50 protein-coding genes, 1 tRNA gene and 1 pseudogene (2 of these 52 only partly in view) are annotated in these 57,059 nt (G+C 66.5%); 24 read left to right on the top strand and 28 right to left on the bottom strand.

Annotated features, from left to right (window positions below; all coding sequences use genetic code 11):
* The 4 genes in view from J4O73_RS07005 to J4O73_RS06990 are tightly spaced (at most 12 nt apart) and all read right to left on the bottom strand, a layout consistent with a single transcriptional unit that may run on beyond the window.
* On the bottom strand, positions 1-689 hold the 5' portion of the coding sequence (locus J4O73_RS07005; RefSeq protein ID WP_426215861.1) for an ABC transporter permease. 235 nt of this gene lie to the left of the window's left edge; the window shows 689 of its 924 coding nt (coding positions 1-689); its start codon is at positions 687-689; its stop codon lies beyond the left edge, outside the window.
* Positions 686-2,278: a peptide ABC transporter substrate-binding protein gene (locus J4O73_RS07000; protein ID WP_426215859.1), complete on the bottom strand. Its 1,593-nt coding sequence runs from the start codon at positions 2,276-2,278 to the stop codon at positions 686-688. The genes J4O73_RS07005 and J4O73_RS07000 overlap by 4 nt, the downstream gene beginning before the upstream one ends.
* Positions 2,278-2,715 (bottom strand): GlcG/HbpS family heme-binding protein, encoded by a 438-nt coding sequence (locus J4O73_RS06995; protein ID WP_426215857.1) that lies wholly within the window; start codon positions 2,713-2,715, stop codon positions 2,278-2,280. The genes J4O73_RS07000 and J4O73_RS06995 overlap by 1 nt, the downstream gene beginning before the upstream one ends.
* 12 nt (positions 2,716-2,727) lie before the next feature.
* A complete protein-coding gene (locus tag J4O73_RS06990; RefSeq protein ID WP_426215856.1) occupies positions 2,728-3,228 on the bottom strand; it encodes a GAF domain-containing protein in 501 nt (166 codons plus the stop codon).
* A 339-nt stretch (positions 3,229-3,567) separates the two neighbouring features.
* Between J4O73_RS06990 and J4O73_RS06985 the strand changes: the two genes are divergently transcribed.
* The 4 genes from J4O73_RS06985 to J4O73_RS06970 are packed head-to-tail and all read left to right on the top strand — an operon-like array spanning position 3,568 to position 6,573.
* The gene (locus tag J4O73_RS06985) at positions 3,568-4,608 is read left to right on the top strand and encodes an ABC transporter substrate-binding protein (RefSeq protein WP_426215854.1); all 1,041 of its coding nucleotides are present in this window, start codon (positions 3,568-3,570) and stop codon (positions 4,606-4,608) included.
* Between the two features lie 10 nt (positions 4,609-4,618).
* Complete coding sequence (locus tag J4O73_RS06980) at positions 4,619-5,374, top strand: ABC transporter permease (RefSeq protein WP_378975157.1); 756 nt, start codon at positions 4,619-4,621, stop codon at positions 5,372-5,374.
* Positions 5,362-6,120, top strand: coding sequence for an ABC transporter ATP-binding protein (locus tag J4O73_RS06975; protein ID WP_426215852.1), 759 nt, complete (start codon positions 5,362-5,364; stop codon positions 6,118-6,120). The genes J4O73_RS06980 and J4O73_RS06975 overlap by 13 nt, the downstream gene beginning before the upstream one ends.
* Positions 6,121-6,147: 27 nt before the next feature.
* Positions 6,148-6,573 (top strand): TIGR01244 family sulfur transferase, encoded by a 426-nt coding sequence (locus J4O73_RS06970; protein WP_426215850.1) that lies wholly within the window; start codon positions 6,148-6,150, stop codon positions 6,571-6,573.
* A 121-nt stretch (positions 6,574-6,694) separates the two neighbouring features.
* Here the strand turns inward: J4O73_RS06970 and J4O73_RS06965 are convergent, their stop codons facing one another.
* From J4O73_RS06965 to J4O73_RS06945, 5 genes are all read right to left on the bottom strand, one after another.
* Positions 6,695-8,761 carry a TonB-dependent receptor gene (locus J4O73_RS06965; protein ID WP_426216007.1) on the bottom strand — a complete coding sequence of 689 codons (2,067 nt, stop codon included), beginning with the start codon at positions 8,759-8,761 and terminating at the stop codon, positions 6,695-6,697.
* 184 nt (positions 8,762-8,945) lie between these two features.
* Positions 8,946-9,383 carry a nickel-responsive transcriptional regulator NikR gene (gene nikR / locus J4O73_RS06960; RefSeq protein ID WP_426215848.1) on the bottom strand — a complete coding sequence of 146 codons (438 nt, stop codon included), beginning with the start codon at positions 9,381-9,383 and terminating at the stop codon, positions 8,946-8,948.
* Positions 9,384-9,717: 334 nt separating this feature from the next.
* The gene (locus tag J4O73_RS06955; RefSeq protein ID WP_426215846.1) at positions 9,718-11,880 is read right to left on the bottom strand and encodes a malate synthase G; all 2,163 of its coding nucleotides are present in this window, start codon (positions 11,878-11,880) and stop codon (positions 9,718-9,720) included.
* Between the two features lie 184 nt (positions 11,881-12,064).
* Positions 12,065-12,904 carry a bifunctional allantoicase/(S)-ureidoglycine aminohydrolase gene (locus J4O73_RS06950; RefSeq protein ID WP_426215844.1) on the bottom strand — a complete coding sequence of 280 codons (840 nt, stop codon included), beginning with the start codon at positions 12,902-12,904 and terminating at the stop codon, positions 12,065-12,067.
* A gap of 51 nt (positions 12,905-12,955) precedes the next feature.
* Complete coding sequence (locus tag J4O73_RS06945; protein WP_426215842.1) at positions 12,956-14,266, bottom strand: dicarboxylate/amino acid:cation symporter; 1,311 nt, start codon at positions 14,264-14,266, stop codon at positions 12,956-12,958.
* 204 nt (positions 14,267-14,470) lie between these two features.
* Between J4O73_RS06945 and J4O73_RS06940 the strand changes: the two genes are divergently transcribed.
* Entirely contained in the window at positions 14,471-15,391 is a 921-nt protein-coding gene (locus tag J4O73_RS06940) for a LysR family transcriptional regulator (RefSeq protein WP_426215840.1), read from the top strand.
* Here J4O73_RS06940 and J4O73_RS06935 read toward each other — a convergent pair.
* Positions 15,342-16,331, bottom strand: a complete 990-nt coding sequence (locus tag J4O73_RS06935; RefSeq protein WP_426215838.1) for a LacI family DNA-binding transcriptional regulator — start codon at positions 16,329-16,331, stop codon at positions 15,342-15,344. The genes J4O73_RS06940 and J4O73_RS06935 overlap by 50 nt on opposite strands.
* A gap of 188 nt (positions 16,332-16,519) precedes the next feature.
* On the opposite strand from J4O73_RS06935, the gene ptsP reads away from it, so the two are divergent.
* The 6 genes and pseudogenes from ptsP to J4O73_RS06905 all read left to right on the top strand — a co-directional run bounded on the left by ptsP (position 16,520) and on the right by J4O73_RS06905 (position 26,214).
* Positions 16,520-19,072: a phosphoenolpyruvate--protein phosphotransferase gene (gene ptsP, locus J4O73_RS06930; protein WP_426215836.1), complete on the top strand. Its 2,553-nt coding sequence runs from the start codon at positions 16,520-16,522 to the stop codon at positions 19,070-19,072.
* The gene (gene pfkB / locus J4O73_RS06925) at positions 19,069-20,019 is read left to right on the top strand and encodes a 1-phosphofructokinase (RefSeq protein WP_426215834.1); all 951 of its coding nucleotides are present in this window, start codon (positions 19,069-19,071) and stop codon (positions 20,017-20,019) included. The genes ptsP and pfkB overlap by 4 nt, the downstream gene beginning before the upstream one ends.
* Before the next feature lie 35 nt (positions 20,020-20,054).
* The gene (locus J4O73_RS06920; RefSeq protein WP_426215832.1) at positions 20,055-21,767 is read left to right on the top strand and encodes a fructose-specific PTS transporter subunit EIIC; all 1,713 of its coding nucleotides are present in this window, start codon (positions 20,055-20,057) and stop codon (positions 21,765-21,767) included.
* Between the two features lie 74 nt (positions 21,768-21,841).
* Positions 21,842-23,332: pseudogene (locus J4O73_RS06915) on the top strand (carbohydrate porin).
* 309 nt (positions 23,333-23,641) lie between these two features.
* Positions 23,642-25,939 (top strand): FdhF/YdeP family oxidoreductase, encoded by a 2,298-nt coding sequence (locus tag J4O73_RS06910; RefSeq protein ID WP_426215830.1) that lies wholly within the window; start codon positions 23,642-23,644, stop codon positions 25,937-25,939.
* Positions 25,936-26,214 (top strand): hypothetical protein, encoded by a 279-nt coding sequence (locus J4O73_RS06905; protein WP_426215828.1) that lies wholly within the window; start codon positions 25,936-25,938, stop codon positions 26,212-26,214. Before J4O73_RS06910 ends, J4O73_RS06905 begins: the two co-directional genes overlap by 4 nt.
* Here J4O73_RS06905 and J4O73_RS06900 read toward each other — a convergent pair.
* Complete coding sequence (locus J4O73_RS06900) at positions 26,206-27,243, bottom strand: helix-turn-helix domain-containing protein (RefSeq protein ID WP_426215826.1); 1,038 nt, start codon at positions 27,241-27,243, stop codon at positions 26,206-26,208. The two genes, J4O73_RS06905 and J4O73_RS06900, sit on opposite strands and share 9 nt — an antisense overlap.
* Before the next feature lie 105 nt (positions 27,244-27,348).
* The gene (locus J4O73_RS06895; RefSeq protein ID WP_426215824.1) at positions 27,349-28,260 is read right to left on the bottom strand and encodes a LysR family transcriptional regulator; all 912 of its coding nucleotides are present in this window, start codon (positions 28,258-28,260) and stop codon (positions 27,349-27,351) included.
* 146 nt (positions 28,261-28,406) lie between these two features.
* Between J4O73_RS06895 and J4O73_RS06890 the strand changes: the two genes are divergently transcribed.
* From J4O73_RS06890 to J4O73_RS06880, 3 genes are all read left to right on the top strand, one after another.
* Positions 28,407-29,768, top strand: a complete 1,362-nt coding sequence (locus tag J4O73_RS06890; protein ID WP_426215822.1) for an NAD(P)H-dependent oxidoreductase — start codon at positions 28,407-28,409, stop codon at positions 29,766-29,768.
* A 207-nt stretch (positions 29,769-29,975) separates the two neighbouring features.
* Positions 29,976-30,098 (top strand): hypothetical protein, encoded by a 123-nt coding sequence (locus J4O73_RS06885; RefSeq protein WP_426215819.1) that lies wholly within the window; start codon positions 29,976-29,978, stop codon positions 30,096-30,098.
* Positions 30,099-30,214: 116 nt separating this feature from the next.
* Entirely contained in the window at positions 30,215-30,712 is a 498-nt protein-coding gene (locus tag J4O73_RS06880; RefSeq protein WP_426215817.1) for a hypothetical protein, read from the top strand.
* Between the two features lie 632 nt (positions 30,713-31,344).
* Here the strand turns inward: J4O73_RS06880 and J4O73_RS06875 are convergent.
* The 5 genes from J4O73_RS06875 to J4O73_RS06855 form a co-directional block, all read right to left on the bottom strand.
* Complete coding sequence (locus tag J4O73_RS06875) at positions 31,345-34,593, bottom strand: efflux RND transporter permease subunit (RefSeq protein WP_426215815.1); 3,249 nt, start codon at positions 34,591-34,593, stop codon at positions 31,345-31,347.
* Between the two features lie 12 nt (positions 34,594-34,605).
* Entirely contained in the window at positions 34,606-35,901 is a 1,296-nt protein-coding gene (locus tag J4O73_RS06870) for an efflux RND transporter periplasmic adaptor subunit (RefSeq protein ID WP_426215813.1), read from the bottom strand.
* Positions 35,902-36,024: 123 nt separating this feature from the next.
* A complete protein-coding gene (locus J4O73_RS06865) occupies positions 36,025-36,405 on the bottom strand; it encodes a hypothetical protein (protein WP_426215811.1) in 381 nt (126 codons plus the stop codon).
* Positions 36,406-36,626: 221 nt separating this feature from the next.
* Positions 36,627-36,702: transfer RNA gene (locus tag J4O73_RS06860), tRNA-Lys, on the bottom strand.
* A 101-nt stretch (positions 36,703-36,803) separates the two neighbouring features.
* Positions 36,804-38,378 (bottom strand): 2-isopropylmalate synthase, encoded by a 1,575-nt coding sequence (locus tag J4O73_RS06855; protein ID WP_426215809.1) that lies wholly within the window; start codon positions 38,376-38,378, stop codon positions 36,804-36,806.
* Between the two features lie 431 nt (positions 38,379-38,809).
* On the opposite strand from J4O73_RS06855, the gene leuB reads away from it, so the two are divergent.
* From leuB to ubiB, 3 genes are all read left to right on the top strand, one after another.
* Positions 38,810-39,919: a 3-isopropylmalate dehydrogenase gene (leuB, locus tag J4O73_RS06850; RefSeq protein WP_426215806.1), complete on the top strand. Its 1,110-nt coding sequence runs from the start codon at positions 38,810-38,812 to the stop codon at positions 39,917-39,919.
* A gap of 92 nt (positions 39,920-40,011) precedes the next feature.
* Positions 40,012-40,785, top strand: a complete 774-nt coding sequence (gene ubiE / locus J4O73_RS06845) for a bifunctional demethylmenaquinone methyltransferase/2-methoxy-6-polyprenyl-1,4-benzoquinol methylase UbiE (RefSeq protein WP_426215804.1) — start codon at positions 40,012-40,014, stop codon at positions 40,783-40,785.
* Positions 40,786-40,798: 13 nt separating this feature from the next.
* On the top strand, positions 40,799-42,361 hold the full coding sequence (gene ubiB / locus J4O73_RS06840) for a 2-polyprenylphenol 6-hydroxylase (RefSeq protein WP_426215801.1): 1,563 nt from the start codon (positions 40,799-40,801) through the stop codon (positions 42,359-42,361).
* 3 nt (positions 42,362-42,364) lie between these two features.
* On the opposite strand, the gene zapE is transcribed toward ubiB, so the two are convergent.
* A complete protein-coding gene (gene zapE / locus J4O73_RS06835; protein WP_426216005.1) occupies positions 42,365-43,552 on the bottom strand; it encodes a cell division protein ZapE in 1,188 nt (395 codons plus the stop codon).
* Between the two features lie 309 nt (positions 43,553-43,861).
* On the opposite strand from zapE, the gene J4O73_RS06830 reads away from it, so the two are divergent.
* Positions 43,862-44,458, top strand: coding sequence for a GNAT family N-acetyltransferase (locus J4O73_RS06830; RefSeq protein WP_426215799.1), 597 nt, complete (start codon positions 43,862-43,864; stop codon positions 44,456-44,458).
* Here the strand turns inward: J4O73_RS06830 and J4O73_RS06825 are convergent.
* Entirely contained in the window at positions 44,455-45,234 is a 780-nt protein-coding gene (locus tag J4O73_RS06825; RefSeq protein WP_426216003.1) for a ComF family protein, read from the bottom strand. The genes J4O73_RS06830 and J4O73_RS06825 overlap by 4 nt on opposite strands.
* Positions 45,235-45,236: 2 nt before the next feature.
* Positions 45,237-45,470, bottom strand: coding sequence for a hypothetical protein (locus J4O73_RS06820; protein ID WP_426215797.1), 234 nt, complete (start codon positions 45,468-45,470; stop codon positions 45,237-45,239).
* 146 nt (positions 45,471-45,616) lie between these two features.
* On the opposite strand from J4O73_RS06820, the gene J4O73_RS06815 reads away from it, so the two are divergent.
* A complete protein-coding gene (locus J4O73_RS06815) occupies positions 45,617-46,504 on the top strand; it encodes a class I SAM-dependent methyltransferase (protein ID WP_426215795.1) in 888 nt (295 codons plus the stop codon).
* A gap of 20 nt (positions 46,505-46,524) precedes the next feature.
* On the opposite strand, the gene J4O73_RS06810 is transcribed toward J4O73_RS06815, so the two are convergent.
* The gene (locus tag J4O73_RS06810) at positions 46,525-46,764 is read right to left on the bottom strand and encodes a DUF2188 domain-containing protein (RefSeq protein ID WP_378965913.1); all 240 of its coding nucleotides are present in this window, start codon (positions 46,762-46,764) and stop codon (positions 46,525-46,527) included.
* Positions 46,765-46,893: 129 nt separating this feature from the next.
* On the opposite strand from J4O73_RS06810, the gene J4O73_RS06805 reads away from it, so the two are divergent.
* Positions 46,894-47,160, top strand: a complete 267-nt coding sequence (locus J4O73_RS06805; protein ID WP_426215793.1) for a hypothetical protein — start codon at positions 46,894-46,896, stop codon at positions 47,158-47,160.
* Positions 47,161-47,168: 8 nt separating this feature from the next.
* On the opposite strand, the gene fabI is transcribed toward J4O73_RS06805, so the two are convergent.
* The 3 genes from fabI to fabA all read right to left on the bottom strand — a co-directional run bounded on the left by fabI (position 47,169) and on the right by fabA (position 50,052).
* On the bottom strand, positions 47,169-47,999 hold the full coding sequence (gene fabI, locus J4O73_RS06800; protein ID WP_426215791.1) for an enoyl-ACP reductase FabI: 831 nt from the start codon (positions 47,997-47,999) through the stop codon (positions 47,169-47,171).
* Between the two features lie 103 nt (positions 48,000-48,102).
* Positions 48,103-49,329 carry a beta-ketoacyl-ACP synthase I gene (gene fabB, locus J4O73_RS06795; protein ID WP_426215789.1) on the bottom strand — a complete coding sequence of 409 codons (1,227 nt, stop codon included), beginning with the start codon at positions 49,327-49,329 and terminating at the stop codon, positions 48,103-48,105.
* Positions 49,330-49,503: 174 nt separating this feature from the next.
* Positions 49,504-50,052, bottom strand: a complete 549-nt coding sequence (gene fabA / locus J4O73_RS06790; protein WP_426215787.1) for a 3-hydroxyacyl-[acyl-carrier-protein] dehydratase FabA — start codon at positions 50,050-50,052, stop codon at positions 49,504-49,506.
* 192 nt (positions 50,053-50,244) lie between these two features.
* Here fabA and irr point away from each other — a divergent pair, with 192 nt between their 5' ends.
* Positions 50,245-50,763, top strand: coding sequence for a Fur family transcriptional regulator Irr (gene irr / locus J4O73_RS06785; protein WP_426215785.1), 519 nt, complete (start codon positions 50,245-50,247; stop codon positions 50,761-50,763).
* A 64-nt stretch (positions 50,764-50,827) separates the two neighbouring features.
* Here irr and J4O73_RS06780 read toward each other — a convergent pair whose 3' ends face one another.
* Complete coding sequence (locus J4O73_RS06780) at positions 50,828-51,379, bottom strand: SH3 domain-containing protein (protein ID WP_426215783.1); 552 nt, start codon at positions 51,377-51,379, stop codon at positions 50,828-50,830.
* Between the two features lie 192 nt (positions 51,380-51,571).
* Here J4O73_RS06780 and J4O73_RS06775 point away from each other — a divergent pair, with 192 nt between their 5' ends.
* Positions 51,572-52,570, top strand: a complete 999-nt coding sequence (locus J4O73_RS06775; RefSeq protein ID WP_378965929.1) for a 2-hydroxyacid dehydrogenase — start codon at positions 51,572-51,574, stop codon at positions 52,568-52,570.
* Positions 52,571-52,582: 12 nt separating this feature from the next.
* Here the strand turns inward: J4O73_RS06775 and J4O73_RS06770 are convergent, their stop codons facing one another.
* Positions 52,583-53,203: a Crp/Fnr family transcriptional regulator gene (locus J4O73_RS06770; protein WP_426215781.1), complete on the bottom strand. Its 621-nt coding sequence runs from the start codon at positions 53,201-53,203 to the stop codon at positions 52,583-52,585.
* A 63-nt stretch (positions 53,204-53,266) separates the two neighbouring features.
* A complete protein-coding gene (locus tag J4O73_RS06765) occupies positions 53,267-54,583 on the bottom strand; it encodes a flavin monoamine oxidase family protein (protein ID WP_426215779.1) in 1,317 nt (438 codons plus the stop codon).
* A 90-nt stretch (positions 54,584-54,673) separates the two neighbouring features.
* On the opposite strand from J4O73_RS06765, the gene J4O73_RS06760 reads away from it, so the two are divergent.
* Both J4O73_RS06760 and J4O73_RS06755 read left to right on the top strand, forming a co-directional pair.
* The gene (locus J4O73_RS06760; RefSeq protein WP_426215777.1) at positions 54,674-55,372 is read left to right on the top strand and encodes a sulfate transporter family protein; all 699 of its coding nucleotides are present in this window, start codon (positions 54,674-54,676) and stop codon (positions 55,370-55,372) included.
* Between the two features lie 94 nt (positions 55,373-55,466).
* Complete coding sequence (locus J4O73_RS06755) at positions 55,467-56,741, top strand: efflux RND transporter periplasmic adaptor subunit (protein WP_426215775.1); 1,275 nt, start codon at positions 55,467-55,469, stop codon at positions 56,739-56,741.
* Between the two features lie 5 nt (positions 56,742-56,746).
* Here the strand turns inward: J4O73_RS06755 and J4O73_RS06750 are convergent, their stop codons facing one another.
* Positions 56,747-57,059, bottom strand: partial view of a plastocyanin gene (locus J4O73_RS06750; protein ID WP_426215773.1) — the 3' portion only. Its footprint extends 65 nt past the window's final position; the window shows 313 of its 378 coding nt (coding positions 66-378); the start codon falls outside the window, past its right edge — the gene reads right to left on this strand; it ends in the stop codon at positions 56,747-56,749.

The following is a 57,059-nucleotide window of genomic DNA, read 5'->3' as shown; positions in this document are numbered from 1 at the left end:
GGCAGGAGAGCGCCGCGCAGGGCATGGCGCGTGACGCGGACGGGTGGAAGGCCGAAGGCGCGCATGGTTCGCACCGGCTGGGTGCGCAGCACCTCCGCAAGAGAGGCACGCGTGAGCCGCGCGAGCGCGCCGACTTGCGGGAGGGCGAGGGTGACGACCGGCAGAATGAGGTGGCGCCCATCGCCATCCTCCCAACCGCTCAGGGGCAGCCAGCGCAGGGTGAGCCCGAAGGCGATCTGCAGCAACGGCGCAACGACGAAGCTCGGCAGCGAGAGGGTGAGCGCGGCGCCGAGGCCGATGGCCCGGTCGATCCATCCCTCCCGCCGAAGCGCCGCGATGCAACCGAGCCCGACCCCGAGGATCGTGGCAAGGCCGAGCGCCAGGGCGCCGAGCGTCGCCGAGACTGGAAGCCCCCGCGCGATCAGCCCCGCGACACTCATATCCCGGAACGAGAAGGACGGGCCGAGATCACCCTGCGCCAGAGCCGCGAGGTAGCGACCGAATTGAGCGATCAACGGCCTGTCGAGCCCGTAGACCTTGCGCAGATTCTCCATGGCGGCCGGGGAGAGAGGCCGTTCGAGGTCGAAGGGGCCACCGGGCGCAAGACGCATCAGAAAGAAGCTCACCGCGACCACGGCAAGAAGCGTCGGGACGCCTTGAGCCAGCCGCCGCACGACGAGACCGATCATGAGTCGAGCCGGAGGTAACGGGTCGGCGCGGCGTTGCGCAGGTTCGGATGGTAGCCGTGAAGGCGCGGCGAGATCAGCGCCTTGGTCCGGTAATGCATCAGAGGAATCCAAGGCAATTCGTGCAAGGCGATCTCTTCCGCCCGGTAGAGCATGTCCGCCCGGCGCTTGAGGTCGCGTTCGGCGGCGCCTTGTTTCAGCAGCGCGTCGTACTCAGCATTCGACCAGTGCCCTGCATTGAATCCGTCATTCCCGGTCTGGAGCAGGAATAGGAAGTTTTGCGGGTCGGAATAGTCGGCGATCCAAGACATCCGGGCGATATCGAAATCGCCGCCGTCGCGAAGATACGCGAAATGCGTCTTCGCGTCGGTGTAGGCGAAGCGTGTGACGATGCCGATGTCGCGCCACATCTCCGCAAGCGCCACCGCCGTGTTGCGGTTATTGTCGCTCATGTTGAAGCGATACTCGACGCGCAGCGGGTTGGATTTCGGATCGAAACCCGCTGCCGCGAGCAGCCCCCGCGCCTCTTCCTCGTGATCGATGGGCAGACCCTGTCGACCTTCGATCTCGGGGGGCGTGCGGTAATGGTCCAGGCCATCCGGGCAAAGGGACCACGCCGGGCTCATCGTATCGCCGAACAGCGCCTTGGCGAGGTAGTCCCGGTCGATGACGAGGGAGAGGGCGCGGCGCACTCGTACATCGGAGAAGGGCGCCTTGCGCGTGTTCACCGCGAGTGCCGCGAGACCGAGCGCGGGCCCGAGCACCACCTGCGATCCGAACCGCGTGCGCAAAGCCGCCATCTGGTCGCCCGGCAGGTCGGCCAGGGAATCGATCTCCCCCGCCGCGTAGCGCCGCACCGCGCCCGAGAGATCCGGCGTGGGCAGGAAGGCGACCTTGCGGATCGCAAAGGACGACGCTTCGGGGTGGTGCGGATTCACCTCCAACTGGATCCGGTCGCCCGGCACCCGGTCGACGAGGCGGTAAGGGCCATTCGTGACGAGATGACCGGGCCGGGTGAACGCCTCGCCATGTTGAGCCACCGAAGCCGCATGAACCGGCGCCGCCGTCTGATGCGTCAGCAATTCCAGAAAGTACGGCGTCGGCTCTTCGAGGGTGATCTCCACCGTCGCCGGGTCCGGCGCGGAGACACCGAGACTATCGGCTGGCCGCTCACCGCGATTGATGGCGGCGGCGTTCAGGATCGGAAACAGCACCTCGGCGTATTTGGCCCCCGTAGCCGGATCCATGATCCGGCGCAGGGAGTAGGCGAAGTCAGATGCCGTCACCGGATCGCCGTTCGACCAGCGCCCATCCGGCCGCAGGGTGAAACGGTAGGTTCTGCCATCCTCGGAGACGGTCCAGTCCTTCGCTGCGCCGGGCACGATGGCCCCAAGATTGTCGTAGGTTAGCAGACCATCGCAGAGGTCGCGCAGGAGATGCGCCTCTGCGACGGTAGAGGATTTATGGGGATCCAACGTCTCCGGGTCGGCATCATTGCCGCGACGGTAGAGAGGATCTCCGGCCGCCGAGACCGGTCCGACGGCGGCGACGGCGGCGGCCCCGGCGAGCCAGTCCCGTCGCCGCAGGCGCATCAGGCCCCCGTCTCGGCCACGAGCCCGGCAGCTTCGATCCCCGCCACGGCGCAGATCTCATCGTTATCGGACGTGTCGCCCGAGATGCCGATGGCGCCGAGTAGACGCCCATCCTTGTTGCGGATCAGGACGCCACCCGGAACCGGGACGAGGGCGGCTGGCCCGGAGACATGGGTGACGGCTGCCACGAAATACGGCTGCTGTTCGGCCCGCGCGTGGATCGCCCGTGTGCCCATGCCCAGAGCCAGCGCACCGTTGGCCTTGCCGCTGGCAATCTCGGCCCGGCGGAGGGACGTGCCGTCTTCGACCTCGACGCATTTCAGCGCGCCGCGCGTATCGTAGACCACGACCGCAAGGGGTTTCAGGTTGCGCTCGCGGGCCGTGCGGAGGGCCGTCGCCACGACGATGCGGGCGGCTTCCAGACTCAGGTCGATCATCAGCTCTTCGGGTCAGCTTGGCGCGGACAGGCGCGAGAACGCGATTGTCGCCACCTGCGCCAGGATCTCAAGCCGTCTGACGGTGGAATCGTCGGGTTCGACATAGGCGCACCAATAGGCGCCCAAAGCTGCGACCGGCTCCGGTGCCCCCATGGGCACCATGGCGAGGCTGCGCATGGAGGTACGGCCATAGGCCACCTGCGGCACGCGTGGATCGTTCTCGAGGTCCGGAATGACGACTGTCTGGCGATGGCGCATGGCCCAGCCGGAGACGCATTCGTCCACCGGGAATCTCGCGCCGCGCCAGAGCGGCTCGATCGCGTCCTCCTCGACGTAGTGGCAGTCATCGCCTGCGCGAAGAACCACCGCGATCCCATCTGAGCCGACGATGTCTCGCGCGGTTTGCCGCAGGCACGCGACGATCTCGTCCACCGAGCGCGCAGCACTCAGCAGCTTGGCCGCATTGGCCAGCCTGACGCCCTGTTCGTCCTCACCTTCGGTGGTCAGCAACATTCCGAAAAACTCGCGATGAACCATCGCTCTACGGGACCCATGGGGTCCCACCACATTCCTCTTTTACTAAGCACCACAGCCGCGAACCCGTTCCACTGCCAAGTTCATAGCTTGGCTAGAGTACGGCCGGCCTGGTAACGCCTCAAGCTAATTGGCTCGGAAATGGCGCTCTGTGCCCTTAACGCTATCTGAATGCGATAACAGCGTTCCGCCGTCGAGTTGGTAGCGACCGACGTGGACAAGGGGCAGACCGCTGGCGTGCGCATGACCGGGCTTCTTGCCTTCCGGCAAGCCGATCCCGTAAGCGACAGCCTCTCCCCTGCACCGTCGGCCCGCACCATGTTCACGAGACGTCGCATTTTGAAGGCAGGCTCGCTCCTCGGCGCTGCCGCCCTCACCCAGCCGGTGCAGGCTTTCGCTCAGACGCGGGCTACGCCACTGACCGTGAAAGTCGGTCTGATCCCGATTCTGGCTGCTGCGCCGATCTATGTCGCCGAGAAGGAAGGCTGGCTGAAGGAAGCCGGTTTGACCCCAGCCGTCACGACCTTCGAATCCGGCCCCAACGCGATCCAAGCCCTCGCCTCCGGCACGCTCGATGTCTACGTGGCGGGCGTCGCGCCCCTCGTGGTGGCACGCGCCCGTGGCCTCGACATCAAGGTCGTCGCCTCGACGGCCATTGAGGAGAACGTCTTCATCGCCGGGCCCAAGCTCGCCCGTTTCGCCGAGCAGGATGTTCCCCCCGCCGAGGTGTTCAAGCGCTTCCGCGCCGCCATGGGCGTCCCGGCCCGCCTCGCCACGCAGCCCCTCGGCTCGGTGCCGAACACGACGCTCCAATACTGGCTGTGGGAGGTCGCGAAGGCCGATCCGAAGGACGTCACCATCGTGTCGATGGGCATCGACGCGACCCAGCAGGCCATCCTGGCGGGTGCCGTCGATGGCGGCACGCTGCGCGAGCCCGCCGTCTCCATCGTCACCGGGCGTAACCCCGAGATCAAACTGATGGCGCTCGGCGGGGAGATGTTCCCGAACCAGCCCGGCACCGTCGTCGCCGTCACCAAGGCGTTCCTCGACAAGCAGCCGGACGCCGCGCAGGCAATCGTCACGTCGATCGTGCGCGCGATCGACCTGATCGGCCGCGACCCCGCCCAGGTCACCCCGGCCATCGAGGGGGCGCTCGGCAAGGGGCTTATCGATTCCGCCACGATCCGGCGCGCCCTCGCCTCCCCGGCGACACGCTTCTCGGCCGATCCCCGCTCGATCGTCGACGCCACCGCCGCGATGCAGAAGTATCAGGTCAAGATCGGCGCCCTCGACCGCGACGTCCCCCTCGACGGCCTGTTCGACCCGCGCCTCTATGAGCGCGCCGTAGCAGCCAAGTGAAGCCGAACACGTGAAGGCTCATCCCCTCGCGGCTTTCCTGCCGCTCATCGGCCTCGTCGCCTTCTTTGGCCTGTGGGAAGCGGTGCCGCTTCTGGGGCTCGTGAATCCGGCCTTCCTGCCACCGCCTTCCGTACTGCCCGCCGCCTTCCTGCGCGAGCTGAGTTCGGGCCAATGGGCCGCCGCCATCGGCGGCAGCCTCGGCCATTATGTCCTCGGTCTGAGCATCGGCGTGGCGCTCGGTATCGCGGCGGGCACCGTGACCGGCCTGCTGCGGACGGCCGAAGGGCTGACCGCCTGGGTGGTGCGCGTGTTGCGGCCCGTGCCCGGCCTCGCCTGGGTGCCCTTCGCGATCATCTGGTTCGGCGTGAACCCGTCGGCGGCCGTGTTCATCATTGCCATCGGCGTGTTCTGGATCGTCTATTTTGCGGCCCATGGTGCGATCCGGGGAGTCGACCGCGACCTGATCGAACTTGCGGCGGCCTTCGGGTTCCGCTCGGCACCGGAGCGTCTGATCAAGGTGGTCTGGCCCGCTGCGATGCCGGGCATCCTTGTCGGTGTGCGCACCGCGCTAGGGCAGGCGTGGATGGCAGTGGTGGCCGCCGAGATCTTCGGTGTTCCCGGCCTCGGCCAACGGATGATGCAAGCCTCGACGCTGCTCGCGACTGACATCGTCGTGGTCTACATGCTGACCATGGCCCTCCTCTACGGGCTGATCGACGCCGCGTTCACCTTCCTCCAGGGGCGGATCCTGCAATGGCGGGCCTGATCGGCATACGGGGCCTTGCCCTCACCTTCACCCGTGACGGCACCCGGACGAAGGTGCTCGAAGGGCTGGATCTGGATATCGCCTCGGGCGAGTTCCTGGCCATCGTCGGCGCCTCGGGCGTCGGCAAGTCCACGCTACTGCGGGTGATCGCCGACCTCGTGAGGCCGAGCGAGGGCACGGTGACGGTGAGCCCCCCCGAGCCGGGACGCCGCTCCGTCGCCCTGGTGTTCCAGGATGCGCGGTTGCTGCCCTGGCGGCGCATCCTCGACAACGTTGCCTTCGGCCTCGAAAAGCTGAAGCTTTCGCGGGCTGAGCGGCGTGAGCGGGCCGAGAGTGCCCTGGCGCGCGTGGGCCTCGCCGATCTGGCCAACCGGTGGCCCTTTCAGCTTTCCGGCGGCCAGCGGCAGCGCGTCGCCCTGGCCCGCGCGCTGGCGGTCCAGCCGCACGTGCTCCTGATGGACGAGCCTTTCTCGGCCCTTGACGCCCTCACTCGCGAAGCGTTGCAGGACGAATTGATCCGCCTGTGCCGCGCGGCAGGCCAGACCGTGCTGTTCGTCACCCATGACATCGAGGAGGCGGTCTATCTCGCTGATCGCGTCGTGGTGCTGGCGGGATCGCCCGGTCATATTCGTGCGACGCACGTGATCGACACGCCTCATCCTCGCGATCGGACGTCGCCCGCTCTTCAGGAGATGGCACAGCGGATCCGCTCGGACCTGCTCCTGACCGACCGCGTCGCGGCCTGACGCTCCCCCGAGCCTAGGTGGTGTTTCGTGAAGCTGACCCCGATCACCGACACCTTCACGGTCGCGTCACAGCCCGAGGCAAGCGAGATCGCGACGCTCGGCGAGCACGGGACGAGGCTTCTCATCAACAACCGGCCCGAGCACGAAGAGCCGGACCAGCCTGAAAGCATCACGGAGGCCACCGCTGCCGAGGCCGCGGGCCTGCGTTATCGGCACATTCCGGTGACGGGCGGTTCGATCACGCGGGCAGATGTCGAGGCCTTCGGCCAGGCATTGCGCGAGGCAGGGGGCCCTGTCGTCGCCCATTGCCGGAGCGGAACGCGCTCTCTCACCCTCTGGGTGATCGGCGAGGTGCTGGACGGCCGCATGTCGCGAGACGACGTCATAGCGTTCGGAGCAGAGCGTGGTTTCGACCTCTCCGGTGCGCTTCGCTGGCTTCAGGCGAATGCCTGAGTTTGCCCAGAGCGGTAGCCGACCGAGTTGAGCCATCCCCGTCGAAGGATTCCCGGTCGTCATTGCTTCGCTGACGCTCGCAAAGACGGAGGCACATGAGCCAATTTGGTCGAAGACGGCTTTAGAACCGCCCGGCGAGGGTCAACCGCACGGCAGTGGGTTCGACCGGGTGGAAATGGCGGTCGGCAACGCCGGCCGCGTCCTCACCGGGCAAGCGGGAGACGTAGAAATAGGTGATCTGATCCGCCTTCGCGTTGGTGAGGTTGAGGACGTCGAGTGAGAGGCTGATCCCGCTTTCGAACAAGTAGCCGATCCGCCCGTTAAGGAGCGCGGTCGGCTTTGATCGGACTGAGTTATCCTCGATCAGCGGACGCGGGCCGAAATAGCGGAACCGCAGCGACCCGAACCAGCCGAGCCCCTCGCCGAAGGTGATCCCTGCCGAGGCGATGGTCGTGGGTGCCTCCGGCACACGGGCGCCGACGGGGTCGCGGTTCGAGAAGCGGGCGTTTGTGATGGTCAGGTCGCCTTCGAGCGCAAGCCACCGCGTAACGGCGTAATGGTTGGTCCACTCGATGCCGAAGCGGCGCGTGGGACGGCTTGGTTCGGTCGTGCCGGTATCGCCCTGGAAGAGGTTCTCCGAGGCAAAGTCGAGCTGAAACAGCGCGACCGATGTCTCTAACCCCGTGATCGAACGGTTGCGGATACCGATCTCTGACCCCGTCGAGGGGACGAGGAACGGCGAGCGCAGCACGTTAAACAGGGGACTCGCCGGATCGACGGTCGCCGTAACACCGCGCGCGTCGTTCGAATGAAAGCCCCCACCGTAATTCACGTAAAGTTCGGTATCATGCCAGGGGCCGAACACGGCGCCGAGCTTCGGGTTGACGATACCATCGCGGGCTCGCCCCGAATTAGCAGGCGTATCGGAGCGGACGTCCGCATAATAACCGTCGGCCCGGATGCCGACCGAGGTGCGGAACCAATCCGTCCAGCGCACGCGGTTCTCGGCATAGAATGCGGCGCTGGCTTCAAGAACAGTATCGTCCAGCACGGTCGAGCGGTATTGGCGCGTCGTAGTGTTGAACAGTCCGACCCGGATGTCGTCCGTCCGCGTCTGAAAGCCGATCTCGTTTTCCATCGGCAGACCGAACAGGTCGCCCTGGAACACGCGGGCAATCTCTCCGCCGCCGAGGACACGGCTATCGCGTTGGTGGAACTGGTCGCCGCCGACCGGGTCGTTGAGAAAGTATGTGAAGTTGTTCCAGAGGTTCATCTGGTAACGGATCACATAAGCCGAGGCGCGCGTGATGCCGCCTGCATCTGATTGGCTCCACCGGCCAGACAGGGAGAAACGGCCCGTATCGCCACCATCGCTTGGATCGAGGGTGCCGTAACGGCCGATGATTCTCTCCGCGACGGCCCGCTCGGGAATTTGGTTGGTGGCGTTCCACTTGGCCCAATAAGCCATGCCGGAGACGGCGAAGCCGTCCAGGGCCGTACCTTGACTGTAGCGGATGACGCCGTTGAACTTGCGGAGCGCGTCCGGCACGGTCCAGGGCCCGTCATAGGTCTGCGCCTCGCCCGCCACCAGCAGGTTACCTGCGCCGAGCGGCGTGGACGCGGCCGAGAGCCCCCGTTTCAGGCCGAAGCTTCCGAAGGTCGCCAGCGAAATGGTGCGATTGAGCGTGTCGAGATAATCGATCCGCACCGACCCGGCCGAGGCGAAATCGCCGTCACGGACGAAGTAAGGTCCCTTGTGAAACTCGACGGCGCCGACCAGCTCCGGAATGAGGAAGTTGAGGTCCGCGTAGCCCTGACCATGGGCGTGGGTTCGCATGTTCACCGGCATGCCATCGACACTGATGGCGATATCCGTGCCGTGATCGAGGTTGAAGCCGCGCAGGAAGTACTGGTTGGCTTTGCCCTCGCCCGAATGCTGCGTGATGATGAGGCCGGGGATCTCTTCCAAAATCTCGTCGGGACGTGTGACCGGGCGACTGTTGATCTGCGCGCCCGTAATGATGCCTGCGCTGGCCGCTTCGACAGGCTTCAGGACACCGCCGCGCCCGGTGATCCCCCCGACATACGCCGCGGAGGCGTTCGGCGTGGCCGAAGCTGTCGCTGCGGGTGCCTCGGCGATGACCGAAATTTCCGACAGACTCACCGCCTGCTCGTTGGGTGCAGCCATGGCAGCGCCCGCATCGATGGACAGGGTCGCCGCTCCGCCAAGCAACGCCATCCGAACGGCGTTCTCCCGAGGACTGCTTGGTAGGGCCAAGGGCATTCCATCACATCGGTGGCGCTCCGATCACTATGCGCGGAGTAAGCACAATATGCGCAAACCTCATACGAATGTCTGTGGCGGAAGTGTCTCAGGCCTTGTCGTGTGAAGGGGCGTGATGTGCTCCGTTCGCGCAATCCGGAATGAGGTGAAGCTGGCCGTAGCGTACGCCGCGCTGTGTGGTGACGCTGTCGGCATAGGTCTGCAGGGCCGCAGCCTCCCCCCTCAAGACCGCAACCTCAAGGCAATTGTCGGCGTTCAGATGCACGTGGAGGCTGGCAATAGACACGCCGTGATGGTGCCCTTCGTCAGTCAGGCGCCGGGCGAGATCGCGTGTGCCGTGGTCGTAGACGTAACTCAGGGTACCGTAGCACGACACGTCTCCGGCATTCGTCGCCTGGACGGGGGCAACGGCGTTGCGGACGAGATCGCGCACCGCCTCCGACCGGCTGCCGTAGCCCCGTCGCTCGCAGAGGCGATCGATTGCATCCAGCAACTCGTCGTCGATCGTGATCGTGATGCGCTGCATGCTCGCCCCACCCGCTCGCCGTTATCTCCCCTAAGGGGATGATGCAGCGGTGAACAGGGACCTCGCCACGAGGTGACGCGTTGATGGGTATGAGCGCCCCCCTGCCCCCTCCGTCCCAACCGGATCGCCTCCGCATCACCGAGGCGGCTCTCGCGGCGGCAGACAGGTCGTGGCGGGCGGAAATGCATCGCAATTTCGGTCCGGACGGCGTGCTCGTCCATGGATATTCGCCCGAGGGCCAGGGCGGATTAGGGACCGCCCTGCGCCGGAGTTACGAGGCTCGCCGGGTAGCCGTGGCGCTGTGGCGCCACGAGCGTCGCCGTTCCGGGCCAGCTTAGCCGGCGGCCTTGGCCTCGCGACGGCGGGCCGTGAGGACCCACTCGGTGTAGCCGTTGGGCTGTTCGCGGCCCTTGAACACCAGATCCTTGGCCGCCTGGAAGGCCGGGCCTTCGAAACCGGGGGCCATCGGCTTGTACAGCGGATCGCCCGCGTTCTGGCGATCCACCACCTTCGCCATACGCTTCAGCGTCTCCATCACCTGCTCTTCGCTCACCACGCCGTGGTACAGCCAGTTGGCGATGTGCTGGGACGAGATGCGGAGGGTGGCGCGGTCTTCCATCAGCCCGACATCGTGGATGTCCGGCACCTTGGAACAGCCGACGCCCTGGTCGATCCAGCGGACGACGTAGCCGAGAATGCCCTGCGCGTTATTCTCGATCTCCTGCTGCACATCGTCGGGGGCGAAGTTCGAGCGGGCGAGCGGGATATCGAGGATCTCATCGAGCGCCGAACGCGGACGCCGGGCCAGTTCGGCTTGGCGGGTGTGTACGTCGGTCTCGTGATAGTGCAGCGCGTGGAGCGTCGCGGCGGTCGGCGACGGAACCCAAGCGGTCGAGGCACCTGCCTTGGGGTGGCCGCCCTTCTGCATCAGCATGTCGGCCATGGCGTCGGGCGCCGCCCACATGCCCTTGCCGATCTGCGCATGGCCGAGCAGGCCGCAGGCGAGCCCGACATCGACGTTGTTTTCCTCGTATCCCTTGATCCAGGGCGTCGCCTTCATGTCATTCTTGCGAATGACCGGCCCGGCCTCCATTGAGGTGTGGATCTCGTCGCCGGTGCGGTCGAGGAAGCCGGTGTTGATGAACACCACTCGCTCGGACGCAGCGGCGATGCAGGCGGCGAGGTTCACCGTGGTGCGGCGCTCCTCGTCCATGATGCCCATCTTGAGGGTGTTGGGCTCCAGGCCAAGCATCGCCTCGACACGCCCGAACAGCTCGACGGCGAAGGCGACTTCCTCCGGCCCGTGCATCTTCGGCTTCACGATGTAGACCGAGCCCTCGCGGCTGTTGCGCAGCCCGGAATCGCCCTTCAGATCGTGGATCGCGATCATCGCCGTCATGGCGGCGTCGAGCATTCCCTCGGGAATCTCGTTGCCGTCCGCATCGAGCACCGCGTCGGTGTCCATGTGGTGGCCGACATTGCGCACCAGCATCAGCGAGCGGCCGGGAACGACCACCTCGCCGCCGTGAGGCGCGATGTAGTGCCGGTCCGGGTTCAGGCGGCGCTCCTGCTTGCGGCCGTCCTTCTCGAAGGTCGCCGAAAGCGTACCGTTCATCAGGCCGAGCCAATTCCGGTAGACGACGACCTTGTCCTGGGCGTCCACCGTGGCGACCGAATCTTCGAGATCCATGATCGTCGAGATGGCCGATTCGAGCAGGATATCGGCAACGCCGGAGGCGTCGAACCGGCCGATCCGGTGGGTACGGTCGATGACGACTTCGACATGGAGCCCGTGATGACGCAGCAGCAGGGCCGAGGGCATGCTCGCCCGGCCGCGATAGCCCGCGAACAGTTCCGGACGCGCCAGCGGCACCGTCTCGCCAGTGTTCATGTTGCCGACGAGCACACCGTCTTCCACGGCATAGGTCACGACGTCAGCGTGGCGGCCGCCGGCCAGCGGTACGAAGCGGTCGAGATAGGAGCGGGCGCGGGTGACGACGCGGGCGCCGCGGGTGCGGTTATAGCCACCGCTGCGGACGGCGCCGCCCTCCTCGGACACAGCATCGGTGCCGTAGAGCGCATCGTAGAGCGAGCCCCAGCGGGCATTGGCTGCGTTCAAGGCGTAGCGGGCGTTCGAAATCGGCACGACGAGCTGCGGCCCGGCGATGCGGGCGATCTCGTCATCGACGTTGCTGGTCTTCACCTTCACCGAGCCGGGGGCAGGCAGCAGGTAGCCGATCTCGGTCAGGAATGCCTTGTAGGCAGCCTGATCCACCGGCTTGCCTGCGCGGTCGCGGTGCCAGGCGTCGATCTGCGCCTGCAACGCGTCGCGCTTGGAAAGAAGCGCCCGATTCTTCGGCGTCAGGTCGCGGACGATCGCGCCAAGCCCGCCCCAGAACACCTCGGACGAAATGCCGGTGCCAGGCAGGGCTTCCTGATCCACGAAATCGTGGAGCTCCCGTGCGACGGCAAGGCCGCCAATTGTCAGTCGATCCATTGTCGAAACACTCGGGGTGAAACCGGCGGTGAAAAAGCCGCCCGGTGCGGTCGCGACCAGCCGTCGCCTGGGTGCGCCGCAGCGAACGCCACGACCGTTAATGCAAATCGCCCCGGACCTGAGACCGGTCCAGGGCAGAAACATGCAACAGAACCGGCAAAATGGAGCCGATTTTGCGTCGCACCTAACCGCGCAGGTGTCGCGGGCTGAGCGGCGCGTGCCGGTTCACGTCCTTGTAGAGCAGATACCGGAACGGGCCGGGACCGCCCGCGTAACAGGCCTGCGGGCAGAAGGCGCGCAGCCACATGAAGTCGCCCGCTTCGACCTCGACCCAGTCGCGGTTCAGCCGGTACACGGCCTTGCCCTCCAGCACGAACAGCCCGTGCTCCATCACGTGGGTCTCTTCGAAGGGGATCGAGGCGCCGGGACGCAACGTCACGATGTTCACGTGCATGTCGTGACGCAGATCGTCCGGCGAGACGAAGCGCGTCGTCGCCCACGCCCCATCCGTGCCGACCATACCAACCGGATCGACTTCCGAGACGTGAGTCACGAATGCCTCCGGGGTGGCGAGACCAGGCGCTGGCTCGTAGCTCTTGCGCACCCAATGAAAGCGCGCGGACGCCTCACCATGGTTGCGCAGGCTCCATGACGCACTTGGCGGCAGATAGGCGTAGCTGCCTGAACGTAGGGCATGCGAACGGCCTTCGAGCGTCAGGCTCAGCGTGCCGTCGACGACAAAGATGACGCCTTGAGCTTGCGGATCGTGCTCGGGAGCGTCGCTGCCGCCACCGGGAGCAACCTCCATCAGGTACTGCGCGAAAGTTTCCGCGAAGCCGGTCAACGGACGGGCGAGGATCCAGACGCGTGTCCGGTCCCAGCCCGGCAGCAGGCTGGTGACGATGTCGCTCATCACGCCGTGCGGGATGACCGCGTAAGCTTCTGTGAAGACCGCCCGGCCGGTCATCAGCGAGGTCTGGGGCGGGAGGCCGCCGCACGGCGGGTTGAAAATGGGTGCGTTCATGGTGGGTCTCCGACGATCCGTCTGTGGCAGGGGCTGAGGGCGTGGGCGCCCTCAGACGGTCCGAGGTTCGGCGATCGGTGCATCCAGGATGTCGGCCGTGTCGGTCGTGACCTTTCCGTCGAGGACCTGACGGGCCTGGACGCGGTCGATGTCTCCCTCCCAGGCGGCGATGACCACCGTAGCCACGCAATTGCCAATGAGGTTTCCAAGCGCGCGGGCGATGCCGACGAACCAGTCGATCGACAGCACCAGCACGAGGCCGATCACGGGGATTTCCGGCACTGCCGAAAGGGTCGCGGCGAGGACGACGATGGCCGAGCCCGGCACACCGTGGGCGCCCTTCGACGTGAGAAGCGCGATGCCGAGGATCAACAAGAGGTGTCCGAAGGACAGATCGGTATTGGTGGCCTGGGCGATGAAGACGGTCGCCAGGGTCAGGTAGAGCGAAAAGGCGTCGAGATTGAAGGAATAGCCCGTCGGGATTACGAGGCCGACCGTCGAATCCTTGATGCCGAGCTTCTCGAGTTTGCGCATGACCTGCGGCAGAACGCTGTCCGACGAGGCGGTGCCCGCCACGACCAGCAATTCTTCCCTGAGATAGGCCAGCAGCTTGACGATGCTGAACCCTGCCATGCGCATGATGGTGCCGAGCACGACGAAGACGAAGAAGGCGACGCCCACGTAGAACAGGACGACCAGCATCCCGAGTTGCTTCAGCGAGCCGATCCCATACTTGCCGACCGTGAAGGCCACCGCGCCGAGGACGCCCAGCGGGGCGAGCCGGACGATGAAGCCGATGATCTTGAACAGGACTTCGGTGATGCGCTCCAGGCTGTCGGCCAGCGGCTTGCCGCGCTCGCCGAGCAGCGACAGCCCGGCTCCGAACAGGATCGCGAAGATCAGGACCTGGAGGATGTCGCCCTTTGCGAAGGCATCGACCACCGTGGTCGGCACGAGCTTCATCAGGAAGTCGACGGTGCCGGTCACCTGCCCGACCCGATCCGTGTAGCTCGCGATCGCCTTGGCATCGAGGGTCGAGACATCGACGTTCATGCCGTGACCCGGCGCGAAGACGTAGGCGAGGACCAAGCCCAGCACGAGGGCGATGGTCGTCACCGCCTCGAAATAGATCAGCGACTTGAGCCCGACGCGACCGACCTTCCTGAGGTCTCCCGCGCCGACGATCCCATGCACCACCACGCCGAAGACCAGCGGTGCGATCGCCATCTTGATGAGCTTGATGAACACGTCGCCGAGCGGCTTCAAAGCAATGGCGAAGTTCGGCCAGACCACGCCGAGGACGACGCCGAGGATGAGGGCGGCGACCACCTGCCCGAACAGTGACGAGAAGAAGCGTTTCATCGCAAATCTCCCAGGGTGACCGTGTGATCCGGTTCAAGCCCCTGCCCTCGTCGGCGACGACGATGGAGAGCGCGTCCGTCACTGGTGTTATCGTGCAGCCCGATGAGTCGTCGGAGCCGCCTGCGGCACCATGGTTCCGGTTGATTAAGACGTCAAATATCAGATAAATCTCAAATTATACTTTTTAGATATGAGTTTCGCGCAATGGAAATGCGGCACCTGCGCTACTTCGTGGCGGTCGCCCGGCATCTCAGCTTCACGGCCGCTGCCGAGAGCCTGGGGGTGGCGCAACCGCCCCTCAGCCAGCAGATCCGCGACCTCGAGGCGGAGGTCGGCACGCTCCTCTTCGACCGTACGACCCGTCGCGTGACGCTGACGCGGGCGGGCCACGATTTCTATGCGCAAGCGCTATTCATCCTCGACAAATCCGGCGAGGCCATCGACCGGGCCCGCGCCATTGGTGCTGGTAGGGCGGGCATCGTCAATGTCGGGCTGACTGGCTCCATGCTCGCCGGGCCCCTTGGACGCGCGATCCGCGACTTCTCGGAGGCTTACCCGGATGTCGATCTGCGTATCCACGAGATGTCGCCAGACCGGCAGATCGCGATGCTGAAAGCAGGCCAGACCGATATCAGCTTTCTCCGTAGCCCACCGGACGAGGCCGACCTCGCCACCGCATTGGCGTGGCGGGAGAATGTCAGCCTCGTGCTTCCCAGAGGTCACCGCCTCGCCAAGGCGGCCTCCATTGCCCTCGCAGATCTGAGCGAAGAACGTTTCGTCTTCTTCCGCCTCTCCGACTCGCTCTTTGCGAAGGACATCTGGACCTGCTGCGTCGAGGCAGGCTTTCAGCCCAAGATCACGCACCAGGCTGTCGAGGCGACATCGCTGACGAGTCTCGTGGCGGCAGGGCTCGGGATCGCGTTCATTCCAGAATTCGTCGGGCGCCTCGCGCACGAGGACGTCGTGCATCGTCCTCTCAAGGGGAAACCGATTTGCGCCGACGTACACGCCCTGTGGGTGCGGGAGAACGCGCAGCCGCTAATCGCGAACTTCCTCGATATCGTGCGGGACGAGGTCAGCCCTTCGCCGCCCGGGTCGAACCGCGTTGAACGAGAGCCCCGCTAAGAACCACCTTGCGCACCGGCTGATCCGGCCGGTCGATCCGCTCGAACAGCAGCCGCATCGCCTGCGCCCCGATCTCGGCCACCGGCTGCTCGATCACGGTGAAGCCAGGCTCGGCGAGTTCGGTCCAGGGCTCGTTGTCGAAACCAGCGAGGGCAAGGTCGCGCGGAAGGGTCAGGTTGAGGGCACGGGCCGCCCGCACCGCGCCCATCAGGATGAGACCATTCGAGACCACAAGCGCCTGGGGCCTGTCCTTCTCGCCGAGCCAGCGAGTGACCTCCGCCATGGCCGCGGCGGCGTTCGGAGGGACGCTGCGCACCTGTGGCGATAGCCCGTGCCGCCGCATGGCCGCCTCATAGCCCGCGCGCCGCTCTGCGGCGGTGGAACTGGTGGAGCCGAACAGGCCGCCGATCCTCGCATGGCCCTGCGCCACGAGATGATCGACCAGTGTCGCGCAGGCGCTCATGTTGTCGAGGACGACGCTGTCATAGGCGCCGGGCGGGCCGGAACGGTCTATCAGCACGACCGGGAAGTCGAACGTGTGCTCGCTCAACGCCTTCGTGGTCGCGAGGGTCGGAGCGAAGATGACACCCGTCACCCGCTCCTCTTCCATGAGGCGTAGATACATCGCCTCGCGCACCTGATCCTCGTCTGTATTGCAGAGGATCACCCGCATATCCGCCTCGAAGGCGGCATCCTCCACGGCGCGGCTGACCGCGGTGAAGAATGGGTTGCGGATATCCGCGACGATCAGGCCGATCGTCTGAGTCGCCTGCGAGCGGAGCCGCCGGGCCGAGAGGTTCGGCCGGTAGCCGGTGGTGCGCACTGCGGCCTCTACTTGCTCGCGCAGCGCCTCGCTCACCGGCCCACGGCCGAGGGCGCGGGACACGGTCGCCGTCGAGACGCCCGCCACACGGGCCACGTCACGAATACCCACCTTCATCGTGTTACCACTCAGGAAACGTTTCCAGCGCCGTTACAGCCTGTTTGCCACTGACCCCCGACCTGCGCAACCGCATCCCCAACCTGCTGCCACCGGAGAGCGTTGACAGGTTCACTGAAAACGTTTTCAATGGATCAACGATCAAGGCGGCAAACCATCCGCCAGTCGTGACGGGAGGAGAGCACGCCATGCTCGCGCCGACGCCGACATTCTCTCCGCGCATTCTCGTGCGCCTCGCGGCCTCACCGGCCACAAAGGAAGAGGCGATCCGCGAAGCCGCGCAGCTTCTCGCTGCGTCGGGCTGCATCGATGCAGCCTACGGCGAGAGCATGCTACGCCGCGAAGCGGTGTCGAACACCTATCTGGGCCACGGTGTCGTCATTCCGCACGGCATGGTCGACGATCGCCACCTCGTCCGCCATAGCGGCCTCGCCGTGTTGCAGGTGCCCGAGGGCGTGCTCTGGCACGATGGACAGGTGGCGCATCTCGTCGTCGCCATCGCGGCACAATCCGATACGCACATCACGGTCCTGCGGCGGCTGACCCGTCTGATCCAGGACGAGGCCCGGCTGGACAAGCTGCGCAGCACGGCCCGTGAATCCGAGATCGCCGACGCGCTTTCGCAGGATACCACTATCGGCGCAGCCGGCCCGGCGACCGATCTGCGCCAGCGCTTCGACTGGACCGTCGATTACCCGACCGGGCTGCATGCCCGACCCGCCGCGCATTGGGTGGAGGTCGCCAAGACCTGCTCGGCGCGCATTCAGGTCCGCCACGAATCCCAGGTCGCAGACGCCAAGAGCCTGATCGGCCTGCTCCAACTCGGCCTGCATTGCGGCGATCACGTCACGATCTCTGCGGAAGGCGATGACGAGGCCGGCGCCCTGGCGCGGATCTGCGCGGCGGTGACCGGCCTCAGCACGGGGGAGAAGGCGGCGGCGCAGCGCGCGGCCGAGGCGGCCGCCAAGGCAGCCGGTCCCGTCGCCGGGTGGAACCCGTCAGACTCCCCGAAGGTGTTTGCGGGGATCGGCGCCAGCCCCGGCATCAGCATCGGCCCGATTCACGTGCTCGCCAGCGCCGAGGTGAGCGTGCCCGACCAGCCCGAGCCGCTGACCAGCGGTGCCGACAGGCTCCATCACGCGCTCGCCGCCACGGGCGATCAACTCAAGGCATTGGCCGACGACACTGAGCGGCGCCTCGGGAAAGCCGATGCCGGGATCTTCCGGGCTCAGGCCGAACTCATCGCCGACACCGACCTGATCACTCTCGCCTGCCAACTCATGGTGGAAGGACACGGGGTCGCCTTCGCATGGCACATGGCGGTGGACCGTCTGGCCGGTCAGCTCTCGGCACTGGGCAATCCGGTCCTGGCGGGCCGCGCGGCGGATCTGCGCGATGTGGGCCGCCGTGTGCTGGCGCAGATCGATCCGGCTCTGAAGAGCGGCCACGATCTGCCCGACCAGCCCTGCATCCTGATCGCGACGGATCTCGCGCCGTCCGATACGGCCGGGCTCGAACCCTCGCGCGTCATCGGCCTCGCGACGGCTCAGGGCGGCCCGACCTCTCATACGGCGATCCTGGCGCGAACCCTGGGCATTCCCGCTACGGTGGCGGGGGGGCCGGGATTGCTGGCGCTGCCGAACCAGTCGATGGCGATCCTCGACGGCAGCACCGGCCGCCTCTACCTCGACCCGAGCGAAGCCGACATCGCTTCCGCTCAGGCGTGGCGTGAGCGCCAGCGAAAGCGTGCCGAGGACGAAGCCCGCGAACGTGCCCTCCCCGCCCGCACCCGGGATGGGCATGACATCGCCATCGGCGCCAACGTCAACAACCCCGAGCAGGTCTCTTTTGCCCTCGATCAGGGCGCGGAGGGCGTCGGCCTGATGCGCACGGAGTTCCTGTTCCTGGAGCGCGGCGACACGCCCTCCGAGGACGATCAGTACGAGACGTATTCGGGCATGCTGAAGGCCCTCGACGGCCGCCCGCTGATCGTGCGCACCCTCGATATCGGCGGCGATAAGCAGGTGGCGCATCTGCACCTGCCGCACGAAGAGAATCCTTTCCTCGGCGTGCGCGGCGCGCGGCTATTGCTGCGGCGACCGGATTTGATGGAGCCGCAACTGCGCGCTCTCTACCGGGCCGCCAGGGACCATATCGACCCGGCGGCGCCGTCGGGACAGCACGCTCCTCTCTCCATCATGATGCCGATGATCACCTCGGTGCCTGAGGTGCAGCGGCTGCGCTTCATCGCGGAGGCGATCCGGACTGAGATCGGCGCGCCCTACGTGCCGCTCGGTATCATGATCGAGGTGCCCGCCGCCGCGATTCAGGCGGATGCGCTGGCCCGCTATTGCGACTTCTTCTCGATCGGCACGAACGACCTGACGCAATACGCGCTCGCCATCGACCGGCAGAACACCGAACTCGCTCCCGAAGCGGATTCTCTGCACCCGGCGGTGCTCCGGCTGATCCACATGACCTGCGAGGGCGCCGCCCGGCACAAGCGCTTTGTCGGCGTCTGCGGCGGGATCGCGGGCGATCCCTACGGCGCCTGCCTGCTCGCCGGGCTTGGGGTCCACGAACTGTCGATGACGCCGCGCGATGTCCCCGGCGTGAAGGCGCGGCTTCGCGGCGCCGACATCCGCGAGTTGCGGGCGCTGGCGAGTCAGGCCTGCGAGCAGGAGGATGCCGCCGCGGTCCGTGCCCTCGATCCTGCCGCCAGCGCGCGAGACGCAGCGTGAGCGCGATCGTCACCCTGACGCTGAACCCGGCGATCGACCAGACGGTCGTCCTCGAAGGGCTGGAGCCCGGCACGGTTCACCGCGCGAGCGCCGTGCGCTCCCATGCTGGCGGCAAGGGCGTGAACGTCGCCTGCTGCCTCGCCGATTGGGGCCTGCCCGTCACCGCCACCGGCCTTCTCGGGGCCGATAACGCTGCGTCCTTCGTGCAGGTGATGGACGCCAAGGGCATCGCCGACCGCTTTACGCGTGTCCCCGGAGAGACCCGGACGAACCTGAAGCTCCTCGACAAGCGGACAGGCGACACGACCGACATCAACCTGCCCGGACTTGCCGTCACCGAGGCCGACCTTCACCCGGTTCTGGCCGCTCTCGATGAGGTCTCGTCCGGCGAGGCCTGGGTGGTTCTGGCCGGCAGCCTGCCCGGCGCCTTACCGCCCTCGACCTATGCAGACCTCACCGCCCGTCTGAAGGCGCAGGGTGCGCGTGTGCTCCTCGATGCCTCGGGGCCACCCCTCGCGGCAGCTCTTTCGGCCGGGGCGAGCGCACTGCCCGACGCTGTGAAACCGAACCGGCACGAACTGGAAGAATGGGCCGGGCGTGATCTGCCGACGCTCGGCGACGTCCACGGGGCTGCCCTGGCCCTGCGCGGGAGGGGCATTCCCGCCGTCGTCGTATCCCTCGGCGAGGAGGGAGCGCTGTTCCTGACGACGGAGGGTGCTTTGCTGGCCCACCCGCCCGCCATCGACGTCGCGAGCACGGTCGGCGCCGGGGATGCCCTGGTCGCGGGTCTGGTGGCGGCACTCCGCGCCGGCCTCGGCCTCGACGATACCGCACGGCTCGCCATGGCTTTCGCGGCTGGAAAGCTCACCCAGGCGGGGGCGAACCTGCCGCCGCGCGCGACCGTCGAGGCGCTGATGCGCGCCGTTCGCACCCGAATGCTCGACTGACCCCACCACACAACAAACAAGACAGGGAGGAAGCCATGGCTCAGTTGCTGGCGGTGGTCGGAGGCGGTGACCTCTCCACGCATGCCGTTCTCGCCCTCGAAGCGCTCCGCAAGGCTGCCGACCGGCGAAACCAGCCGATTGCACTGGAATTGCGCGGCGCGCCCGGCGGCAATCCCTTGCCCGACGAAGCCATTCGCAACGCGGGCGCGGTACTACTGGTCGGATCCGGCGATCTCGGGGAAGGCCGGTTCGGTGCGCTGCACCGGGCGCGGGCGGCGATCGCGGACGTCCTCACGGATGTGAACGCCGTACTCGACCGTGCCCTCTCGGGGTTTGTCGACACTCCGATGGCAATGGCGACGGCTGGGACGAAGCGCATTGTCGCGATCACCTCCTGTCCCACAGGCATCGCCCACACTTTCATGGCGGCGGAAGGCTTGCAGGCGGCAGCCGACGCGCTGGGCCATTCGATCCGTATCGAGACGCAGGGGTCTGTGGGCGCGCGTGATACGCTCACCGCCGCAGAGATCGCGGCGGCCGATATCGTGCTGATCGCCGCCGATACCGGTGTCGATCGGGCGCGCTTCGCCGGTAAGCGCCTCTATGCCACCAACACCAAAGCCGCGATCCGCGATGGGAAGGGCCTCATCGCCACCGCCCTCGCCGAGGCGCAGATGCAGGCGGCGGGCGGGACCACCGAGGCCGCCGCCGATAAGGCGGAAACGGCCGAGCAAAAGGCGGGCGCCTACAAGCACCTGATGACCGGTGTGTCGTTCATGCTGCCTTTCGTGGTGGCGGGCGGCCTGCTCATTGCCCTCGCCTTCGCCGTAGGCGGCATCGACGCCATGGCGCCCGGGCATGAGGGGACGCTCGGCTATGCCCTCGGTCAGATCGGCGCCAAGGGGGCCTTCGCCCTCATCGTTCCGGCGCTTGCGGGCTACATCGCCTATTCGATCGCCGACCGGCCCGGCATCGCGCCGGGCATGATCGGCGGCATGCTGGCCGCCAACCTCCAGGCGGGCTTCCTCGGCGGCATCGCGGCGGGCTTCATCGCCGGTTACACCGCGCGCTTCCTCAATCAGCACATCCGGCTGCACAAGAATCTCGAAGGGCTGAAGCCCGTCCTGATCCTGCCGTTGCTCGCCACCACCATCACCGGCCTGCTCATGATCTACGTCGTCGGCGTGCCGGTGGCGGCGGTCCTGTCGGCGCTGACGGCCTGGCTGAAGGGCATGCAGGGAGCCAGTGCCCTCGTCCTCGGCCTGGTCCTCGGCGGCATGATGGCCATCGATATGGGCGGCCCGATCAACAAGGCGGCCTATGCCTCGGCGGCGGCCCTGCTCTCCTCCGGGGTCGATGCGCCCATGGCCGCCGTGATGCTCGGCGGCATGACCCCTCCCCTCGGCCTCGCCCTGGCGACGCGGCTCTTCCCGGCCCGGTTCACGAAGCCCGAGCGCGAGGCGGGCGGCGCTGCGGCGGTGCTCGGCGCGGCCTTCATCACCGAGGGGGCGATTCCCTTCGCGGCGGCCGATCCACTGCGGGTGATCCCCTCTCTCGTCGCGGGCTCGGCCGTGGCCGGGGCGCTGGCCCTCACCCTGGGCGTGACCCTGAAGGTGCCCCATGGCGGCTTGTTCGTTCTGCCGATCCCGAATGCCGTGACGAACCCGCTCGGCGCCGTCCTCGCGCTCGCCGCAGGCACCCTCGTCACCGCCATGCTGGCGGGCCTCCTCAAGAAGCAAGCAGCCTGAAGCACCAGAACCACCGGAGCCCGGCGAACGATCGCGCCCGACGACCAACACGAACACGAGGAGGGGGATTCACGATGCGAGGTTTGGCGACACACGTCACGATCGCGCTCGGGCTCGCTGTAGCGATGCCGCAGTCCGGGTGGGCGCAAAATGCGGCCATCGGCTTGGCCGTTCCCGGGACGGCGGTGGCGCCGATCCTGCGGCGGCAAGCCACCCGTCCACCGCCTCCCCGGCCTGACGGTCAGGGTATCAGCGGCGCCGAAAGCGCCGCGGGTGCCGCCGATACCCTCGGGCAAACCGCCACGCCGCCGACCCTTCCGCCCGGGACCTTCGACCTCGGCAACGGCCTGAGCCTGCTGGCAAACTATACGGGCCAGGGTGCCATCAACCCGGTTGGTGGTCTGCGCCAGGGTTCGGCTTATGCCGGCCAGCTCTTCTTCGGCATCGACGGCGACCTGCAGCGCCTCGCCGGGATCGATGGCGGATCGTTTCACATCGCGGTGACGAACCGCCACGGCCGAAGCCTCTCGAACGATTTCATCGGCAACAACACGAGTGTGCAGGAGATCTTCGGTGGCGGTCAGACGACCCGGCTGACGCTGTTCTCGTATCAGCAGAAGCTGTTAGACAATCGCCTGGATTTCGAAGTTGGTCGCCTCGTCGCCAACATCGCCTTCCTGAACTCACCGATCTATTGCAATTTTCAATCGAATTCCGCCTGCGGAAATCCGACCTTTGTCTTCAAGACTTCGAACTTCACCTTCTGGCCGGTGTCCAGTTGGGGCGCGCATGCCAAGGCATGGCTGACGGACAAGATCTTCTTTCATGCCGGCGCCTACGAGGTGAACCCGCTGCATCAGCAACCCGGCGATAACGGCCTGGATTTCTCCTTGAAGGGCGCGACGGGTGCGATCGTGCCGTTCGAGCTCGGCTACTCGACGACCTTCGCGAACGATGTCCTCCCCCGCAATTACGGCATTGGCGGCTGGTACGATGCCTCCGACTATGCCGATCCGGTGCGTGACGTGACCGGCCGGGCCGCGGTGCTCACGGGCCTCCCGGCACAGACCCGGTTCGGACGCTCCGGTGTCTACGCCCGGTTCGATCAAATGGTCTGGCGGCCCGATCCGAGCGGTATCCAGGGCTTGACCCTGTTCGGCGTCGCCATGGCGGGGACGTCGGGACGGCTGGTCGAAGACTACTTCCTCGAAGTCGGCGCCCTGCAAACAGGCACCTTCGCCGGGCGACCCTTCGATACGGTTGGCCTCGTCATCAACACGCAGAAATTCAGCCCACTTGCTCTGTCGAATATCACGCTCGCGCAGAACAGCCTTGGGGTGTTCCGGTCAATCCCGAAGCAACAGGTGATGATGGAGCTCAATTACGGCATCCAGATCACCCCCGCGATCCGTCTGACGCCGAACCTTCAGTACATCATCAACCCAGACTAGACGCGGTTTCCCTTCGTCCGCAAGAACATCCCCGACGCGTTCGTCATCGGTGCCAAGCTGTCGGTCGATCTGTTCACCCTCGCTGGGCTCGCCCCTGGGCCGGGAAGCCGGTGACCCAAACGAGGCGCGGCCCGAGCCACCTATGGTGGATCGGGCCGCTTGCCGTTCGGCTCCGAGGCCTCGGAGCCGCAGCGACGCTTCAATTACTCATGAACTGGTAAATGCTAGGTTAATGCAGGGTCATCGTTCAGTCGGCTGATCGACGCTTTAGGGCGAACCACCTTAGAAAAACTATACAGTGTGGAGGCTTAGCCTGTGCTACGTGCATGAGGGGCCTGCGCGCGCACGCCATTGTGAGCGCTGCGCGGAGACGCTTATCTCGCGCTTGCGAGACTGCTCGCGTCAGCAAGTTCAGGACAGTTCATGGCCCAGTCTGAGGGGTCTTCCAAGCGTTCTTCGGCCGCAGGCGGCTGGGGCGCTCTGAAGAGCTGCGGCAAGCACCTGCTCGGAAGCCGGGCACCGCTCACCGGTGCGCGCGCCCTGCTGAAGGCCAACCAGCCCGATGGCTTCGATTGTCCCGGTTGCGCCTGGGGCGACCCCGAGCATGGTTCGTCGTTCGAGTTCTGCGAGAACGGCGTGAAGGCGGTTTCCTGGGAAGCGACCGACAAGCGCACGCCGCCGTCCTTCTTCGCCAAGCACACTCTCACCGAGTTGCGGGGCTGGAGCGATTATGCCCTGGAAGGCCAGGGTCGCCTCACCCACCCGATGCGCTACGACGCGGCGAGCGATCGCTATCTGCCCGTCAGCTGGGACGACGCCTTCGCCGAAATCGGCGCGACCCTGCGCAGCCTCGATAGCCCGAACCAGGCCGAGTTCTACACGTCCGGCCGCGCCTCGAACGAGGCGGCCTACCTCTATCAGTTGTTCGCCCGCGCCTACGGCACGAACAACTTCCCCGACTGTTCGAACATGTGCCACGAGGCCAGCGGCGTCGCCCTCGGCGAGGCCATCGGCGTCGGTAAGGGGACGGTGCTCCTCGAAGATTTCGAGAAGGCGGACGCGATCTTCTGCGTTGGTCAAAACCCAGGCACCAACCATCCGCGCATGCTGGGCGACCTGCGCCGGGCCGCCGAGCGCGGGGCCAAGGTCGTGGTGCTGAACCCAGTGCGCGAGCGCGGCCTTGAGCGTTTCGCCGATCCGCAGAACACCGTCGAGATGCTGCGCGGCGCCAGCCGCCCCATCGCGAGCCATTACCTCCAACCGCGTTCGGGCGGCGACATGGCCGCCTTCCGGGGCATCGCCAAGATCGTGTTCGAGCGCGACGGAGAGGCGTTGGCGGCCGGGCGTCCTTCCATCTTGGATCGGGCCTTCCTCGCGCACCACACGGACGGGTTCGACGCCTATCGCGCCGTTGTCGAGGCAACAGCGTGGGAGGCGATCCTCGACCAGTCGGGCCTGACCCTCGGCGAGATCACCGCAATGGCGGATGTGTATCTCGGAGCGCAGCGCGTCATCGCGACCTGGGCCATGGGCGTCACCCAGCACCGCCATTCGGTGGCGACGATCCGGGAGATCGCCAACCTCCTGTTCCTGCGCGGCCATATCGGCCGACCCGGCGCGGGCCTCTGCCCGGTGCGCGGCCATTCCAACGTTCAGGGCGACCGGACGGTGGGCATCAACGAGCGCCCGCCCGCGGCCTTTCTCGATTCGCTGGAGCGGCATTTCGGGCTGCCGATGCCACGTGAGCACGGGCACAACGTTCTGGCCTCCATCCGCGCCATGCGGGACGGGACTTCGAAGGCCTTCATTGGCCTCGGGGGCAACTTTCTGCGCGCGACGCCGGATACGCCGGTTGTCGCCAAGGCGTTGGCGTCCTGCCGCCTCACCGTGCATATCGCCACGAAGCTCAACCACGCCCATCTCGTGCCCGGCGCGGTCGGTTACCTGCTGCCCTGCCTCGGTCGCACCGAGATCGACCGGAACGCTGAGGGCAAGATCCAGATCGTGACCGTCGAGGATTCGATGAGCATGGTCCACGGCTCGGGCGGCATTAACAAGCCGGCGTCCAAACACCTGCGCTCGGAGATCGCCATCATCGCCGGGATGGCGCAGGCGACGGTGGGCTCCGCCTCCATCGATTGGGCGGGCTTCACTGCGAATTACGACCGGATCCGAGACGCCATCGCCGCCACGATTTCAGGGTTCACCGGCTACAACACCCGCGTGCGGAAGCCTCGCGGTTTCATGCTGCGCAACCTTGCGGCCGAGCGTGTCTTCGAGACCGCGTCCGGGCGTGCCAATTTTTCAGCGGCCTCCCTCCCCATCGAGACGGAGCACCAGGCCGCCAAGAAAACGCACGAGACCTTCGTGTTGCAGACCTTCCGCAGCCACGATCAATACAACACGACGATTTACGGCTTGGATGACCGCTACCGCGGCGTCTATGGCGAACGTCGCGTGGTCTTCGCCCATCCCGATGACTTGGCGGAGATCCGCGATCGGCTCGGCGAGCGCGTCGACATCGTCGGCGTCCACGACGATGGCACAATCCGCCGGGCAGAGGATTTTCGCGTCGTACCGTTCGACATGCCCCGTGGCTCCCTCGCGGGATACTACCCGGAGCTGAACGTGCTCGTACCCCTCTCGACCTATGGCGAGAAGAGCGACACGCCGACCTCAAAATCGGTGCTCGTGACCCTTCAGGCCCGCGCGGCGGCATGAGCGAGGCGCCCGACGAGGCGGCATTCGTCGCCGCCCTCGAACGGATTTCGGCCGCTCATCCCGATCTCCCGCCGCTGGAAGCGGGAGTGTTGGCGGCCGAGGCTCTCGGCCTGCCCGGCGACAGCCGCGCCTTCGCCCGCACCTTTGGTGTGGAGCACGCGCTCGTTCTGCGCGTGTTGACGAGTCTGGATGAGGCGGGCCACATCGTCATCACGGAGCGAGACGCGCGCACCCAGCGAACGCGCTATTCCGCTTCAGGCACGGGCCTACAATGAATCGATCCAGGTCCTGAGCACCGAGACACCCTCCTCCCGTCCGCTATCACCGAAGCGGAGCGAGGTCGTCTCGCTCGGCACAAAGCCGAACCGCCGCCGAAAGGCGCGCTGGAAGATCCGCTCATCAGAAAAGCCGACCTCGTAGGCGAGCTTCTTCACGCGCTTTGAGTCCCCGGGGCAACCGCGCACGAGGATCCGCATCGCCCTCATCAAGCGGCGGTCGCGGATGTAGGCGACGACGCCGCCGCTCTCATCGAACAACCGGTACAGGGCCGAGCGCGACATCCCGCTGCGGACCGCGATCACGCTGGGCGTCAGGTTTGGATCGTGTAGCGATTGCTCGATCAGGCGCCTGACGCGGATGCTCGCATTGAGGTTGGCATTGCCCAAGACGGCATGGCGCCCGCGCAGGTAGGTGCCGGCGAGTTGTACGATGGCGCGGGCGGTCGAAGCCGCTTCGTGTTGGTGAAGAAGATCGCCGCAGGCCACCAAATTGGCCAGGAAGGTGTGGAGCAGGCGTCCGAACGGATCGCCGTCATGGTCGAAGGCTTGGCCGTGCAATCCGTCAAGCTTGCAGCCCTGATCCTCCAGGAGCGCGCGGGGAATCACCAAATTGGTTGCGTCGACGGGCGCAGCGACGATGTGGACGGGCTGCGCCAAATCGAAGACCACGCATTGGGTCTCGAGCACGTGGTTCGTGCCCGTGGCGGTTTCGACGATGCTTTGCCCGCGCCGGTAGAATTGGAGAAGGATATGGTCGAGCCCCTGTTGCTCGATCATCTCGTCGGTACGATCGAGGGTATGGGCGGGTGCGATCACATCCCCGACCAATAGATCGCCGAGATGGTACGAGACCATCGCGATCGGAATCGAAAGATCCGTCTCCGCCTGGAAACTCACTGAGAAGACCGGCGCGATGTGCTCCTGCCACGCGCGACCCAACCGCTGGCGATCCGGGGGTGGATCGAACCGGTGGCAGGGGATCGGCAGACGGAGAGCTTCAGCGCCTTCTTCTGTCGCCTTCGACATCGACGTGACCGGACGGCCTCCCTGAGCGTGGCTCGTGATGAGGGCGTCGGGCTCCTCGCTCAATGGCAAGCTTGACCGAATCCGTCCGATTCAGCGCGAATTCGTTCAATTGGTTTCGGACGGGAGAAAAAGGGTCCGGTTCGCACGGACGATATTCTGCAGGAAGGCGACCATGGCCCGCGTGCGGGCCGGTGCGCGCGCATCCACATGGGTGACGAGCCAGTACGAGCGAATGAACCTCACCTGCCGGGGCAGGATGCGCCGCAAGACCGCGTGCCGCGAGGCCATGAAGCAGGGCAGGATGCAGAGGCCATAGCCGCTCAAGGTCGCGGAGAGTTGTGTGATGATGTTGGACATCTGCAGGTCGGCCTGCCGCACCCGGCCGACCTCGCTCAGGTAGTCGTGCGACGAGGTCGGGAGCAGATCGGGGATGTAGCCGATAAGCCTGATGGCATCGAGATCGAGCTCCCCCGCCGCGCCATGCGCGGCAATGGCGTCATCCGTCCCGTACAGGCCGTACTCGTAATCGGTCAGCTTCTGCGCCCGCAGCGGACCCGCTTCCGGCCGTTCCATCGTGACGGCGATGTCGGCCTGACGCCGAGTTAAGCTGACGACGCTCGGATCGGCGATGAGTTCGAGGGTGAAGCCGGGATGCCGCTCGGCCATCTTGTCGAGGTGCCGCGCCAGCACGTAGCTGCCGAAACCTTCCGGCGTCGCGACCCGGACGGGACCGGACATCTGCGCCTTGGCCTCCATGAGGTCGGACGAGATCCTGAGCGCGACCGCCTCGATCCTTTCCGCCTCGCCGACCAAATTCAGCCCGGCTTCCGTCAGGACATAGCCTTTGGGCAAACGGTCGAACAGGCGCACCTGCAAGGCGCCTTCGAGGGACGTGATGCGACGGCTGAGTGTCGAGTGATCGACTCCCAACTGCACCGCTGCGACCGTCAGGCGCCCCGCCCGAACGACGGCCAGGGACGAGCGAAGATCATTCCAGTCGAAGTCGGGTCCGGTCACCGCGGCTTCCTGGAATTCACGCACATCGAGCTTGCTCCGGTCCGCATTCTCCCGAGCCATGCCCGTCGTTACAAGCCACTTCTCGAACGGCAGCCACACAAAACAGGGGTCCCATCGCGATCCCGGCCCGTCGGTGGAGGAACGCGATGTCGATGTACGCCAAGCTCAAGCAGCGTGCGGCCGATGGCAGGCCCGCCCGCGTCGGACTGATCGGCGCCGGAAAGTTCGGCTCTATGTTCCTGTCGCAGGCGTGGCGGACGCCAGGCATCCACCTCGTCGGCGTCTCTGACCTCTCGCCCTCCCATGCGCAGGACTCCATGCGCCGCGTGGGGTGGAGCGACGAACGCTTTCAGGTCGGCTCGCTGGAGGAGGCGGCCCGCTCTCAGAGGACGTTCGTCACCGATGACACGGCAGCGATGATCGCAAGCCCATTCATCGACATTATCATCGACGCGACCGGCAGTCCCGCCGCCGGCATTCGCCACGTGCTGGCCGCCTGCGAGCACCGCAAGCACGTCATCATGGTCAATGTCGAAGCGGATGCCCTTGCCGGTCCGCTTCTCGCTCGCCGGGCTGCACAAGCGGGAATCGTCTACTCCATGGCCTCCGGCGACCAGCCCGCGCTCATCGCCGAACTGGTCGATTGGGCACGCTGCATCGGCTTGGATGTCGTCTGCGCCGGCAAGGGCACCAAGTATCTGCCGGTCTATCACCAGTCGACGCCGGATACGGTGTGGGGCCATTACGGGTTCAGCGAGGCTCAGGTCGCGGGCGGCGACTTCAACCCGCAGATGTTCAATTCTTTCCTCGACGGCACAAAGTCCGCGCTGGAAATGGCGGCGGTCGCCAATGGATGTGACCTCAGCCCGCCGGATGACGGCCTCGCCTTTCCGGCCTGCGGCGTCGATGATCTCCCGACGTTACTGCGTCCGGTGTCGGACGGGGGCATCCTGCCGAGGAAGGGCACGGTCGAGGTGATCTCGTCCGTCGAGCGCGATGGACGTCCTGTCTTCCGCGACCTGCGCTGGGGCGTCTACGCCGTGTTCGAGGCGCCGACGCCATACGTCATCGACTGCTTCCAGCAATACGGTCTGAAGACCGATGAGTCCGGTCGCTATGCGGCGATGTACAAGCCCTACCACCTGATCGGGCTGGAACTTGGGACGTCGGTCGCCAGCATCGCGACGCGCGGTGAACCGACCGGATCTACGAACGACTGGCGCGGGGATGTCATCGCCATCTCCAAGCGCAGCTTGAAAGCCGGCGAAACCCTGGATGGAGAAGGCGGCTACACCGTCTACGGCAAGGTCGTGCCTGCCGAGACGTCCTTGAAGCTCGGCGCGGTGCCGATCGGCCTTGCCCATGGCCTCAAGCTGCGCGGCGCCGTCGCGGCGGGCCAGCCCGTTCGTTGGTCGGATGTCGAGTACGACGAGTCCAACCACGCCATCGCCTTCCGCCTTGAAATGGAATCGGTCTTCCGGGCCGAGAAAGGCCTCGGGCAGGCCTGACATCGATCTGCCACGAAGCCTGACGGTCTGTTTGGAACGAAGAGCGTTTTGATACCGTCGAGCAGGTCCAGCGATGGCGACCCCGCTATCGCTGGTTGTGGCAGAAGGGCGACACTAGCCGCGCAGGCGCTGTGGATGACGCAGTCTGCCTCCGAATGATCAAGGTTCGGGCGTGAGGATGAACCGATCACAGTCGATGTCATCGTCATGCTTGCTTATTCTCAGACCTTCGTTCAGCGCCACCGCGAAGAGGTGGCCGTGCTCGTGTCCTCTGCCGCCTTCCTGACGGCGGCCTTTAGTCTGGTCTGGTTTCTCACCTTGCGGATCTGACCTCGTCGGGGCCGGGCTACCTCTCGCGCGTGCGACAGGCTAGACGCCCGGACCCAACTCAGCGCGGGTCCGCCACCATGCGACATCTCCTTCTATTCAGTCTCATTGCGGCGATCGTGGCGGTCGGCGCAATGGCGTATCAATTCATGCCGCGCGGTAGTCGCGCTCCGCAGGTCACTCAACAGCAGAATGCCACCACGCCGCCGGTGCGTTCCATTCCGATGCGTCCGGGCGACGCCGGAAACCCCGCCCCGGCGCCAACGGGCGGCGGTGTCGCGAAATCACCCGACGTGCTGGGTGATGTCTCCAAGACCCTCGAGGAACTGCGCACGCGCGACACGGCGGACAGCGCCGCCGGTCCCGCCCTCAACCCGACCCAAGTGGACGCCCTGCGCGCGCAGGCGGAGCGCCGTCATGTCCGACCAGTCACGCGGATGACCTTCGCCTTGGAGCCGGGCACGACGATTCCGCAGCAGGTCTACCTCCATCCGTTGCCTCCCGAACTCGCCGGCCTTTCACAGGCGAGCGATCCGCTGGGCTTCTGTCAGGTGGGAGACAGGTTCGTCCTGGTCGGAACGGTGTCGCGCCGCATCATCGCAGTCTCGAAAAGCTGAAAAGGCAGAATGAGAAGTCGCTGTGTCGGGAGCGACCGAACATCGCACGAATGATCATCGGCGTGCCGGCGTTGAAGCCTATTCTGAATTGAATCGGTCTCATTGTTCCCAATCGCCGAGCAAGTTCATGCGATCTCATCACGGCGAATGAGCCTCGATCTGCCTCAAATTCAGCCACCGACGCCCCTATTCCTCCGTGGCGCGTTAGCCGAAAAGGCGCGGCGCAATGAAAGGGATGGATGACGGCTCGACGGAACGCCCTCAGCCTTCTGGCTTGCAGCGCGATGCTGGTAGCCAGAGGTGGTGCTGATACGGTCGAGGCGCGTCCGGCTTCATCGATCGAACGGTATTTCGCGGGGTCGGCGCCGGACAAGACCGGCTCGGTGACGCTCAATATGTTGAGCGTCAAGCCGCTCGGCGTTGATCGGCCCTGGGACCCGCGTGTGTGCATCGGTTGCAACGGCAACAATGGGCCAACCCCGCGCCGGGCACGGCGTCCCAGCTATCGCTGAGAAGCTGCACATTCTCGAACGTATTGCCGCGACGCACGACGGCAGACGCCTCCGTCTGGATCGATGCACGAGCGTGAGGACGGCCAAACGACCGGGCGGAGGGAGCCCGGGCGCATCATCCTATTCCGTCGCCTTGAGACGGTGTCGCTCCGGCTCATGTGCCCGCGGCGCGGCCTCGGCCGACTGGATCCGACCGAAGCATGCGTAGAGGGCCGGCAAGACCACTAGCGTCAGCAAGGTGGCGCTGATCAGGCCGCCGATAACCACGGTGGCCAGCGGACGCTGGATCTCGGCGCCGGTCCCGGTGGCGATGGCCATCGGAACGAAGCCGAGCGAGGCGACGAGCGCCGTCATCGCTACCGGCCGCAGCCGGGTCATGGCGCCGTCAAGAATCGCCTCCCGCTTCGGACGGCCTTCCGCCACGAGTTGCTTGATGAAGGTCAGCATCACCAGCCCGTTGAGGACCGCCACGCCGGACAGCGCGATGAAGCCGACCGCCGCCGGCACCGACACCGGCATGCCGCGCAACCACAGGGCCACGATGCCACCGGTCAGCGCCAGCGGGACCGCACTGAAGACGAGGAGAGCGTCACGCGGCGAGCCGAGGGCCGAATAGAGCAGGAGGAAGATCAAAAAGAAACAGACCGGCACCACCACCATGAGGCGCTGCTTGGCCGATGCGAGATTCTCAAACTGTCCGCCCCAGGTCACGTAGTAGCCCGACGGCAACTGCACCTGGCTCCCGACCTTTCCTTGCGCCTCCGCGACGAGCGAGCCGATATCGCGGCCACGAACGTTGGCGGTGACGACGACCCGGCGCTTGCCGTTCTCACGCGAGATCTGGTTCGGCCCCTCGGTCACCGAGAAGCTCGCGACCTGCTTGAGCAGGACAGAGCTCGCCTTGCCGTTCGGGCCGGGCGGCAACGGCACCGGAATATTTTCCAGCGCCTCACGGTCCTCCCTCACCTTGTCGGTCAGGCGCACGACGATAGGGAATCGCCGGTCGCCCTCGAAGACGACGCCGGCTTCCTTGCCGCCGATGGCCGCGCCGATGACCTCTTGGATCGCCCCGGTGCTGAGCCCGTAGCGCGCCGCCTCTGTCTTGTTGATCTTGATCTCCAGAAAAGGGAGGCCCGCCGTCTGCTCGACCTTCACGTCCTCGGCGCCGTCGATATCCTTGAGCACCGCCGCAACCGCGTTGGCCGCCTTCAGCATCGGCTCGAACTCCTCGCCGAATACCTTCACGGCCAAGTCGCCGCGGGTTCCGGCCAGGAGCTCGTTGAAGCGGAGCTGGATCGGCTGCGAAAACTCGTAGACGTTGCCCGCAAGCGCTCCGACCGCCTTCTCGATCTGTTCCTGCAAATCGGCCTTGGACAGGCTCGGGTCGGGCCACTCCTCCTGCGGCTTGAGCATCACGAAGGTGTCGGAGGAGTTCGGCGGCATCGGGTCGGAGGCGACCTCGGCCGTACCGGTCTTCGAGAAGACGTAGGCCACCTGGGGGAACTTCGAGACGGCCTTCTCGACGTTCAACTGCATCGCCTGCGATTGGCTCAGTGAGGTCGAGGGGATGCGGGTCGCGTTGAGTGCGATACTCTTCTCATCGAGTTGCGGGATGAACTCCGTCCCGAGCCGCGTGAACAGGAGACCTGCCCCGACGAGCAGCAGCAGAGCCGCCGCGATGAATAAAAAGGGAGCGCGCACCGCCGCCCCAAGCACCGGCTGATAGGCCGCCTTCAATGCCCGGATGATGAGGTTGTCCGTCTCGGTGACCTTGCCGGTGATGACGATGGCGATGAGCGCTGGCACGAAGGTCAGCGAGAGCACGAAGGCCGAGACCAGCGCGATGATCACCGTCAGCGCCATCGGCTCGAACATCTTGCCTTCGACCCCCGTGAAGGTCAGGAGCGGCACATAGACCAGGACGATGATCGCCTGCCCGTACAGCGACGGCTTGATCATCTCCTCGGCCGAGGCTCGGACGGTCCGGAGACGTTCCTCGGTGTCGAGGGTCCGCACCAGTTCGTGCTGCCTCTCGGCGAGGTGACGCAGCGCGTTCTCGGTGATGATGACCGCCCCATCGACGATCAGCCCGAAGTCGAGGGCGCCCAGGCTCATCAGGTTCGCCGAGATCTTTGCCTCAACCATGCCGGTCATGGTCATCAGCATGGCGACCGGGATGACGAGCGCCGTGATGATGGCCGCCCGGATGTTACCGAGCAGCAGGAACAGGATGACGATGACGAGGGCCGCGCCCTCGGACAGGTTTGTGGCGACCGTCTTCACCGTGGCTTCGACGAGGCGCGTCCGGTCGAGGATGGTCTGAACCTCGACGCCCGGCGGCAGGCTCTTTCGGATCTGGTCCATCCGCGCGTCGACGGCGGCGGCCACCGTGCGGCTGTTCTCGCCGATCAACATCAGGGCGGTGCCGACGACCACCTCTTGCCCGTCTTCGCTCCCCGAGCCGGTGCGCAGGTCGCGCCCGATGCGCACCTCGGCAATGTCCTTGATCCGCACCGGTACGCCGCCGCGGGTCGCGACCACCACGTCGCCGATGTCGTTCATGTCCTCCAAGCGCCCGGCGGCGCGGACGACGTAGCCCTCGCCGTTATCCTCCAGGTAGCGGGCGCCCTGGTTGGCGTTATTGCTCTCCAATGCGCGAGCGACGTCGGCGAAGGACAGGTCGAGGGAGGCGAGCTTATTGGGGTCCGGCTGGACATGGTACTGCTTCTCGAAGCCACCGATGCCGTCGACCCCGGCCACTCCCGGCACGGTCCGGATCTGTGGCCGGATAATCCAGTCCTGCACGGTCCGCAGGTAAGCCGTCTGCTCCAGCTCGGTTCTCAGGCGCTGGCCCTCGGGCGTCAAATAGCTGCCGTCGTGTTGCCAGCCGGGCTTGCCCTCAGCCGAGACCTTTCGCTCGCCCGGCTTCGCGTAGTGGATCGACCACATGTAAATCTCGCCGAGCCCGGTCGAGATCGGACCCATGGCGGGCTCGGCGCCCGGCGGCAGGTCGCGCCTCACCTGGGACAACCGCTCTGCGACCTGCTGGCGGGCGAAGTAGATGTCGAGCTTCTCTGCGAAGACGGCTGTCACCTGAGAGAAGCCGTTGCGCGATAGCGAGCGGGTGTATCCCAGCCCCTTGATGCCGGCGAGCGCGGTTTCGACCGGGTAGGTGACTTGCTTCTCGATATCGACGGGTGAGAGCGACGGCGCCGTCGTATTGATCTGCACTTGGTTGTTGGTGATGTCCGGGACGGCGTCGATGGGCAGCTTGGTCACCGCGTAGCCGCCGAAGGCCGCCGCGAGCAGCGACAAGAGCAGCACCAGCCAGCGCCGGTGGACGGAGACGTCGAGAATCTTCGAGATCATGACCTGCGCTCCTCAGTGTCCGTGGTCGGCTTCGCTCTTTCCGAGCTCGGCCTTGAGGAGGAAGGTGTTGGCGACGGCGATGTCCTCTCCGGGCTTGAGACCGGAGACGACTTCGAAGGCGTCGTCGTCCGAACGTCCAAGCTCGACCTCGCGCTTCTCGAACCCCTCACCGGTGCGTACGAAGACGACGCGCTTGCCCTCGACAGTCTGGAGCGACGCCTTGGCAACCCGGACGGGCACTAGGTCGGTCTCGGTCTCGACCTCGGCCGTGACGTAGGTTCCCGGACGCCACGCCATGTCCTTGTTGGGTAGCGAGACCACCACCCGGGCCGAGCGTGTCTCGGCGTTCAGGAGCGGGCTGACGAAAACGACCTTGCCCCGCTCGCTGCGCCCGCCGCGATTGACCATGACTTGCGCCCCCTCGCGTACCTCGTCGAGGTCCGAGGTCGGCACCGCGAGCTCGATCCAGACGGTCGAAAGGTCGGCCACGGTATAGACGTCGGCCGGGTCGCCCTCCTTGCCGACGGCGGTGCCCACATCGACCTTGCGCTCGACGATGCGGCCGGAGATGGGCGCCCGCAATTCGTATTGGCGGAGCGTCGAGGCGTTGGGCGTGGCCTCGTCGCGCTTTTGCGCGGCAGCGACTTCGGCAGCGTTCAGACCGAGCGCCGAGAGCTTCTGTCGGGCGAGGTCGACCCGGAGTTGGTTCTCTTGAAACGTAGCCTTGGCGTTGTCGTATGCCGCCTGGGACGCCGCCGCGGAGGCGAGCAGGCGCTGCTGACGCTCGAAGTTCACCTTCTGCAGATCCGACTGGACCATGGCGGTGAGGTAATCGCTCTTGGCATCCGCCACCTCACGGCTGTCGAGGACGGCGACGACGTCCCCCTTCCGCACGTCGTCACCGAGGCGCTTGCGCATTTCGGACACCGTGCCGACCACGCGAACCGGCACGCGGGCGATCCGGTCGGCGTCCGTGGTGATCGTGCCGGGCACGAGGATGTGCCGGGAGAGCAGGCCGCCCTCGGCCTTGGCCACCTTGATGTCCTGGCCCTGGATCTGCTCGGCGGTCATCTTGACGTGACCCTCCTCGCCCTCGGTCTCGGAATGCGCATGCTCGCCGTGGCCGTGGCCCTCGTCGTGGCGGGGCTCCTCGGGCGATATGGCTGCGGGACCGGCGGCGAAGGTCGGGGCGGTCGGCGGCAACCCGGCCGAGGCGAGCACGTCTCTGACGAAGTCGGACACGGCGGGAACGGCAGCGCCCACGAGGACGCCGGCAGCCACCAGGGCTGCAGTCAGGAAAATGCGCATGATGCCTGCTCATCGGGGAGCCGGAGCCGTGGCGGCTTCCAGGGCGGTCCCGTTGCGGTGACGTGAGGATACGATCCCCGGGACTCGGCCCGGGTTCAGGACGCGCGCTTTCGCGGCATCACCTCAGGCGCGCGGCGGGCGCGGCAGGCGGTCGGGGAAGATCGACGAGAGAGCCGCCTCGGCTTGGCCGTAGCACGGCCGGGTGAGCGTCACCGGCGGCGCGGCCGTCAACCCGTCCAGGGGCATGGCGGCGTGGCAGCCGCAATGGACGTGGCAGGCGACGCCTGGATCGGCCTTTTGGGACGAGGCCGACATCAGGTTGGACCCGACGACCATCTCGATCCCATCGTTGCGAGGATGGCCCTGATGGTACGCGAGGTCCTCGGCCATGCCCGCCGTCGGCAGGGAAATTGCCAGGGCCAGGACGAGCGCGAGTGCGCGGGCGGCGGTTGCCCACCACCCCGTCCAGGGCCCAAAGGCCTTATGACGTCCCGCCGAACTCATCACGCCCTTATGCGCGATTCAGGCGCCCGGCCACAAGTCACCGAGGCTGGCGAAGACGCTCGCGTCGGATCCGCGTAAGCGAATTGAGTCTCGCGACCGCTTCGGTTTCGATGAGAATGCCGCCTACAGCACTCTGCGATCCAGAGTGCTCCACAATCATGCAGAGGCCGGGCCAAGAAATGACCCGGTGCGTGCAAGTTATCGTGAGGATTGAGATGTTTTGGTGGGCGCACTAGGGTTCGAACCTAGGACCCGCTGATTAAGAGTCAGCTGCTCTACCAACTGAGCTATGCGCCCGATCGCTTTGCGATCGCCCCGTCCGGCCACCAAGTCCGTCCGCGGTGGTGGGCTGATACCAATGCCGCCGGGGGCTGTCTACCCCCGGCAGGGAGTTTTTCTCACTCGGCCGCCGCATGCTGTGCATGAAGCCTCACGGCCTGGGCCGAGAGCTTGTTCAGCGCAGACAGATAGGCCTTCGCCGACGCGACGAGCGTGTCCGGATCGGCGCCGCGCGCCGTGATGCTGCGGTCGCCGTCGCGCAGACGCACGGTCACCTCGGCCTGAGCGTCGGTGCCGCCTGTCACGGCATGGACGTCGTACAGGTCGAGTTGCGCTTCGTGCGGGACCAGCGCGCGGATCGCGTTGAAGACCGCGTCCACCGGGCCGTTTCCGTCCGCCTCTTCGATGCGCGAGCCGGACTCGTCCTGGATGCGCAGGGTGGCACGCTGCGGCCCGCGTGTGCCCGCGATGACCGACAGCGAGACGAGACGGATGCGATCCTGCGCGGTGGCGAGGTTCTCATCGACCAACGCCTCGATATCCTCGTCGTAGACATGCTTTTTTCGGTCGGCCAGCGCCTTGAACCGTTCGAACGCGTCCTGGAACTGGTTGTCGGACAGGTGCAGGCCGAGATCCTCCAGCTTGGAACGGAAGGCCGCCCGGCCGGAATGCTTGCCCATGACGAGCGAGGTCTTGGTCAGGCCGACCGAGGCCGGGGTCATGATCTCGTAGGTCTCGGCGTTCTTGAGCATGCCATCCTGGTGGATGCCGCTCTCATGCGCGAAAGCGTTGCGGCCGACGATGGCCTTGTTGAACTGCACCGGGAAATTCGTGGCGTGGCTCACGAGCTTCGAGGCGCGGGTCAGCATTTGCGACTCGATGCCGGTCTCGTAGGGCATGACATCGGCGCGGGTGCGGATCGCCATGACGATCTCTTCCAGCGCCGCGTTACCCGCGCGCTCGCCGATACCGTTGATGGTGCACTCCACCTGCCGGGCACCGCCCTCGATGCCCGCCAGCGAGTTGGCGATCGCGAGGCCGAGGTCGTTGTGGCAGTGAACCGAGAAGATCGCCTTGTCCGAGTTCGGCACCCGCTCGCGAACGGAACGGAACATTTCCTTGTACTCGGCGGGCGTGGCGTAACCGACCGTGTCGGGCAGGTTGATCGTGGTGGCGCCCGCCTTGATCGCCGCCTCCACTGTCCGGCACAGGTAGTCGATCGGCGTCCGGGTCGCGTCCATGGCCGACCATTCCACATCCTCCACGAGGTCGCGGGCCTGGGCCACGGTCTTCAGGATGATCTCCAACACCTCGTCCTGGCTCTTGCGCATCTGGTGCGCGAGATGGATCGGCGAGGTCGATACGAAGGTGTGGATGCGCCCGCGCTGCGCATGGCGCACGGCCTCGCCCGCGCGGGCGATGTCGGCGGTGATGGCCCGGGCGAGGCCCGCGATGGTGGCGCGCTTGGTGCGCTTGGCGATCTCGGAGACCGCCTCGAAATCGCCGATGGACGCGATCGGGAAACCCGCCTCGATGACGTCGACCCCCATCGTGTCGAGCAATTCGGCCACGGCGAGCTTCTCATCGAAGGTCATGGTGGCGCCGGGGCATTGCTCGCCGTCGCGCAGGGTCGTGTCGAAGATCAGGACGCGGTCGCGGGTGCCGGTCGTCGAAGTGGAGGTCTGCGTGCTCATGGAAATGCCTTCTTGAACCCTGTCGCGCTCCGCCCGGGCTCGCGGCCGGAGGCGGGTGGTGCCCGGGATGGGCTGTTGTCGCGAGAATAATCCCCTAAGGGCCCAGGCGCATGCCCGGACGGCCCTCAGGGGCGGGTAAGCAGAAGGTCGAGAAGGAGCGGGGCCGAGGGCGCGCGCGACAGCAGGGCCGCGGAAGCGGCACCGGTACCGTCAAACGCTGAGCCGGCTCTGGCCAAGGCTCGTCTCTCCTCGAGGGTCGCGCATAGGTCGAGGTCGGAACCCGCCGCGCGTCGTGGCCGAAAGGGGTACATCCGGCGCATCCGAAACTCAAGGGCCGCTTCCCCTCGGGCGGAGACCGCACTAAAGCGCGGGTGCACCGGCTCCGGCTTCAAGGCCCCGCCGCATAGCCCACGACTTTCGCGAGACCGACCATGGCCACCTACAAGCTTCTGCTCCTGCCCGGTGACGGCATCGGCCCGGAAGTGGCGGGTGGGCTTCAGGTGGTGCTGAACGCGCTGAAGGAGACCGGCCTCGCGAGCTTCGAGACCGAGACGGACCTCGTGGGCGGCTGCGCCATCGACGCCCATGGCGTCCCGCTCTCAGATGCCGCCCTTCAACGCGCCAAGGATGCCGACGCCATCCTGCTCGGCGCGGTCGGCGGGCCGAAATGGGCTGGCGTTGCCTACGAGAATCGCCCGGAAGCCGGCTTGCTGCGCCTGCGCAAGGATCTCGACCTCTTCGCGAACCTGCGTCCGGCGATCTGCTATCCGGCCCTGGCCGAAGCTTCCGCGCTGAAGCGCGAGCTGGTCGAGGGGCTCGATATCATGATCGTGCGCGAGCTGACCGGCGGCGTGTATTTCGGCGAGCCGAAGGAGATCACCACCCTGCCGGACGGAAGCAAGCGCGCTGTCGACACGCAGGTCTACACGACGGGTGAGATCGAGCGCATCGCGCACGTCGCCTTCGATCTCGCGGGCAAGCGGTCGGGCCGTGTCGCTTCGGCCGAGAAGCACAACGTGATGAAGTCCGGCGTTCTCTGGAAGGAGGTCGTCACCCGCGTCCATTCCGAGCACTATGCGGACATCGAACTCGAGCATGTGCTGGCCGACAATTGCGCCATGCAGCTGGTGCGCCGCCCGAAGCAGTTCGACGTGCTGGTGACCGACAACCTGTTCGGCGACGTGCTCTCGGACATCGCGGCCATGCTCACCGGTTCGCTGGGCATGCTGCCCTCGGCCTCCCTCGGCGCCGTGGATGAGAAGGGCCTGCGCCGCGCCCTCTACGAGCCGGTCCACGGCTCGGCCCCCGACATTGCGGGCCAGGATCGCGCGAACCCGATCGCCATGATCGGCTCGCTCGCCATGTGCCTGCGCTACTCGTTCGGACTGGGCGAAGCCGCCGACGCCCTCGACGGGGCGATCACCGATGCGCTGGCCGGGGGCGCCCGCACCGCCGACATCGCCGGTGAGGGAACCAGCCCGATTGGCACGAAGGCCATGGCGGAGGCCATCGCCAGCGCCCTCAAGGCACGCGTGGCCTGAGGGTCGCGCCCTGGGACGCATGGCGGCTTGGCCGGACTCCGGCTAAGAGGCCCGGATCGCTCGGCGGTCCGGGCGCGAATGGCGGGAGCAGCATGACGGTGTCGGACGAAGGCTCGCGGCGCGAAACGACGGATTTCGGCTTCGAGCGCGTGGCCCTCAGCGAAAAGCAGGGGCGCGTCGACAGCGTGTTCCATTCGGTGGCGCGCCGCTACGACCTGATGAACGACCTGATGTCGGCGGGTCTGCACCGGGCTTGGAAGGCGCAGCTCGTCTCGATGCTGCGCCCGTCGAAGACCCGGCCCTACGCTCATCTCGATGTGGCGGGTGGCACGGGCGACGTCGCCTTCCGCGTGCTCGAAGCGGGTGGCCCGGCGACGAACGTCACCGTGCTCGACATTAACGAATCGATGCTGCGGGTCGGCGCCGAGCGGACCGAGGGCCGCTACGGCGATCGCATCGCGTTCGTGACCGGCAATGCCGAGAGCTTGCCGCTGCCGGATTCGGCCTTCGATTCCTACACCATCGCCTTTGGCATCCGGAACGTGCCGCGCATCGATCTCGCCCTGGAAGAGGCGCGCCGGGTGCTGAAGCCGGGCGGGCGCTTCCTGTGCCTGGAATTCTCGGCGGTGGACGTGCCGCTGCTCGACAAGATCTACGAGGCCTATTCCTTCCACGTCATTCCGCGCATCGGCGCGCGGGTGGCGGGCGATGCCGAGTCGTATCGCTACCTTGTGGAATCGATCCGCAAGTTCCCCACCCGCGGCGCCTTCGCCGGCATGATCGAGCGGGCGGGCTTCCGCCACGTCACCGACCGGCCGCTCTCGGGCGGCATCGTCGCGATCCATTCCGGCTGGAAAGTCTCCTGAGGGTGCTTCACTCGTGATCGGCGCCGCCATCAACCTCGTCCGTGGGGCGTGGGTGGGCTTCGTGCTCGCCCGCGAGGGCGCGCTCGCCTTCGCGGATCCGTCCGAGATGCCCGCGCATCTACGCCTCGCCCTGAAGCTCGGACGCTCCATCGAGCGAAAGGGACTCGGCGATGGCGCATCGCGTCTCTCGGCTGCGATGACACGGCTCGGGCCGTCTTACGTGAAGTTCGGCCAATTCCTGGCGACACGGCCCGACATCGTCGGCATGCGCGCGGCCAGGGACCTGGAGAAGCTTCAGGACCGGGTACCGCCCTTCCCGCAAGCTACGGCGATCCGCGTGGTCGAGGCCGCGTTCGGGAAGCCGATCTCGTCGCTGTTCGTCTCGTTCAGTGAGCCGATCGCAGCAGCCTCCATCGCGCAGGTCCACCGGGCCGTGGTAAAGGATGCCGACGGCACTCGCCGCACGCTCGCGGTGAAGGTGATGCGGCCGGGCGTGCGGGACGGGTTCAAGCGCGATCTCGAGGTGATGCGCTTCGTCGCGCGGGTGGTCCACGCCTTCTCGCCGGAGGCTGAGCGCTTGCGGCCGCGCGAAGTCGTGGAGATCCTTGCCCGCTCCGTCCTGATGGAAATGGATTTCCGGCTGGAAGCGGCAGCAGCCTCTGAACTCGCCCAGAACACGAAGGGCGACGAGGATTTCCGCGTACCCCGGCCCGAATGGGAGCTGACGGCGCGGGATGTCCTGTCCTCGGAATGGATCGACGGCATCAAGCTGCACGGGCCGACCGACCTCGTAGCGGCCGGCCACGATCCCCGCGCCATCGGGCGGGCGGTGATCCAGAGCTTTCTGCGGCAGGCGATCCGTGACGGCTTCTTCCACGCCGACATGCACCAGGGAAACCTGTTCGTTGATGACCAGGGTCGCCTAGTCGCCGTCGATTTCGGTATCATGGGCCGCCTCGGGCCGAACGAGCGCCGCTTCCTGGCGGAAATCCTGCTCGGGTTCATCACCCGCGACTATCTGCGGGTTGCCCGGGTGCATTTCGAGGCGGGCTACGTGCCCGGGCACCATTCGGTCGAGGATTTCGCGCAGGCGATCCGTGCCATCGGCGAGCCGATCCATCAGCGCAAGGCCGATGAGATCTCCATGGCCAAGGTGCTGACGTTGCTCTTCGACGTCACAGCCCTGTTCGACATGAGCACGCGCACCGAACTGGTGATGCTGCAAAAGACCATGGTCGTCGTGGAAGGCGTCGCCCGCTCCCTCGATCCCAAGCTCGACATGTGGACCACGGCCGAGCCGGTGGTCCGCTCGTGGATCGCCCACAATCTGGGGCCGATCGGCCGTCTTCAGAGCGGAGGCGAAGCCCTGCGGACCCTGTCCGACGTGATCGCCGACTTTCCCGATCTCGCGCTGCGCATGAAGCGCCTGCTGATCCGCCTGGACGAGACCGGGACCGGTGATGCGAAGCGAGCCGAACGCTTTGCCCGTGACGAACGCACCCGCGCCATCTGGTCGACGCTCGCGCTGTGGGGCATCGCCATCGGCGCGCTGACAATGGCGTTCCGGGGGTTCTAGGCGCTAGGTCTCCGCAAGACCCGTGGTCGAACCGCTGGCCTCCGAGGTTGCGCGACCATGCGGCTTAGCGATGTATTCCTCGGAACGCATCTCGATCAGCCGGGACACGGTGCGGTCGAACTCGAAGGCCTCCCGCCCCGTCGTCGCGGTGTAGAGCTCCTGCGCCTCGGCATCGGCTGAAGCGACGAGCTTCACGTTGCGGTCGTAGAGGGTATCGATCAGGGTGATGAAGCGCTTGGCTTCGTTGCGCTCGGCCTCCTGCATTACGGGAATGCCGTCGAGCACCACCGTGTGATAGGCCCGGGCGATCGTCATGTAGTCCGATGCGCCGAGAGGCTGGCGGCACAGATCGTCGAAGCCGAACCGGGCGACGCCACCGGCTTCCTGCGGCACCTTCACCTCACGGCCATGCACTGTGAGCGAACCTGCCGCGCCCCTGGTCCGACCGGTCAGGCCCTTGAAGGCCGCGTCCAGGGCAGACTTGGCCGCATCGTCGGCCGGAACGTGCCAGACCTTGGCGCCCCCGAGCTTTTCCAACCGGAAATCGGTGCGCGAATCGAGCCGCAGCACTGTGACGTGCTCCTTCAGCACCTCGATGAAGGGCAGGAACAGGGCGCGGTTCAGGCCGCCTTCGTAGAGCCTGTCCGGCTCGACGTTCGAGGTCGCGACCACCGTGACACCCCGGCGGAACAGATGGTTGAACAGCCGTCCCAGGATCATCGCGTCGGCGATGTCGGTGACGGTGAACTCATCGAAGCAGAGCAGCGTCGCCTCGTCGGCCAGGGCATCGGCGACGGGGCCGATCGGATCGTCGCCTTTAACCTCGCCGCGCTTCAGCGCCTGACGATAGGCGTGGATGCGCTCGTGGGCATCCGCCAGGAAGCCATGGAAGTGGACACGACGCTTCTTGCCTGCTGCCGCCTCGTAGAAGAGGTCCATCAGCATTGTCTTGCCGCGTCCGACGGAGCCCCAGACGTAGAGGCCGCTCACCTGCTCGGGCTCGTCCTTGCGCTTGAACAGCCAGCCGAGGGCACTGCCCTTGCTCGCTCGCTTGCGCCGCCCAAGCTCCTGCGCGATCGCATCGAGGCTGCGGATGGCAGCGACCTGCGCCGGATCACGCTCGATGGCGCCGGTGGCGATCAGTGCCTCGTATCGGTCATGGACGGAGCCCGGTGAGACGGCGCTGCGGATCGCGTCGGGAGACGGACCGCGTGCCGACCCGGATGTCTGATTCACGACGCCAATCCTTCGAACTCTCTACGCCCTGCGGGGCTGGGCAGGTGCCGAACCTGTGCAGCGGGGCCCCGCATCGAATCAAGTGTGAGGGATCGACGGTTTGCCCGAACCGTTCCATGCCCCGCCAGAATGGCAGACTCACCGCCGCCGTCAGCGCCAAATTGCTGCATTGCAACAAAGGGCAGCGTCTGTCATATGGCTTGGCTTCTCGGGAGGAACGTCCGGATCCTTTGGCGCCGATGCGCCAGCAGACCGGAGACGTTCATGGCCGACCTTCGGCAATCAGACACACAACATTGGGTCCGCCGCCTCTGGTTGAGCGATCGGCAGGCCGTTCTCGACTATTTCTGTCGGCTCGATCCGGACACCCGGGCGAACCGCTTCATGGGTCAGGTCAGCGAGGCGGGCATTCGCCTCTATGCCGAGCAGGCGATGACCGCACGTGGCGTGATGTTCGGCGCCTTCATCGACGGCACCCTTCGCGGCCTCGGAGAATTGCGGCCCGCCGGGCCCGGCTCATCGAGCTACTTCGTTGGGCCGGAAGCGGAGGCCGCTTTCGCGGTGGAACGCCCGTTCCGACGCATGGGGCTCGGCGCGGCCTTGTTTCGTCGCATCACGCAGGCGGCGCGCAATCGAGGCGTTAGCGACCTTCACGTGCGCTGCTTCTCTCGCAACGGACCGATGATCCGCTTGGCTGCCGGTCAGGGCGCATCGCTCCATCGGGACGGGTTGGAGGCTGACGGCGCCTTGCATCTCGATCGGGCCACGCCGCTCTCCCTCTGGTACGAGAGCATCGCGGAAGCCTTCGACTTCACCCTGTCAGTGACCCAGAAAGCTCCCGGCCGGCAGGACGCGGCTTAGCCGACCGGTTCGCCCACCAGCGCGAAGGTGAGGAGATCGACCGAGTTCGCACCTGCGCGCATCAGCGCGCGGGCCGCGGCGTTTCCGGTGGCGCCCGTCGTTCGCACATCGTCCACAAGCAGGACCCGGCGGCCGGCGACTAGGTGCCGGAACGCGGGCGGGACCTGGAAGGCGCCCGCCAGATTCTCGGCCCGCGCCGCGCGGCTCAGGCCGACCTGAGTACGCGTCGGACGCCGACGTGACAGGGCTTGCGGCAGGAACGGAAGCCCCGCTGAATTGGCGATGGGGCGCGCGAGCAATGCCGCTTGGTTGAATCGCCGCCGCCAAAGCCGCCAGTGGTGCAAAGGGACGGGCACCACGCAATCGGCCTCGGCAATCAGATCACGCCCAGCGGCGGACATCATGCGCGCCATGGGCCGGGCCAGATCGTGCCGATCCTCATATTTCAGCCGATGGACGAGGCCGCGCGCCACATCGTCGTATAGCGCGACTGCGCGCGAGCGGGCGAAGACGGGCGGCTGGGCGAAGGCCTGAGGCGAGAACAACCGTCCGATCCCAAGATCGACGGCGAATGGAATGCCGAGGCGGTCGCAAAGGGGCTCGTCGATCAGCCGAAGGCCGGACCAGCAGGCGGGGCAGAAGGCCCCGGCATCGGCGGTGGCCGCACCGCATCCTGCGCAGGTCGGAGGATAGACGAGGCCGAGTGTGGCGGCGCTTGCCCGTCGCCAAAGGGCAGCGGCGCCCCTTAAGGCGCCGCTACGATGATCGGTGAGGATGCTCAGCGAACGCCGGCAGGCCGGATCGCCTGCTGGTCGGCGGCGCGCGCCTTGGCGTTCGCCCGCATACGGCCAACCGCGCAGCCGGCGGCGGCGCCCGCCAGACCATGGTGGCCCGCGTAATGGCCCGCGATGCCACCGACGATGGCACCCTTGATGCAACCCTTCGCCTCGGCCGCGCCAGCGGCGGTGAGGGCGGACAGGGCGACGACGGTGCCGAGAATCAGGCGCTTCATCAAGAATCTCCCGTTCGAAAACTTAAGCCGGATGGCTCTCGCGGCAGGAACACGGACGCCAACGTCTGGTTCCCCTTCCGTCGCTGAGTCGACTTCACGTCTTTGCGGGTGGCATCTGGCCCCTTCATACGCCATCTCAGCCCGTGATGAGCACGCCGCATCCGCTTTTCGACACCACTTTAATCCGCCACCGGCTCGCCCGCGCACGAGCAGGTGGCTTCGCGGACTTTCTTTTTGCCCGTGCCGCCGAGGATCTCGATGATCGGTTGAGCGCTGTGCTGCGCGAGTTCCAGACCGTACTCGACCTCGCGAGTCCCATTGCGGCAGCGGAGACGGTCTTGGCCCGCCGCTACCCCGAAGCCGTGCGGCTTCGCCTTTCACCCCTGCCGGAACCCGGTATGGGCCGAGCGGTAGCGGATGCCGAGGCTCTGCCGGTCGGGGCCGCCAGCCTCGATTGCGTCGTGTCGCTTCTCGCGCTCCATGCGGTCAACGACCTGCCGGGGGTTCTGGTACAGATTCGCCGCGCCCTGAGACCGGACGGCCTCTTTGTGAGCTGCTTTCTCGGCGGGGCGACACTCACCGAGTTGCGTCAGAGCCTTACCCAGGCGGAGGCCGAAATCGAAGGTGGTGCGAGCCCGCGTGTCGCACCCTTCGTCGCGATCCGGGAGGCCGGGGGCTTGCTGCAGCGCGCGGGCTTTGCCCTCCCGGTCGCCGATTCCGATTTGCTGACGGTGCGCTATGCGGATGCCTTCGCGCTGATGCGCGATCTACGAGCCATGGGCATGACGAATGCCCTCACCGATCGCCGTCGTCACCCCATGCGCCGGACCACCCTGCTACGCGCCGCCCAGATCTACAGCGAACGTTTTGCGGATCGTGACGGGCGCATTCGCGCCAGTTTCGAACTGGTCTGGCTGCTGGGCTGGGCACCACATGAGAGCCAGCAGAGGCCGCTCAAGCCCGGCAGCGCCACCGCGCGGTTGGCTGATGCCCTCGGCACAATCGAGATGAAGGGGGAAGGCGAGGCAGGCTGACCCGCCCTCCCCGGCTGGTCTTAATCCTCGACTTTGGCGACGGGGCGGTCGTTGCCCTGCGCCGTCTCGTCGTGCCACTGCCCCGCCTGATCCTGGTAGCGGATGCCTTCGGTCGAGCCCGGCACTTGCTGCTCGGCGGCTGCGGCCTGAGCAGCCTGCAGTGCCTCCTCGCGACTCGGGAAGGTCTCGGAGAAGACGTCGCCGACCTTGTAGGCGTAGCCGCCGTCGTGTTCGACGATATGGTAGGTGACTTCGGTCATGACGCCTCCGAACTCTTTCACAGGGTTTCGGAGCGCGAACCATTGGGGCGCCGGGGCGGTTCCGTGGCCACCGATCCGCCCGAATGCGACCTCAGATGCGGTTTCGCCTTCAGATCGCAGGATCCGCCGATGCCGCACCGCTCTCGCTTACTCGCCGTCATCGCTTTCGCGGCGATGTGCGGCGCTGCCCTGCCCGCGCGGGCCGAGTCCAACTTTCTCGACCGGCTGTTCGGCGGCACTCCGGAAGCGGCTCCGGCCAATCCCTTCGCGTCGAACTATCCCTCGGCGCCGCCGTCGCAGCGCGAGATTGCCGCTGCACGGGCCGAGCGCGCGGCGCGGCGCTCACGCGGCGTGGAGGCCGGACCCATTCCGCCCGGCCGTATTCCGGAGGAGTGAGCCGCCGCTCAGGCGTCGCCGACGACGCCCGCCTCGTCCTGGGCCTGAAGCACGTCGGGGCGCGGCATCGAGATGATGTTGTAGCCCGAATCCACAAAATGGACCTCGCCGGTCACGCCGCCGGAGAGGGGCGAGAGCAGGTACAGCGCCGATCCGCCAACCTCCTCCAACGTCACGGTCCGGCGCAGGGGGGCGTGGGCACGCTGGTGATTGAACATCAGGCGTGCATCGGAAATGCCCGCCCCGGCGAGGGTGCGCATCGGTCCCGCCGAGAGAGCGTTCACACGGATGCCGTCCGGCCCGAGATCGGTGGCGAGGTATCGCACCGAGGCTTCGAGCGCCGCCTTGGCCACACCCATCACGTTGTAATTCGGCATGACCCGGGTCGAGCCGCCGTAAGTCAGCGTCAGCAGCGAGCCACCGGCCTTCATCCGCTTGGCCGCGCGTTGGGCGATCTCGGTGAAGGAGAAGCACGAGATCGTCATCGTACGCACGAAGTTCTCGCGCGTCGTCACATCGACGTAGCGGCCCTTCAACTGCGCCTTGTCGGAAAAGCCGATGGCGTGAACCACGAAATCGAGCTTTCCGTCGAAGCGATCGTCCAGGGCTGCGAAGGTCGCATCGACGGAGGCAAGGTCCTCCACGTCGCAAGGCAGCACCACGTCCGAGTCGAGCTTGGCCGCAAGGGGAGCGACACGACGGCCGAGGGCATCGCCCTGATAGGTGAAGGCTAGCTGCGCGCCCTGGGCATGAAGCATCTTGGCGATGCCCCAGGCGATCGAGTGATCATTGGCGACGCCCATGATCAGGCCGCGCCGGCCTGCCATCAAACCTGTCATGCGAACCCGTCTTCACTACCGTCGGCCGCCTTCACGGAGAAGACGGCACCGAGGTCTGCCTTAGCCCGCCCGTCGCGGCGCTGTCCAATGGACAGCGCCTCGCTCAGGCGTCGATATGCTTCAGGACCAGCGTGGCGTTGGTGCCACCGAACCCGAAGGAGTTCGACAGCACGTGGCCGAGCTTCGCGCCGTCCTTGCGCGCGCGCAGGATCGGCATGTCGGCGAAAGCGGGATCGATCTCATCGATATGCGCGCTCTCGCAGATGAAGCCGTTATTCATCATCAGCAGGCTGTAGATCGCTTCCTGAACGCCTGTCGCGCCCAAGGAATGCCCGGTCAGCGACTTGGTGGCCGCGATGGGCGGGCATGCGTCGCCCCGACCGAACACTTCCCGAATCGCCTCGATCTCCTTGTCGTCGCCGACGGGGGTCGAGGTGGCATGCGGGTTGATGTAGTCGATCCGCGCACCCTTCAGCCCGGCAATCGCCTGCTTCATGCAGCGGATGGCACCTTCGCCAGAGGGCGCGACCATGTCGTAGCCGTCCGACGTCGCCCCGTAGCCCGCGATCTCGCCGTAGATGCGCGCACCGCGCGCCTTGGCGTGCTCGTACTCTTCCAGCACCAGCACACCGGCACCGCCCGCGATGACGAAGCCGTCCCGACCCGCATCATAGGCGCGCGAGGCGCGAGCAGGCGTGTCGTTATACTTCGAGGACATGGCGCCCATGGCATCGAACAGGACGGAGAGCGTCCAGTCCAGCTCCTCGCAGCCGCCCGCGAAGATGATGTCCTGACGGCCGCCCTGGATGATCTCGGCGGCATTGCCGATGCAATGGTTCGAGGTCGCGCAGGCGGACGAGATCGAATAGTTCACGCCCTTGATCTTGAACCACGTCGCCAGGGTGGCCGAAGCGGTGGACGACATGGCCTTGGGCACCGCGAAGGGGCCGACGCGCTTCGGGCCCTTGCTGCGAGCGATATCGGCCGCCTCAACGATGGACCGGGTCGAAGGACCGCCGGAGCCCATGATGATGCCGGTGCGGTCGTTGGAAACGTCGCCCTCGTCGAGCCCGGCATCGCGGATCGCCTGCTCCATCGCCACCTGATTCCAGGCGGTGCCGCCCCCGTGAAAGCGCATGGCACGCCGATCGACCACGGTCTCGGGGTCGAGCGTCGGCGCGCCCTGAACCTGGCAGCGGAAACCGTGCTCTGCGAAGGGGACGGCACGGGTGATGCCCGAGCGGGCTTCGCGCAGAGAGGCCAGAACCTCCTGCGTGTTGTTGCCGATGGACGAGACGATGCCCATCCCGGTGATGACGACGCGGCGCATGGAAAGACCAAACCTCCGTCGCGACGTCGGTTGCCCACGCCGCGTTGCGGTCAGCTAAGGGGTAGCCGGTGCAATCTCAACAGCCGGAAACGTCAGGCGTTGCCCGCGCCACCCGAAACTTTGACCGTGCCGGGCCGAATTTGGCCCAATCACGGTTCTCAACGGGAGCCGATATCAGGCGTTCGAGGCCTGGAAAAGCGCGACGCGCAGGTCGTTCGCCTCGTAGATGCGGTTGCCATCGGCTTCCAGCCACCCATCGGCAATGCCGAGCACGAGACGTCCCTGGCGGACGCGCTTGATGTCGATGCCGTACACGACCTTCTTGTTGGTCGGCAGCACCTGATCGGCGAACTTCACTTCTCCGACACCGAGAGCGCGACCGCGGCCGGCGGCACCGAGCCAACCGAGGTGGAAGCCTACCAACTGCCAGAGCGCGTCGAGGCCGAGGCAACCCGGCATGACGGGATCGCCCTGGAAGTGGCACGGGAAGAACCAGAGGTCCGGCCGGATATCGAACTCGGCGAGGACATGGCCCTTGCCATGGGCGCCGCCTTCGGTCCCGATCGAGGTGATGCGGTCGAACATCAGCATCGGCGGCAGAGGCAGCTGCGCGTTGCCCGCGCCGAACAGTTCGCCGCGTCCGCAGGCCAACAGGTCCTCGTAGGAGTAGCTCGAGCGACGGCTCGGAGCCGGCGATTGCGCGGTATCGGCGTCAGGCGGCATGAAAGCGGAGCAATTCCCGTTCGATAGCGACAGGCCGGCGACCACCGCCGACGCGCCCGGTCGCGGGTTAACACGGTCGGGAGCGGGTTCAAAGCGGGTCGACCGGTCAAGCTGCGCCGGGTTGCGACGGAGGGCCGCCTTCCTTATAGTGTCACGTAATTGTCAGCCCTCCTGTCGAGCGTTCAGTCCGAAATGTCAGAGATGGTGCCACTGCAGGCTGTCCTAAGCGGTCGCATGCCCGCCCTCCCCACGGAGGCCAGCGGTGCCGGCCGTCGCGGTTGCCCGCTGTCGGACCTGCGGGAGCGGTTGCGCCGCGCCGGTCTGCGTCCGACCCGTCAGCGCCTGTCGCTCGGCTGGCTGCTGTTCGGGCGTGGCGACCGCCATCTGACAGCGGAAATGCTGTACGACGAAGCGATGCGGGCCAAGGTGCCGGTCTCGCTGGCCACCGTGTACAACACGCTTCACCAGTTCACCGAGGCTGGTCTGCTGCGTCAACTCGCCCTCGACGGGTCGAAAGCGTACTTCGACACCAACCCGAGCGAGCACCATCACTTCTATCTCGAAGAAGAGGGCGCGGTGATCGACATGCCGGATTGCGGCATCACGGTCGATTCGCTGCCGGAGGCTCCTGAGGGCATGGAGATCGCTGGCGTCGAGGTCATCGTTCGCCTGCGTCGCAGCCGCCCGGCAGGTCGCCGTACGCAGGGTTGAGCGACCGCACTCGTCGCAAACAAGTTGTTGACAGCAAAAGGCCCGGCTCGCGCCGGGCCTTTTGTCATTCGACCTTCTCGTTGGGATAGACGCCCCACAGCCGGTTCTGGCGGATATAGCCATCCACATCACGCTTGGATGGCAGCGTGACGATCATCCGGCACCACGTGCCGGTACAACTCTTGATATTGCCGATGACCCCCGTCTGAAGCCGCGCGGCGTCTCCGGACGAATCGTCGGGGCTCGACCGTAGGGGGATCGTCGCCTTGACGCCGTCCTTGTCGGGCCCGGCATTGACGACGGCGGTGCGGCGCCCGGACAAGAGCGAGTGCAGGACCCAGCCCTCCGTGCCTTCCGAGTCGCGGATGCGCCGCCACGTTTCGAACTCGCCGATGATTTCCACCGGAAGCCCCGCCCGCTGGAACACCCAGAGGGTGCGGTGATCCTTCGACGGACCCTCGCGCAGATTCACGCGGTCCGTCTTCAGGCTGGCGTAGCGAGGCAGCGGAAGCTTGGTGACAGGGCCGACACCGCTTTCCTGAGCCGCAGCGGGACCGGCAAAGGCCCCGGCGGCACCGAACAGGATGGCGATGAGAGTCGGGCGTAGCGGGCGCATCGTCCCTCCGGGAATGACGTCCGGGCCGGATCTCCGATTGGCGGATCCGGGCTCCGATTGTGTTCCGCCCTGCCTCTGCTAGACAGACCAACATGGCCGGCATCAGCCGGCAACCGGGGGGCGAAAGCCGGTCCTATGTGGCCGAACTCGGTTAATGGATGCTTGCGGCCTTGAGGCCGGGGGGAGTGAGACGTGTCGAAGCGCAAGCCGCTCGTGGTGGTGACGCGGCGTCTGCCGGACGCCGTCGAGACGCGGATGCGAGAGTTGTTCGACGTCCGCCTCAATGAGAGCGATACGCCTCTCGGCGGTGAGGCCCTCGCTTCGGCCCTGCGCGAGGCCGATGTGCTCGTGCCGACGGTGACGGACGAGATCGATTCCGCCCTGCTTGCTCAGGCGGGTCCGAACCTCCGGCTCATCGCCAATTTCGGCAACGGCGTCGATCATATCGATGTCGGCGTCGCGCTCGAGCGCGGCATCACCGTCACCAACACGCCGGGTGTCCTCACCGAGGACACCGCGGACATGACAATGGCGCTGATTCTCGCCGTCGCTCGCCGCGTGGCCGAGGGCGCGCGGATCATTCCCGACGACGATTGGACGACCGGCTGGTCGCCGACCTGGATGCTGGGCCGTCGCATCACCGGTAAGCGCCTCGGCATCGTCGGCATGGGCCGTATTGGTCAGGCGCTGGCCAAGCGTGCCCGCGCCTTCGGCTTGCAGGTCCACTACCACAACCGCCGCCGCGTTCCGGCGGCGATCGAGAGCGCCCTCGATGCGACCTATTGGGAATCGCTCGACCAGATGCTGGCCCGTGTCGACATCGTGTCGGTGAACTGCCCGCACACGCCCGCGACCTATCATCTGCTCTCGGCTCGGCGGCTGAAGCTGCTCAAGCCGGAAGCGATCGTCGTGAACACCGCCCGTGGCGAGGTGATCGACGAGAACGCTCTCGCCCGGCTCATCGAGGCGGGCGACGTCTCGGCAGCGGGCCTCGATGTGTTCGAACAGGAGCCTGCGGTGAGCCCACGCCTCGTGAAGCTTGCCCGCCAGGGCAAGGTCGTGCTGCTGCCGCATATGGGTTCGGCCACGCATGAAAGCCGCGTGGATATGGGCGAGAAGGTCATCATCAACATTCGGACCTTCATGGACGGCCACCGCCCACCGGACCGCATCCTACCGAGCATGCTCTGAGCCGAACCGCATTCAGATTGCGTCTCCGGCGGCGATGCGTTCGCCGCCCTTGGCGCTCTGAAACAGTCGCTCGCTCGTAAGCTTCAGGAAGTAAAAGCCGAATTCCGGGTTCTGGTAGTAGAGCTGCTTTACCTCGGAATAGGAGATGCGCAGCGCGCTCCCCGCCTGAAGGCACACGAGGGACGCCGTGCGGGTATTGCCGGGTGAGAGCAGGCCCAGCTCCCCGACAATGCCGCCTTTCCCGACCTCGATGCCGACCTCGGGGATCAGGAAGACGCCGTTCTCGACATAGAACAGTTCGTCGGCCGCATCGCCCTCGTGGAACACGGTCTGTCCTGCCCGGAAGCGGCGCTTGGTGCCGAACGGGGCCAGCCATTCATGCGTCAGGTCGCCCGACGAGGCGATCTCCGTCTGGCGGATCAGGCGCACCATCTCCCACAGCCGGTAGGCGTTGAAAGGGATCTGAATGCACTCGGTGAGCACCACGGGCATGCTCCCGATCAGGATACCGTAGGTCACGACGACGCAACTCGCGCAGAGGGAGATGATCCGCAGCGGGATCATCGTGCTCATCGCGGTCGCCGCGATGGTCAGCGCGGTGCCGAGATATCCGACGGCTTCGATCCAGTTCATCGCCATCCCCGGAGGCGGTTGCGGCGGGGGAATGCCCGTCCGCGCCGCATCCGGCAAGGCAACTCACCCGTTCTTCGTGGGCGAGAGGCTTTCGCGTACCGCCTCGGCGGCGCGGATTCCCTGCTCATAGGCACCACCCACCGTGCCCCATTGCTCCCGTGACAGCGCCTCGCCGGCGAACCAGAGCTTGTTACCGATGCCGTCGCGAAGTGTCAGGCGCGCCGGGGCATGGCCTGGTGGCACCACCGCCCAGGACCCACGCGCATGCGGATCGTGCCGCCACGCGCTCACGGCAGGGATCGTCAGATCGCGGATGCGCGCTCGCCCGACCTGTTCGGCCAGCACCGCGCGGACATGGCGCCGGACGAGGTCTACACCGCCTCCCGCCGCATCGATCGCAGCGGCCTCGTGGACATCGAGCTCGTAGAAATGGAACGGCGTTCCGTCGATCCGGGTCAGAAGACCGGCGGGCGATCGGCGTCCGCCATAGAAGCTCGCGAGCCGGTCGTGCCCGGAGAATGGGCTCGATGGCCAGTGCAGAACGGCGTGTTCGTAGATGCCGGTGACGAAGCCGTCGATGGCGGCGCGAACGGCGTTCGGCAGCGGCGGCGAGAAGGCCGGGCCATCGCGCAGGACCATCATCGGGATCGTGACGATGGCAGCCTTGGCGCGGAGTTCCGTGCCGTCCTCGATCTCCACCCTCACCCCGTCGCCCGACCAGTCGATGCGACGGACGGCGGCGGACAAACGGATCGGCAGGTTGGCGGCGAGGCGGGCGAGGTAGTTGCCGTAGCCGCCCGCGATGAAGAAGTTATCGCCGTATTCCATGCTCGGAAAATCATGGAGGGAGACCTCCTCCAGCGGTCGCCCCGAGACGAGGCCATGGACCTGCGCCACTCGCTTCCCCCAGGGCCCGAGGCCAGGGGGCAGGACGCTGGCGGCCGAGCGATCCTCGCCCTCCCGTCCGGCACTGCTCGTCATGGCCTGATCGGCGCGCTCGAAGGCACGACCGCTGGCGCGGGACTCCGTAGGGCGGGCGGGCCTGCCTGAAATCCAACCGTGCATCTCCTGCGGCGCCCGGCGCAGGCGCTCGCCGCGCTGATGACCTAGGGCGACGAGGGGATTGATCGGCCCGGCATGGAGCCAGTGCGCCCCGAGATCGACCGGGTGACCCCGTAGCGACACCGTCACAGCGCGGCCACCGACGCGGTCTCGTGCCTCAAGCACGGCGATCGACCGCCCGGCCGCGACGAGACTGCGCGCTGCGGCGATGCCTGCCGCGCCCGCGCCGATGACGATCACATCCGGCGCCTCGGGCATGTTCGCGAGCGGAGGCCGGTAGTCGGGGGAATGGGCCGTCGCAGGGGTTTGCTTCGCCATTGCCGTCGCCTTGCTCACTGGCCCACCCTTGCACTGCCGCATGCGCGATCCCACAACCCAGCCGTTTCGTTCCTTGCCGGACCAGAACCGATGATTCTCGATTCCGCTTCCGCGGCTCTGCGTCAGACGCTGTCGCCCGCCCTGCGCGGTATCCTTTGGAAATCGCTTGGCCTCACGGTCGGGATCCTTGCGCTTCTCTGGCTCGGACTCACCCGTCTGATCCAAGCCTTCCAGGCCAGCCATCATATCTCGGCGCAGTACCCGATCCTCGACAGCCTCGCCTACTATCTGGCGGGTTTCGGTCTCTTCGTCGCGCTGATCTACCTGTTGCCCGCCGTGTCGATCGTCGTCGCGGGCTTCTTCCTCGACGAGGCGGCCGAGATCGTCGAACGAACCGACTTTCCGGCGGACCCGCCGGGCGAAGCCATGCCCTTCGGCCGGTCGATGCTCTATGCCCTCCGCTTCGCCGGGCTCACGCTCCTCGTGAATCTCGCGGCGCTCGTCATCTTTTTCGTGCCGGTGATCGGCGTGGCAGCCTTCTTCGGCGCCAACGCGTATCTCCTGTCGCGTGAATATTTCGAGATGGCCGCCGCGCGATTCCGTGACGTGGATGGCGCCGCCGAGATGCGCCGCGCCCACGCGGTGCGCACGATGCTGGCGGGTTGCCTCCTCGCGGGCATGATGGTGGTGCCGGTCGTCAATCTCGTGACGCCGCTTTTCGGGATCGCCCTGATGGTCCACCTGCACAAACGCCTCGCACGGCGCAGCGTGCGGGCTCTGCCCCGCTGAGATGTGCTGCGGCGAGGCGGCGCCCTGGCCTTCCGGGAGCGCTGCCACTAGCTTGCATAGGCCTGGGACCTCGCCGGGCCGGAGCGAGCCTGGCATGGAACCGCGTGACGACAGGCCGGAGCCCCCGCCCCCGCCTGGAAAAGCGCCCTTCGTTCTCGTGGCACTCGCCGCGATCGGCCTCGTCGGCTGGGGTGCCTACGGGCATTGGCAGCGCGATATCGAGGCGACCCGGACGCTTGAGAACATCCGTCACGTCGTCCCCCGTGTGCGAACTGCCATGGCCGAGCGGGCCGATGGCCCGATCGATCTCACCCTTCCGGGCGAGACGCGCCCGTTTCTCACAGCCGCCATCGCGGCCCGGGCGACCGGCTATATCGCCGAGCGGCATGTCGATATCGGCTCGCGGGTGAAGGCAGGCGACCTGCTCATCCGGATTGCCGCTCCGGATCTCGATCAGCAACTCGCGCAGGCTCAGGCGCAACTCGGCCAACTCGAAGCCCTGCGGTTACAGGCCGACGCCCGCGTCGAGCAGGCCAAGGCTAGCGTCACGCTCGCAAGCCTCACCAACAACCGCACGACGACGCTCGCCGACCAGGGATGGGCCTCCCGCCAGAATGCCGACACGTCGCAGGCTGGACTTCTGTCTGAGGCCGCAACGCTTGCCGCCGCAGAGGCGGGGGTGAAAGTCGCGGCGGCCAACATCAAAGCGCAGCAGGCGGCCGTGGAGCGGTTGCGGGCGCTCACGGCCTATGAGCGCGTCGTCGCGCCCTTCGACGGGGTGGTGACGACACGCAATGTCGATGTCGGCGATCTGGTCCGTGCCGACAATGGCGGCACACCGCTGCTCGCCTTAGACCAAGACAGCACCCTGCGCATCGCCGTGAACGTGCCGCAAAACCTCACGAAGGGCGTGTCACCCGGCGTCGAAGCGACGATCCGTGTGCCGCAACTCCCCGGCCGTCTCTTCGCGGGCGCCGTCGAGCGCAGCTCCGTTGCGCTTCAGACGGCCTCGCGCACCCTGACCACCGAAGTCGACGTGGCGAACCCGGACGGCGTACTCCGCTCCGGAATGCACACCGATGTGACGTTGAAGATCCCGCGCGATAGGCCGGGCATCGTGGTGCCCGCGGAAGCGGCCATCTTCAGCCAGGGCAAACTTCGTGTGGCGGTCGTGAAGGACGATGGCCGGATCACGTGGCGGACGATCTCCCTTCGCCGGGATTTCGGCCGGGCTTTGGAGGTCGAAGATGGGCTCGATGCGCAGACCCGCATCATCCTTGGCCCCTCCCCCGATCTGCGCGAGGATCAACCGGTGGCACCCGAAGGCGGCGCCCCAGGCGGTACGCCCATGCGCTCGGCGGCCCGCTGACGGGGTCAGTTGACCCGAACGGTCAACTTCATCTTCGGGTGAATGCCGCACAACACTTGGAAGATGCCCGGCTGGGTGAACACGACCGGCGTGCGGCTCCCGGGATCCTGGTCCCCGGAATCGAAGCTGAACGTCGGCGATTCGATGTAGGCATGGTGCAGCAGGTCACTGTCATCGTTCACGATGATGACCGTCTCGCCTTTCGTCACGGACAGCGAGTCCGGATGGAACATGCGCCCCTTCTGCGACACGACGATGCCTGCGGCTTGAAGGCCCCCGACAACCGGAACACCTGCCAGCATCCCGGCGCCGAGAGCG

The organism is Methylobacterium sp. NFXW15, from assembly GCF_049887755.1.
In the GTDB taxonomy this organism is placed as follows: domain Bacteria; phylum Pseudomonadota; class Alphaproteobacteria; order Rhizobiales; family Beijerinckiaceae; genus Methylobacterium.
Note: the sequence above shows the minus strand (reverse complement) of the source record. Positions and strands in the feature narration are given on the sequence as shown.

Bases quoted from the DNA above. Each gene is read 5' to 3' on its own strand.
- J4O73_RS07000 (WP_426215859.1), bottom strand. From the start codon at position 2,278: ATGCGCCTGCGGCGACGGGACTGGCTCGCCGGGGCCGCCGCCGTCGCC.
- J4O73_RS06995 (WP_426215857.1), bottom strand. From the start codon at position 2,715: ATGATCGACCTGAGTCTGGAAGCCGCCCGCATCGTCGTGGCGACGGCC.
- J4O73_RS06990 (WP_426215856.1), bottom strand. From the start codon at position 3,228: ATGTTGCTGACCACCGAAGGTGAGGACGAACAGGGCGTCAGGCTGGCC.
- J4O73_RS06985 (WP_426215854.1), top strand. From the start codon at position 3,568: ATGTTCACGAGACGTCGCATTTTGAAGGCAGGCTCGCTCCTCGGCGCT.
- J4O73_RS06975 (WP_426215852.1), top strand. From the start codon at position 5,362: ATGGCGGGCCTGATCGGCATACGGGGCCTTGCCCTCACCTTCACCCGT.
- J4O73_RS06965 (WP_426216007.1), bottom strand. From the start codon at position 8,761: ATGGCTGCACCCAACGAGCAGGCGGTGAGTCTGTCGGAAATTTCGGTC.
- nikR (WP_426215848.1), bottom strand. From the start codon at position 9,383: ATGCAGCGCATCACGATCACGATCGACGACGAGTTGCTGGATGCAATC.
- J4O73_RS06955 (WP_426215846.1), bottom strand. From the start codon at position 11,880: ATGGATCGACTGACAATTGGCGGCCTTGCCGTCGCACGGGAGCTCCAC.
- J4O73_RS06950 (WP_426215844.1), bottom strand. From the start codon at position 12,904: ATGAACGCACCCATTTTCAACCCGCCGTGCGGCGGCCTCCCGCCCCAG.
- J4O73_RS06945 (WP_426215842.1), bottom strand. From the start codon at position 14,266: ATGAAACGCTTCTTCTCGTCACTGTTCGGGCAGGTGGTCGCCGCCCTC.
- J4O73_RS06940 (WP_426215840.1), top strand. From the start codon at position 14,471: ATGGAAATGCGGCACCTGCGCTACTTCGTGGCGGTCGCCCGGCATCTC.
- J4O73_RS06935 (WP_426215838.1), bottom strand. From the start codon at position 16,331: ATGAAGGTGGGTATTCGTGACGTGGCCCGTGTGGCGGGCGTCTCGACG.
- ptsP (WP_426215836.1), top strand. From the start codon at position 16,520: ATGCTCGCGCCGACGCCGACATTCTCTCCGCGCATTCTCGTGCGCCTC.
- J4O73_RS06920 (WP_426215832.1), top strand. From the start codon at position 20,055: ATGGCTCAGTTGCTGGCGGTGGTCGGAGGCGGTGACCTCTCCACGCAT.
- J4O73_RS06910 (WP_426215830.1), top strand. From the start codon at position 23,642: ATGGCCCAGTCTGAGGGGTCTTCCAAGCGTTCTTCGGCCGCAGGCGGC.
- J4O73_RS06905 (WP_426215828.1), top strand. From the start codon at position 25,936: ATGAGCGAGGCGCCCGACGAGGCGGCATTCGTCGCCGCCCTCGAACGG.
- J4O73_RS06900 (WP_426215826.1), bottom strand. From the start codon at position 27,243: ATGTCGAAGGCGACAGAAGAAGGCGCTGAAGCTCTCCGTCTGCCGATC.
- J4O73_RS06890 (WP_426215822.1), top strand. From the start codon at position 28,407: ATGTCGATGTACGCCAAGCTCAAGCAGCGTGCGGCCGATGGCAGGCCC.
- J4O73_RS06885 (WP_426215819.1), top strand. From the start codon at position 29,976: ATGCTTGCTTATTCTCAGACCTTCGTTCAGCGCCACCGCGAAGAGGTG.
- J4O73_RS06875 (WP_426215815.1), bottom strand. From the start codon at position 34,593: ATGATCTCGAAGATTCTCGACGTCTCCGTCCACCGGCGCTGGCTGGTG.
- J4O73_RS06870 (WP_426215813.1), bottom strand. From the start codon at position 35,901: ATGCGCATTTTCCTGACTGCAGCCCTGGTGGCTGCCGGCGTCCTCGTG.
- J4O73_RS06865 (WP_426215811.1), bottom strand. From the start codon at position 36,405: ATGAGTTCGGCGGGACGTCATAAGGCCTTTGGGCCCTGGACGGGGTGG.
- J4O73_RS06855 (WP_426215809.1), bottom strand. From the start codon at position 38,378: ATGAGCACGCAGACCTCCACTTCGACGACCGGCACCCGCGACCGCGTC.
- leuB (WP_426215806.1), top strand. From the start codon at position 38,810: ATGGCCACCTACAAGCTTCTGCTCCTGCCCGGTGACGGCATCGGCCCG.
- ubiE (WP_426215804.1), top strand. From the start codon at position 40,012: ATGACGGTGTCGGACGAAGGCTCGCGGCGCGAAACGACGGATTTCGGC.
- J4O73_RS06830 (WP_426215799.1), top strand. From the start codon at position 43,862: ATGGCCGACCTTCGGCAATCAGACACACAACATTGGGTCCGCCGCCTC.
- J4O73_RS06820 (WP_426215797.1), bottom strand. From the start codon at position 45,470: ATGAAGCGCCTGATTCTCGGCACCGTCGTCGCCCTGTCCGCCCTCACC.
- J4O73_RS06815 (WP_426215795.1), top strand. From the start codon at position 45,617: ATGAGCACGCCGCATCCGCTTTTCGACACCACTTTAATCCGCCACCGG.
- J4O73_RS06810 (WP_378965913.1), bottom strand. From the start codon at position 46,764: ATGACCGAAGTCACCTACCATATCGTCGAACACGACGGCGGCTACGCC.
- J4O73_RS06805 (WP_426215793.1), top strand. From the start codon at position 46,894: ATGCCGCACCGCTCTCGCTTACTCGCCGTCATCGCTTTCGCGGCGATG.
- fabI (WP_426215791.1), bottom strand. From the start codon at position 47,999: ATGACAGGTTTGATGGCAGGCCGGCGCGGCCTGATCATGGGCGTCGCC.
- fabB (WP_426215789.1), bottom strand. From the start codon at position 49,329: ATGCGCCGCGTCGTCATCACCGGGATGGGCATCGTCTCGTCCATCGGC.
- fabA (WP_426215787.1), bottom strand. From the start codon at position 50,052: ATGCCGCCTGACGCCGATACCGCGCAATCGCCGGCTCCGAGCCGTCGC.
- irr (WP_426215785.1), top strand. From the start codon at position 50,245: ATGTCAGAGATGGTGCCACTGCAGGCTGTCCTAAGCGGTCGCATGCCC.
- J4O73_RS06780 (WP_426215783.1), bottom strand. From the start codon at position 51,379: ATGCGCCCGCTACGCCCGACTCTCATCGCCATCCTGTTCGGTGCCGCC.
- J4O73_RS06770 (WP_426215781.1), bottom strand. From the start codon at position 53,203: ATGAACTGGATCGAAGCCGTCGGATATCTCGGCACCGCGCTGACCATC.
- J4O73_RS06765 (WP_426215779.1), bottom strand. From the start codon at position 54,583: ATGGCGAAGCAAACCCCTGCGACGGCCCATTCCCCCGACTACCGGCCT.
- J4O73_RS06760 (WP_426215777.1), top strand. From the start codon at position 54,674: ATGATTCTCGATTCCGCTTCCGCGGCTCTGCGTCAGACGCTGTCGCCC.
- J4O73_RS06755 (WP_426215775.1), top strand. From the start codon at position 55,467: ATGGAACCGCGTGACGACAGGCCGGAGCCCCCGCCCCCGCCTGGAAAA.